Genomic DNA, 57,671 nt, shown 5'->3' on the forward strand with positions numbered 1-57,671 from the left:
CCTCTGCCAGCTGCTTATGCATTTGAGCATCAGCTTGGGCTTTGGTCCGCGGCCGAACCAGCAGTAGTGTACAATGCGCGGAATCCGGGGTGAGGCTGACACATGCACTCCTCCTTTTAAAATGGCCAAATCAGATAAGCGCTTCTGTAATCAAGTCCCAGCGTAATCACATTCTCATAGAAGAAAAAAATCAAGTACAGGATCACCATCGTAAAATAGATCAGCTTCCGATCCTTCTTCCGGAAACACAGAATGATCCATGTCATCAAAATGATTTGATAAAGGCTGAAATAGATGGCCATACGCGCAAATATCCAGTTCTGTGTAGAAATAACCATCAGAACGAAGCCCAAAGTAGCCAAATTAACGATAATATCCACTTTGGGAAAAACCGTCCGCAGCTTCTCCCGGCCCATGAACGCAATCACCAGCGGCACGGAGTCAATTAACACCCGGAGCACATTGGCCCCGCCCTCGGAGAAGGTGCTGTACTGACCGTATTGGGTGTCTTTGATCGCCGTGAACAGCATATCCGAAAACTGGTTGTACCCCATGACAATAGCGATAGCCAGCAGGAGCATGCCGAAGGTGGCTCCTGTCCAGGCTTTGCGGCGAACGATGAAATACAGCGGAATCATGACCAGGGCGCTTTGATGGAAGAAGGAAGCTACCAGTACGACCGACATGTACTTGTACACATTGCCCTCAAGCAAGTACTTCGTAGCGGCAAAAGCGATTGCAGCAGCCAAATACTGCCTGATGCCGTTCATCGAAACAATGAAGGCGCCTGTCGTGATATATAGGTACAACCCCAGCTCGAACAGTCTTGTATAGCGGTACAGCACAAGCACGATCAGCGCATTGGTGATCAAGGCGGTAACGAATATAAGTATTTGGGGGTCGTCCGACATTGACTTCAACGCCATTTGCAACAGATTGAAGCCCATGTCCTTCTGCTGAATCACATAATCCCAGCGAAAATCGGTCTCTTTGTAGCTGTGCATATAGAAGAAGGTATCCCCGATATTGAGGCGCAGTCCGGCAACGAGGATCAGTGCGAGAGCAGCCATAACCGCCAACATCTTATTCGGATTGATCAGCGCGGGTCCCGATGTGGAAGGAATAGCGAAATACCTCGCCATCCAGGCAAAACCAGACACAAGCAGCAAATCCAGCCACAAAATCGGCATTGCCATTCTCCTCCTCCCCAATGGGTATTTCCGTCAGCTGTATATCTTTTTTAGCCGCCTATCTCATTTACAGCCGCCCTGTTTGTCTTCTGAATATACAGATAGAGCAAGCAACCCAGCGGCAAAGCTAGCAGGGTCGTCCACTTGCATGGAGACTCGCGCAGAAACCGGCGGCTGCCCGACATCAGACTGCTGGATACATAATGCACGCTTTCCCGCAGACGCTCCTTGAAGGAAGGTGCGTAACGCATGGCGATTTTGCGGAAAAACCGGAAGCCCTGCGGATTTCGCCGGTACTGTCGGATCATGTTCATGCTTGACCCGTCAGGCCTGTATTCGACGATACAGAGCGGCTCATTCATCACGAGCAGCGGATACTGCTGGTCAATCAGAATATATTTGCAGGAAAGCGGACAATATTTCTCCCCCTGAAAGATGGGGTATGGCGGGGATTTCCGGGTAAGCTCCGAGCGGTAGACCAGTTTCTTATCCCCTTTAACCCCATGCTTGGCATAAAGGTCGGTAAGCGTGGAGGCCTTAAGTCCTTCGGGCATTGCCGTTCCGATCCAGCTTCCATCCGGAGCTGCATCCAGCCCGACAATTCCCGCATAGTTCCGGCTGCCATAGGCCTGCCAGAACGTGATGATCCGCTCCACCGCATCGTCCGTCATATAATCATCAGAATCGATACAGACGTTTAGCTCCGTATCGATTCTCTCGTAAGCGGCATTATGTGCGCTATGCATGCCTTGATTCTCCTGATAATGATAACGGATCGGCACCAGACCTTCCCTGATCCAGCCTGCAACAAGATCCCGTGTCCCGTCCCCGGAGCCGTCATCGATAATAAGCCAGAGAAAATCCCGGCAGCTCTGACGTTTGAGACTCTCATAACACAGATGCAGCGTATAGGCTCGATTATAAGTGGGTGTAAATACAGTCAGTAGCGGGCTCAAAGCGGCACTCTCCTCTTACCTGGCGTCAGCGGCAGCCAAACGGTTGATGTAATATTCGCCGAGCCACTTGGCCATGACCCCTGTATCATAGCCCTGTTTACGCAGCGCTTCGGCCGTGTCCTCATGCTCATAGGTGCTCTCCAGGATGTACCTTGCCCAGGCTTCCGGCGATTCTTGCAAGCTGGCGTATTGAAGCCTTCCGGTCACATCGGCTTCCCTTGTGATGGCGTCGGAAACGACGCATTTCAGACCTGCAGCCTGCGCTTCGATCAGTACGACCGGCAGCCCCTCGAACCGGGAAGGAAACAGAAACAGATCCATCCCCTGCAGCAGCCTGGAAATATCCGTCCGGACGCCGAGGAATCTGATGTGCTGCGACAAGCCAAGCTTCTCCGCCTTGCGCTGCATCGCCGACTTCAACTGGCCTTCGCCTGCAAGCACCAGCAGCGCATCCGGATTCCGGTGGTGAACGGCCTGAAACACATCGATGAGAAACTCGTGGTTTTTCTGCATGTTGAATCTTCCGATATGACCAATAACGAGGCGTCCTTCCGCATTCAACTCATCTCGGATTTGATGCCTGACAGCGGGTTGAAATGAAAATTCCTGAACAGGTACGGCATTATGCATGACAATCAGCGGGCTCTGTCCATGAATCCTTCTGCCAAACAGCCATTCCCCCGCCTTGCGTGAGCAAGCGAAATAACTGTTGGGGTGATCCTTCATGGCGTACCTGGCATAAAGCCGGAAAGGGAGCTTCTTATCGAATCCAAGATCACTGAGGTGACTATGGGCAATGCGGCAGGGAACCCCGGCTTTTCTGGCGGCCCGCAGCACAAAGCTGCTGTTCTCATTGATATGGGCATGAACCAGGCCATACTCCGGATGCTCTGCAAAAAAGATGTCCAGCTGCTTAAAATACGACCGGTAGGCGCCGGGTCTGATCTGCGGCATGCGGTGGATTTTGCCGCCCAACGCAAGGATCTCATCATCATAATGGCCCTGCCCGGCACGGTGCACCATGAAATCAAACTGGATTTTAGCGCGATCCATTTGCCTGTAGTAATTCATAATCATCGTCTCCAGGCCGCCGCGGTTCATCACGGTTACCACCTGCAAAATTCGAACCGGTCTCATAGGCTCTCCCTCCTTTAGGTATGGTTCTCATCCTGTTCATAGCCCGAAGCATTAAATAGAGGCTGAAAGAAAGTTTTAGCTTGGCACATGCAAAAAATATCCGCCACGGTCCCCTGCAATAGGAAAGTCTAAACCCTGCAAGGGAATGACGAAACCGGGCACTTCCGATCAGCTTGCGCAGAGAATTGACTTTAACAAGTACAGAAACCGGATTTCCACTGCCTGCGATATTCAGCCCCAGCCCCACAAGGTTCACACTCACCCTGTTCAACAGGGCTTTGCGAAAATCATCTGACAAATGGTGCTCGGAGATGAAGGTTTCCATATGGCAGTAAAGCTGTTCGAATTTCTCCGCAAGCTGCGAATTATAGACCGTTGTAATGGAGTCCGTGTTGGCACGCCAATAATGATAGAGCGGACGATTGACAAAAACGAAGGAGCCGGCATGATAAAAGGCACCGATATTAAACAGCGTATCCTCATTGGTGCCGACAATCTGCAGATCGACAAAATGCAGGTTGTTCTCCTTCAGCAATGTCGAGCGGTACAGCTTGGACCAGACCGTTCCCCATGCGTCCAAATAATCCGGCTCGGCCAGTTCCTTCCCCAGCGGCCCAAACAGCCGTCTCAACCAGCGGGAGTGAATTTCTTCACCTCTGCTGACCGACAAAGGGGGCATGGAAAAGGACTTTATTCTGGCATGGCTGCCGAATTCACGGGTATAAGCACACATTACAATGTCCGCATCATTCTGGATGGCTGCTGTCAGCAGTTGGGCATACATAGTCTGATCCACCCAGTCATCCGGATCGACAAATCCGATATACTGCCCTGCGGACGCCTTTATACCGGCATTTCGCGCTGCTGATACCCCGCTGTTCGCCTGATTGATAATGACAACCCTGCTGTCCGCCTCCGCATACCGCTCCAGAATCGCCAGGCTCTCATCCTGCGACCCGTCATTGACGGCGACAATTTCCAGGTCGGGATAGGTTTGGGCGAGTAAGCTGTCCATACATCGGCCCAAATAGTTCCCCATATTATAAATAGGCACGATGATACTGACTTTGGGTTTCATGGCTGTCCTCCGTCATAAATTTCGAATACACATGTTCCAGCTCCTGAAGGACCTGCGTAATGGAATAGGCCGCCACGTCATGAAGGCTCATCGCTCCCATGCGCTTGCGCAGCTCTCCCGATTGGTAGAGCTGGAGCAGTCGGCTTGCCATCTGGGATACATCATCCGCAGGAACGACAAATCCGTTCCGGCCATCTCTGACCAGTTCCGAATGTCCCCTGTTCGCCGTTGCCACAATAGGCAGGCCGCAAGCCATCGCCTCCAAGATATTGACCGGTAGTCCCTCCCGCAGACTGGAAGCGGCAGCCGCATCGCACATCGGCAGGAGACGGTCGATATCATTCCGGTAACCGAGAAATGCGATTTTTTGCTGTACTCCAAGTGTTGTGGCAAGGCTTCGGCATTCCTCCAGCAGCGGTCCATCGCCTGCCAGAAGCAGCTTTAGCGTCGGAGTCTGGCCCTTGATTCTGGCAAGGGCATGAATGAGCAGCTGATGATTTTTGTTGCCGTTGAATTCAGCCGCGTAGAAGAACAGGATTTCTTGCTTGCCAAAGTTGAAATTATGCCGCAGTCTGGCTTTCTCCTGTTGACCGGCAGGAGCATAACGCTGGTTATCGACACCCACCCCGTGCACGCGGACAAGCCGCTTGACCTTAAATTCTCTAGCGGCGGCAAGGCGGTAATCCTCTTCATTGATCGTAATGAGGCAATCCGTCAGATGTGCCAGCGCTTTCTCAACCGGATAATAGAACAGCCAGTTCAACAGCGGAGCGCCTTTGCAGAAGTGGAAGCCATGCGCGGTATAAAGAACACGGGTACCGTTTTTTCTGGCGCTGCGTGCGGCCAGCCGGGTCAGGACGCCCCCCATCGGCGTATGACAATGAACAATTTGGTAGTTGTGCTGCGCTATAAGCGCTTTTAACTGTCGGCAGGCCTTGAGATTGCGAGAGCGAAGCGGCGAACGCTCGATGGCAATATTAAATTTCTTATCTGTAAACGGGAGCTGATGCTCCCCCTTGGCCGCGACATGCACTTCCCATCCCTGCGTCTTAAACCACTCCAGTACCGGCAGATGAAAAGCTCTGAAATGCGTATCCACCGTTGCGACAAATAATATCTTCGGGGGCATAACCATCACCCTCCCATCTCATAAGTTAACCGGATACGGACAGAAGTGTTGGAAAAGCGATTCTGTTGTTTGCGAAATCCAGCAGCCTTTCCCGAAGCTCTGCTTTGGTATGCGTATGGTAAGTAGCCAATAAATTCTCGATTTCACCAATCTGAACTTCGGAGGAGCGGCCTACATAGATTTTGGGATAGACCTGTTTCTCGTACACCTCATCCGCGGAAAGCAGCTCTTCAAACAGCTTCTCTCCAGGCCGGATTCCCGTATAACGAATTCCGATCTCTTCCACCGTATAACCCGACATGCGGATGACATTTTTGGCCAGTTCCATAATTTTCACCGGTTCACCCATATCCAGTACAAAAATCTCCCCGCCTTGGGCAAGCGCCCCCGCCTGGATGACCAGCCTGGAAGCCTCGGGAATCGTCATGAAATACCGGACCATGTCAGGATGGGTCACGGTTACCGGCCCCCCTTGCTCAATCTGCTTCTTGAACAGCGGAATAACGCTGCCCCGGCTGCCGAGCACATTGCCGAACCTGACCGCAACAAATCTTGTCGAGCTGTAACATGCCATATGCTGGATAATCATCTCCGCGATCCGTTTGGTCGCGCCCATAACGCTTGTAGGATTAACCGCTTTATCCGACGAAATCATGACGAATGTTCCTACCCGGTGATGGCTTGCCGCCCTCGCGGCATTCCAGGTGCCGATAATATTGTTCTTCAAAGCTTCTTCCGGATTCCGCTCCATTAACGGCACATGCTTGTGTGCGGCGGCATGGTAAACGACATGCGGATGATAGGTATTCATCACGGACATCATTTTGTCGAGATCCTGCAGCTCCGCTATTTCCGTAATAAATTCGATTTCCGTATGTCCGAACGTTTCCTTCAATTCCATCTCGATCGAATAAATGCTGTTCTCGCCATGGCCCAATAAAATCAGCTTGCTCGGGTGGAATCGTGCAATCTGCCTGCATACCTCCGAACCGATTGACCCGCCTGCACCGGTGACCAGAACAACCCGGCCTGTTACATAGTCCGAAATACTTTCAATATCCAGCTCTACCGGCTCTCTGCCGAGCAGGTCTTCCACCTGCACATCACGGAATTGACTGACGGAAACCTTGCCGGTCGCCAGATCCTCCAGCATGGGAATGATCTGGGTCTTGGCTGTCGTCTTGGCGCATTCATGAATGATCTTTTTGAGCTGATTTTTATTCAGGGAAGGAATCGCGATTACGATATGGTCAATGGAAAGCTCGCGGGCTTTATTTTCAATGCTCGCCACACCGCCTACAACCGGAATGCCCAGTATGTCCAGATGATGTTTTTTGGCGTTATCGTCAATAAATGCCAGCGGCATCAATTCTTTGTCCAAATTGCCAAGCAGCTGCCTGGCGACCATTGTACCCGCTGCCCCGGCTCCTATAATGAGCGTGCGTTTACGGACTCCCTGCTGGCCGATGTAGGTATCCCGCAGCAGGCGCCAGGATAACCGCGAACATCCGATAAACAGAATATGCATCATCCACGTGACAGCCAGAAGGCGGAAATAAACATCGTAATAAATAATCTGCTGAATGAACGCAGCCGTAATAATGGATAGCGTAATCGCCTTGGTAATGTTCAGCAGCTCCCCAAAGCTCGCATATTCCCAGGCCTTCTTATACAACTTGTAATGAAAAGCAAACCCGTGATGGCTGAGAAGCAGAACGACGGAGCTGCTAATGATGGGAAAGGTAAACACATTCAAAGTTGCGCTGACCAGAAATCTGCTGAAGAATATGGCGCCCAGCACAATAAGGGAATCCGAGAGAATTAAGAAGGCAAGCCGTTGTCGATAAGTCAAAGTCAGGTTCACCCTTTCCATCCAAATTAAACAGCCGACAAATCTGAGCCGTGATTCAGAGGTTGTATCCCCTTTCGTTTGAGGGCTTACCTATAGGGTCTTCGCCAAAGACCGCATAGGTAAATCTCAACTTACGCGATAGACAAGTCCAGACTACGAAGAACAGTGACGTTCTTTATAACGAACGGAAGACCAGACTGAAAGCTCTGAATTGTGATTTCACCCCTTTGGCCTCCGGACCTTTGCGCCTGCAGCCTATTTCTTATTCAATACGGCCCCTAATAAGGTCGCTCCGGCAAATTCCAGCGCACTTTTGGCTTCAAGCGCATGTTCCTGCTTGGTTTTACCGCTGTTGAATACAAGAATGACACCATCGCACCGGGTAGCCAGCGCACTGGTATCGGGGTGGCCCAATACCGGTGCGCTGTCGAAAATGACTTTATCGTAGCGGCTGCCCGCATACTCCAGCACCTGAGCCATCCGATGGGAATCAAGCATTTCGATGGAATTAACCATCATTGGACCACTCGGGAGCACATCCAGCTTCTCAATTTCCGATTGGTGAATGGCGTTCTCCGAATCCACCTGTCCTGCCAGCACATTCGTTAGTCCCGCTGCCGTCTCCAGGCCAAAAACATGCTGCAGAACCGGCTTGCGGATATTCGTATCGATAAGCAGAACGGTTTCCCCCTGCTGTGCCATACATACGGCCAAGTTAACAGCAGCTGTCGTTTTGCCTTCTCCCGGAGAAGGGGAAGTAACAATCATGGTATGGAACATTTTGCCACGGGAGGCGTAACGGATATTGTTGCGGATCGCCTTGTACTGCTCAGCCGAAGCGGAATAGGGTTGAAGGTAGCTCATCAGACAGGCATTGGCGGTATGTTTTCCTGGCTTGTGTCGTTTATGATCCAATCGTTTCACCCCGCAGCGCTATACTTTTCTTTTGCTTTTGCTTGTCGGGCTGCTTCCGCACTTTCATTCTCGAGACCTGACCAAGCATCTGCAAGCCTAACAAATTCTCGATTTCCTGACCGGATTTCAATGAGTCATCCAAAGAATCTATCAGGAAAATCAGCCCAATGCCGATTGCGATTCCTGCCAGGAATGCCGCATACAGAATCCGATTGCTTTTTGGGTTGATGGGTACGGGATTCGCATAGGTCTGTGCCTCAGACAGCACTTTTATAGATTTGACATTCAATGTTTCGCCAGCACGCACCTGAAATTCCTTAATGACGGCATTTGCAATAATGGGAGCGAGGGCCGGATTGGGATCCACAACCGAAACGATCGTAACTGAAGAGCCATCCACGGCATTTACGCTGATCTGCTGTCTCAGGGCTCCGGAAGAACGTCCTAATCCAAGCTCCTTGATCACCTCATCCAGCACGATCGGTTCCCGGACCATAACTTTAAGTGTGTTCATCATCTCTGCATTGTCCGCTCCGATTATAATTCTGGAAGCAGAACTGTAAAGGGGAGTTTCAGGGATGGAATGGTAGGCATAGCCGATAATAGAGAACAAAACCGTTGACAAGGCAACGATCCACAACCGTCTTCGGATGATGATAAATAATGCCTTTAGATTAATTTCTCTTTCTGTAGTTCTTCTTTTGCTCCCGTTTACTTCCTGACCCTGCGCTTCCATTTGGTCACCCGCTCTTTGCTTTTGTTATTTATAAAGAACAATATAAGTCCATATTAGTTCTTTATATAGAACATGTCAATACAGCAATGCGACTTATTAACCATAATTGATATGCAGGACAATAAAAGTCGATGTTTTGTTATACCGGTTAATATGCAAACAGGCATCCACATTGTGCTCTTTCCATTGTTTGAGCACGATGAGGTCCTTGCTGTCCTGCAGATCCGCTCTGCTCATGCCTTCGTCGACCGCTTTGCGGATAATCGTTTTCCATTCCTCATCCAATATATCATCGATTTGCAAGCCGGGAGGATCCCGGTCTTCCAGCAGGAATTCAATACTGGTTTCCAGAGGAGCGGCGATCTTCGCAAGCATCTGAAGCGAGGGATTATTATGCACATTTCGTTCCATATAACTCAAATAAGATTTGGAAACACCCGCCAGGTCCGCAAGCTCGGTTATCGAATAGCCTTTTTTGACCCGCAGATTTTTTATCCGGTCTCCAATCATAAATTTCTCCCTCATTTTTGTTCTTGTCGAGATGGATGGAATGAACAGATTCATCATAGGCGGCCTGTCATATTTGCATCACCTCGCCGTTTGCCATACAATCATTGTAGTTCTTTATAACGAACATATCAAGCGTCATGGTTCAAATTTGCTATAATGAATGAAAAAAAAATCAGCGGTGGGATTTCTTATGAAAACAGAACGATATGTATCACGGCGAACCTTTCTCAAAAAAAGCAGCTGGCTGCTGGGCGCCATGTTGGCTGTTCCTTCGGGCTTTGCTTATTCGCGGTATCTGGAACCCAGGATGATCCGGATTGTGAGCAAGAAGCTTGGTTACTCCAATCTTCCCGCAAGTTACGAGGGGCTGCGTATTGTGCATTTCAGCGACATCCATCTGGACTTTCATTATGGTCTGGAGCGGATGGAAGAGCTTGTCGCAAGACTTCAGGAGCTTCAGCCTGATCTCTTATGCTTCACTGGCGATCTCTACGATACTTCAATCGGTTCCAGCGCTGAAGAATGCTCCCGCCTGCTCGGCCTCCTGAAGGTGCCCCTTGGGAAGTGGGCTGTGCTGGGAAATCATGATTATACAACTGGTGCAGAAAAAGTCGCCTCGATCCTGGATAAAGGCGGCTTTCGCGTCTTGGATAATGCTTGGGAACTTATTGAGCATGGAGGGCAGCTCATGCGGATTGCCGGTATCGACGATGTGCTCAGAGGCAGCCACGATCTGGATGGAGCTCTGCTTCCGGACGGCGGCGAATCGTTCACCATCCTGCTCGCGCATGAGCCGGATATTGCAGATGAAGTACTCCGTTATAATGTCGATTTGCAGTTGTCGGGGCACAGCCATGGGGGACAAGTACGTCTTCCTTATTACGGGGCTTTGTTTACTCCTGAGCTTGCGCGCAAATATCCGGATGGCCTGTATGAATTGAGGAGCGGCCAGAAGAAATTAATGCTGTATACCAATCGAGGGATAGGCGTTTCCACCTATCCCGTCCGATTCTGGTGCCGTCCGGAAATCACCGTATTAACATTGACGGGGGATCTGCCTGCGGAACATTAATCCGTATCAGCAGGTGTTAATTGTTGATTGCCCTCATGTCTTGGTGTTCCCGGAGGCTTTATCATTCGTTTTGAGAGAAAGTACAGCCAGATGCAGGTTGTTGTTCTGCACGATATAGGCTGGTGCTCCGACGCCTGCATAAACGGTTGAAATGCCCACTGCAGCAATGTTTGACACAATCCGATTACCTGTTATAGATGCCTTCAAAATATCGTACCGGTCGCTCCGCTTCCAGTAATCATTCAGCTTAATCAATTCCGTACTTGTGCTTGTCAGCTTGTCTGCTGTAATCGTATTATTCTCCAGCAAGACATTCGCTGCGGATTGAACACTGATGGCCTGCGTATTGCCACGGAGCTTAAAGGTCGAATTCTTGATCGTCAGGTCAAGCTTGGGATGTTCCCCGAGGAAATTGGCAATGACAGTCGAGTTGGAAATAAACGAACATTTATTAAATTCATACTTGCCGGCCATCACGGCTTGCACCGAGCCGAACCTTCCGCCCTCTGCTCCTTCAAATACACAGTTGTTGTACGTGCCGGGCGGCAGTGATAAACCATATTCGGAGTTGAAGCCAATCACCTTCAAATTATCGAAAATGCTTCCTATCGCACCTCCGGTAACGGCACGCAGTGTCGGTTCGCCATTAATCGTCATATTTTTAATATGAATCGGCTGACCCCAGACAGCTAATCCCGAATCGCTTTTTTTGTTGTTATACATCGTTATATTGTTGACGCTGACCCCGAATGCAACCTTGGCGCTTACAGAGAATCTGGAATCCTTCAGCACCATTCCATCGATAGTTATATTGGGTCCCTCGAAATACGTATAGGAATCATTCATTTTGTTGCCGATGAATACGGCATCATTGGTTGCGGAAATACGCGAACCGTCAAAGTTATTGTCGATTACGCGCGCCCCTGAGAATGGATCGGATACCGCAAGGCCAATTGCCCCCTTGGATGCCATATTATTTCCCTCCACCACTGCGTCACGGCCGTCGTACAGAATAACATCATAAGCGGCATTATTATAGAACTGATTCTTTTTGATATAAATATTGCTGTTGCGGTTTCCGTTCTCGCCAAACCCGCCTTCGACGTCAATCCCGGATTGCGGCGCAATGCCTTTTATATCGTGAATCGCGTTGTTGCTTATCGTCACATTATCCGCGCCGCCAACCGTAATGCCCTGACGCCGGTTAAAAGCGAATTCCGAATTCGTGACGAGCGAGTCCCGGGTTAAAGCACGATTCCAAAACTCCACATAAGCGCCTTTGGTGCTGGCTTTGGCAAACACCACATAAAAATGATCCGCCTGCGCCGGAATATCAATCAGATCCCTCATTTTCACATTTGCCAATTTTTTAAGAAATTTGCCGGCTTTGTCATAGAAATACAAATCGGCGGCAAACGGTAAATTAACCGGGTTCGCCAGCTCAAACTGACGCTCTTTCTTGAATATCGGATTGGAAAAGTCAAGCGCAGTCTTCGTCCTGACTTTATTGGCATTCGTGACCATACGTCCCTGATCATCAATGCCGCCGGACACAAAACTTCCTTCATAAAGGTCCTTCGCCAGCGTGTTTTTGCCCCCTAATGCCAAGCCATCACCTGTAAAATTAATCGCTTTTATCCCGTCGATCTTCAGATTGACAGGTCCTTGGGTCTGAATGCCATATCCGCTCTCATGTTTCCCAGACGTATGCGGATTGTCTTTCTTTGTATAATCATGGGTATCTTTGTCGCCGCGATAGGTTCCCCCTTGAAGTGTTACGTTGTTGATGCCGTACCCGACAATCATAATCTCGTAGGATTCGCGTCCGTTCGTTTCTTTTTGAAGCACTGCGTCGTCAGGCAGCTGAAAGAGCATGTCGCTTACCATCTCGATCCGGCTGTTCTTGTCGATCAGATACTTCCCGGATGGCAGCGATACCGCATGAATATTATTCGCAAATGCCCACTGCAAAGCGGCATTTATACCTTTTGTCGTTTCTACTGGATGTGTGCCGTCACTATAAATTCCGAAGCGCGAAAGCTCAATTGCGTAAACAGAAGCGGCTTCAGCGCCTTCGGCTATTGGCGTTGATCTTACCGGCTGCCCTGAGAGCTGCAGGATCAACATAATCGCCATCGCCATCGCTACTATTCTGATCTTCATTTCTTCTCCCCCCTTTATTAAAAGTTGATGAAGCGCTGAGCAAGCAAGGAGGGGTGTAGCCAACTACGCTCCCTACCATTGCTACTCTTAATATAGCACTACGTGAAGTCGATCCGTGATAGACAATCATACAAATGAGAGAAACTTGTGCGGTCTGATCCTGTCGATTCCAGGGATATCGGCTCAATATTTAAGGAATGAACACTTTTATCCCAACCTATCATAGTCTTTTTCAAGCAATTCAACCAGTATCTTCTTGCCTATGGAGGTATTACCAAAGATGTAGATAATATTGCCGAATTATAGGAATCAAATACCACCTTATGGACTTTTATCCTGTATCCCTGCTTAAGGATGAAGAATTTTTCGCAGAAACACATCGGGGCCATAGACATCGGGAAGCGTTGCGACAGGTACAAAACCGTTCTTCCCGTAAAAGGCAATGACGTCGTAATCACCGGCATAGGGGCATCCAGCATAATCGGAACATTCTGCGAATTATAAGCGTAATAGGACCAAATTACAAAAGCAAGGAAGCAGTTTTCTTAAACGTAACACTTGAACATTAGCACTACCTTTGTTATCTCCAACTCGATCTGAAAAAACTGCAATCATTGAACAACGTCCATCTTTTCCGATCATCATTTCTCGGCAGGAAATTTTCTATAAGTCAAATAAACCCCGCCGATTCAAAACTTCTTTCAAAACCGTACGTAATCTACTAAGTAAAAAAGCGACCTAACACGGTCGCTTTTCTGATGATATTCGTGAATGTGAGGGAATTTGAATCCATGTCCCTCATTTCTCTCTTTAATACAATGCTTTTAATCAATGCCGATTGCCTTATTCTACAAGGCTTCACGAACTTTTTCTTATTATTCTATATCCAATGGCATTAATAAACATTTCTTTTATTATCACGTTTGTCTACATCGTAACTACAAAAAATCGGACGAGATTTGAAGGTACTATCGGGTGTTAATCTCATTTTCCGGCATCTATTGGTGCCCATTTTTTCCGGGGTGGTCAACTTTTGATCGACATAGCCAATTTAAGCGGTTCAGTTCCTGAAGAAGAATTTGCTGGGATGCCAGCGACTAGAATGGTCTCACGTGCTAGCCGACTTACATTGGTGACATCTTCCGGCGCAATTGATATGAGAATCGTGACCAAATTTACACACTATGCAACATGCCTGTCGAATTGACGATCTTTTAAAGTATATTCATAAGATCAAGATAATCAAGGTTGAACAAATTGTAAAACCTTGATATATTCTTTATCAAGAACTTAAATTCGTTATAAAGAACAAATGGAGGGATGAATTTGCACAATCGCTATGAAGAACTGGATTCTCTGCGCGGGTTAGCTGCTTTAACTGTAATGTTACTTCATGTATACGGAATATTTCCGGTTGAAAACAAATTAGCCAAATTGTTCATTGAATATGGCCCATTGCGGCTATTTATATCTGGCGGAGAAGCGGTCATTTTGTTTTTTGTATTAAGCGGGTTTGTGCTATCCATTCCTTTTTATAAAAATAAACAATCAAACTATTCATCTTTTGTTATAAAGCGGGCTTGTCGGATTTATATTCCTTACTTGTTTGCGATAGGTGCTTCAATAATTTGTAGTAAATTGTTTTATAGTGGAGAAATTCATGGGCTGAGCGGTTATTTTAATTCCTTTTGGAACTTGCCTATTAATGGTCAATTGCTGAGAGAGCATCTGCTGTTCATTGGCACATTCTTGAGCAATCTGGATTTTGCTGTATGGTCGCTCGTGCATGAGATGAGAATATCACTTGTATTTCCATTCCTCATGTTTCTTATAGTTAGATTAGACTGGAAAAAAGGTGTTGGGTTAGCTTTTTTATTTAGTATATGCAGTGTTATACTCTTCGATTTATTTAAATATCAAGAATCCGAGTCTACTGGAACAGAATTATTTGCTACTATTAATTATACTGGAATGTTTATAGTAGGCGCATTACTTGCCCAGCACAGGGAATGGCTTAAAAATAAATTTATGAATTTTAGCGTTAAAATAAAAATCCTGTTTTTTTCAGCAGGTTTGTTGATGTATGCCTATTTGCATCCTTCGTTTGCTATCAAGATGTTTCTTTTTCATAATATTGATTTCTTTTACAGAACAGTTATAGACTCATGGGCAATAACTTTTGGGGCTGCTCTTCTTATTCTGGCAGCATTAAGTTCAACATTATTCTCCGAAATATTAAAAAATAGAATAATTAATTATTTAGGGAAAATATCTTATAGTCTGTACTTAATACATATTGTTGTTTTCTATGCCTGCATCCATAGCTTGCATAAATTAATTCCACTCTGGAGTATTTATATAATTGCAGTAGCCATAACGTTAGTTAGTGCAAGTTTAATGTATAAATTCATTGAAAAACCATCGATAACGTTAGGAAAATTATTGACTGGAAAAATAAATCGTAAAAACCGAAAAGTTAATATTAATGCAACTTTCGCAGAACAAAAATCGACTTGAATCCTTGCAGCTACTGAATTATTGAGCGGTTCAATGACCTCCTGTCATTGAATCATGCAAAAACGCCATCTGAAGCATGATCGATGGTTATTATATCGTCTTGTTTCGCTAAAGACCACCCGATACGTCTTGTCGGAGCAGCGGCAATGGGTTGAACTTGGAATTTCTATCATGCATATGAGAAATCTGCTATCGCCTTACTATAGTGTGTTCAAAAAAAAGGGGACCTGACAGCACGGTCCCCTTTAAGCCTGAAACAAGTCTGCTTACAATCAGCCTTTAATACCCGAAAGCGTCACGCCTTCAATAATGTACCGCTGCCCAATGATATAGACGATCAGCACCGGAACGAGCGCGATGGCAGCTCCTGCCATCATCAGCGTCCAGTCCGTCGCATACATTCCCCGATACAGGTTCAGCATCATCGGAACGGTGAATTTATCCGGGCTGTTAAGGAAAATCAAAGGATTGAAGAAGTTGTTCCACATACCCAGAAAGGTGAAAATCCCCAGTGCAGACAACGCCGGTTTAACCAGCGGAATCATAATGCGCGCGTAGATGGTCAAGCGGTTGGCTCCATCCACAATCGCTGCCTCTTCCATTTCCTTGGGAATGCCCTTGAAAAATTGGCGAAGCAGAAATACGCCGAAGGCATTAAGCAATGCCGAAGGAACGATAATCGACAAATGGGAATCCAGCCAATCGATATTCTTCATGATCAGATAAAGCGGAATAATGGTCACTTGTCCGGGAACCATCATCGTGGCCAGAAACAGCAGAAACAGCGGCTCACGCATCGGAAACCGGATTTTGGCAAACGCATAAGCCGCCATCGAGCAGGTTAAAAGCTGCGACATTACAACAATGACATTGATATAAAAACTATTGAAATACGCCCGCCCAAACGGCAGCGCCGTCAGGGATTCCTTGAAATTGGACCAGATAAACGGGCTAGGAATCCACTTCGGCGGTACAATAAACACCTGAGACAAATCCTTAAGTGCGCTCAGCAGCATCCATACGAATGGGAGTGCCATTACACAAGCTCCCAGAATCAGCACGAGATGGAGCGCCAGTGTGGAAATACGTAAGCCTTTAAGCCGCATATCGCTGCTCCTCCTTACTGAATCGTCAGTCCTCGTAATGTACCCAGCGTTTGGATATCGCCATTTGAAAAAGCGTTAATGTCAAGATCATCAGGAACAGGATAACCGCGGATGCCGTGCTTTTTCCGAAAGTAAAGTCGACGAACGCCGTCTCGTAAATATGGAATACGATGGTATAGCTGGCTTTCGCCGGGCCGCCGGAGGTCATGACAAAGGATTGGTCGAATACCTGAAAGGAGCCGATTATCGACATGATCGTCACAAAAAACGTAGTCGGTGAAATCAAAGGAACCGTAATATGGCGGATTTGCTGCCACCTGCTGGCCCCGTCAATCTCAGCGGCTTCATAATAACTCGACGATATGCCCTGCAGACCGGCCAGGAAAAGCACCATATTCGTGCCGAGTCCCATCCAGATGCTCAGCATCGCAATGGAAGGCATAACGAAACGGGTATCCGTCAACCACATGGGTCCTGTGATTCCGAACCATTCCTTCAAATACATGTTGATCAATCCGAAATCGGCGTTAAACAGCCACATGAATACAACCGCGACCGCGACCGACATCGTAATGCTTGGCATGAAGTAAATCAGCCGGTACAAAATCTTTCCCTTCACCCTGTTCAAGCCAATGGCAACAAGCAGAGCCAGCAAGATCCCGGTCGGGACCGTCAACACGGTGTAATACAATGTGTTGACGATTGCGATGCGGAACTCCTCGTCCTTAAACTGGGAGATAAAGTTATCCAGCCCGACAAAGGACTTTTTCCCGAAGCCGTCCCAATTCATCATGCTCAGTACAAAAGCCATTACAAGCGGAATCATGGAGAAACAAAGCAGCCCGACAAATTGCGGAAAGATGAAGAAGTATCCCCATAGCGTATCGGCTCTCTTATTACTTAAAGGCAGCCGCTGCGGATTTTTTTCCGGGCCAATAGAGGCAGCAGCCTTCGTCGTTTGATTGGTTTGCCCATCCATCGTCATCCCAACTTTCTATGCTGACCTTATTTCTTTTTGTATTCGTCGATTTTTTTGTTGGCCAGATCCTGAATGTCCTTCAGTGCCGTATCCAGATCCTCATTCTTCAGCCAGAGCGCCTCGAAACGGGAGTTAATATCGCTGCTCAGTCCCGGAACACCTGCTTCGGAAGGCGTCAGGGCATAACCGACTTCACGGGCATCCAGGAACAGTTGTGCATGCTCCGGCAGATTTCCTTCAAGCACAACATCATCCGCGCCTTTGACGGACGGAACCGCATTGCCGCCTCCTTGCAGACGGTAAATTTGTCCTTCCTTGCTGACGAACTCCGTCAGGAACGTATAGGCGGGTTCTTTATGTTTGGAAGCTTTGTTCAACACCATATAAGCAGTGGGGATACCGGCTGGCTCAATTTTGTTGCCCGTATTGGTTGGCCAGGTGACCACATCATATTCGAGAGTTGCATTTTTCTTGAACAGCGGGAGGTACCAGCGTCCGGCTCCGACAAATCCAACCTGGTTGGACATGAACATGGCATCGCCGCCTTGTCCTTTGGGAAGCGTACCGGAGAAGGTAATGTTCTTCGCTTTTACATTATCGTACAGGAACTGGAAAGCTTCTTTCGCTTTCGGATCGCTGCTGCCGACATAGGCGCCTGCATCGTCATATACTTTTCCTCCGTTAGAGCTTACCCAGCTGTGGGTACTATTCCAGGAATTATCCAGCACATAACCATATTTGCCCGTTGCGCGGATTTTTTCGGTCATCGTTTTGAAGGCGTCCCATGTCCATTCGCCTTTCGCCTGAAGATCACCAGGCATATCGGTTACTCCCGCATCCTTCAGCACCTTCTTGTTATACCAGAGCACCATAGGGTTGCAGTCTACCGTTATGCCGTAGATTTTGTTATCGCGAAGCGCAGCGCCCCACAGCCCTTCATAGAAATCGTCCTTCTTGATAATACTGTCTGACACATCCATAAGCGGCGTGAGCTCTTCAATACTTCCATTCTCAATCAGCTTCACGATAAAGGAGTCGCCCGCATAGAAAATATCCGGCGCTTTGCCTCCTGTAAGCTGGGTCAATATTTTCTGGTCATACTCTCCCGGAATGGGAATGAGTTCGGCTTCGATATCAGGATGTTTGTCATTAAAATCTTTTGTGAACTCTTGAAATCGTGTCAATTCACCCGGATTCCCCCATACAGCCCAAGTAATCTTTGCTTTTTCTCCTTTGGGTGCTGGAGTGTTGCCCCCTTCGGTCTTCTTTTCATTATTGCCTGCTGCGCATGCTTGCAGCAGTAAAGTAAGAGCCATCATGAGTGCGAGCAGCGACCATTTGTGCTTTTTCAAACGAATCTCCTCCTTCAAATTGACTATCATGCTGCCAACGCTATCGTTGGAAGCGCTTTTATTATAGAATGCGAGAATTTTCATTAAAACGTGTTTTGTTACGAAAATGTGTCTTGTTTTCCGCAGTTTGCTTGTCCACCCGATTTACGGGGCTGTCCATGGAACTCTGCAGGCGTGAGACCGACGATCTTCTTGAACTGCTTGCTGAAATGCTTGACATCGTTGAATCCCGATTGCTCCGCGACCTCATAGACCCGGAGAGTGGACTCCGACAGCAGCTCTTTGGCCCGTTTGACGCGCAGTGTGATCAAATACTCGATAAAGTTTTTGCCGGTCTCCCGCTTGAACATTTCACTGAAATAATTGCGGCTGACATTCACCTCATCGGCCACCTGCTGCAGGGAAATCGATTCGGTAAAATGCTCAGTCATGAACTGCACCGCCTGCACAATAATGCGGCCGTGCAGCGTAATGTCCGGCATGTCCTGATCCTTCTCAATCGGCGTCTCGCTGAAGCAGGCTTCCACATGCCGCTTGATATCAGGAGCGAAGTCAAGCTTGCTGAGCTGCCGGATGTAGGGGACCATAACGATATTCGAATGCTTGCTCAATGTGAGCAAACTCAGGATTTGCTCGGCTTCGGCAATCACCTGCTGTTTTGTTTTGAACGCAGGACTCCAGAGGTCCATAATCCGGTGGACCTGCTCCTTCGCTTCGGAACCTCTCGCTGCCGCAAGGGCTTCCTTCAGCAAATGCATTTTATTCGGGAGGTCACGGGATGGAAAAACCTCTTCTTCAATCTGTTCCACTGCCTGCACTATACTGCCTATACCATAAAAAAACGTATCCTCAAGGGCTAGTCTGGCTTCGCTGAAAGCCGACTGGATCTTCAGGGGATCCTCGTATATTCGGCTGATGCCGGCCGTATACTCACCGTGATCATACTCTCTGTCTCCCATAATCGCGCGAATACTTTCCCGTAATCCGCCTGACTGGAACGCATGACCGGGAATGACGGCAATAAGCAGATCGGGATGAATAATCGCTGCGATTGGAACCTTCAGCTGTTCATAAACGGCAGCTTTCAACTGACTGATCTGCCCGATCAGCTGATCTTCCGATTCCGCAGCAAAACCGTCCACCCCATGAAGCCGAATAACAGCAAAATAATAGCCCGAAGCCATATCTCCAATAGCGGCATGGATTGATTTGAGGGCTTCTTCTTTGCCATAAACGGACTGGATCAGAACCTTCTCCAGCTCCTCCTGCTGCTCGGCAACCTGCTTGTTCCGATACTTATCCAATAACTGCCGGTTAACCTCTTCCTCTCTGAGCTCCTCGCGCATTTTGTCCAGAATGGTTTTGAGGGAATCGGCATTCAAAGTCGGCTTCAGAATATAATCCGACGCCCCCAGCCTGATGCCTTCCCGCACATAATCGAAATCGCTGTGGCAGCTAAGCAGCAGCACCTTGACCCAGGGACAGAGCTCCCGTGTTCTGCGCATCAGCTCCAATCCGTCCATGACTGGCATGGCGATATCGGTAATCAGAATATCCACTTCCCTGCTTTCGATCCACTGCATGGCCCGCATTCCGTTCGCGGCCTCGCCGACCAGCGTGTAGCCATTCCCTTCCCAATCAAATGTGGCGCGGAGTCCCGCCCTGGCCATGAATTCATCATCAACGAGCAGCACTCTGCACATGTTTTTCCTCCTTTCCTCTGGAAAACGTAATTGATACTGAAGTGCCTTCGCCTTCTGTACTGGACACTTTCACCCCGTAGACATTGCCGTAATACAGCTTGATGGTCTGGTCCACATGCCGCAGTCCGATACTTGTCATACCTTTTGTTGCCCTTTCCCTGCCGTTGATCAGCAATTGGGAGATCCTCTCCCTGTCCATGCCGATCCCGTCATCCGTAATCCGGATCATGATGTCCCCTCCCCACTGCTGCACCTGAATTTTGATTTCCCCTTTCTCTTCCTTGGGGGCAATCCCATGGAAGATGGCGTTCTCCACAATCGGCTGCAGCAGCATCCGGGGAATTGGAATGTCCAGCAGCTCGGGCGGACAGTCAACATCCAGCTCGATTTTGTTCTCATAACGATATTCCTGGATGATCATATACTTCTCCAACAGCACCAGCTCAGCGCCGATGGTGCCGAACACGCCGCCCCGTTCCAGACTGCCCTCCAGCAGCTGGACAAGTGTATTGACTGCATTATCCACATCATTCGTGCGGCCCAGCTTCGCCATCCAGCGGATAGAATTCAAGGTGTTATACAGAAAATGCGGATTGATCTGATAACGCAAGGCCCGGATTTCCGCCTTCTTCTTCTCTGATTCCTCCTCGGAAATACGCTCGATCAAGAGCGCAATCTGTCCGATCATTTTGTTGAAGCTGCGGCCTAATTGGCCGATTTCATTGCGTCCGATATGGCGGCTTCTGACCGTTAAATCCCCGGCTTCGCCTTTCTTCATCAACCGGCTGAGGTTGACGAGCGGATTGCCGATTTTACGGATTCCGAATATGCCCATGCCGATTGCAAGGGCAATGGAGCCCAATGCGATCCAGAGCGTAAAATTTCGGATGCTGGCCGAGTCTGCCGTCAATTCTTTAAGTGGAACAACACCGACCACATGCCATCCGTTATCGAGCTTTTCCGGAATAACCAGCGTTTTTTTCTTGTCATTATCGCTCTTCTGCATTTTCGTCGGCAGCTCAAGCTGTGATGGCTTGCCGTATTCCGCGGGGTCGGGGTGGTAGAAATAACGGTTCTCGTCATTGGTCACATAGATATAACCTGTGTCGCCGAACTGCACGCGGTCAAGCTCGTCAATCAGCAGATCGCCCATGATTTCATAGAACATGACGCCAATGATTTCCCCCGTATCCCAGCTGCGGATTGCACGGCCAAGCCCGAATACCGGGAACCCCATCTCTGTTTTTTTGAGATAGGAGGTTTGCGAGAGTCCGAACCAGACCGTATTGCCGTTTGCCTGGAGAATGGACTCGTACCAGTCGGAATCCCACTGGTCGGGAACCGAATTAAGCGAATCTCCGCTGAACACGGAGTTGTTTCGCTTCACATCGAAAATGTAAATATCGATAATTTCCGTCGAGTTGATCATGATGGACGTCAACAGAGCTTTGCCCTCCTGTACCATTTGACTGGTCTCGTAAGGAGTGATTCCGGGCTTTTGCAATATATCTTGAATAAGCTCGCTGTTGAGCACCATCATCGAAGAGTCGTCCAGTTTCTTGAAGAACAAATTCAGCTTGTCGCTTACCTGCGTGATGGTGAGCGAAGCCACCTTGCTCACTTGCTCTTCCACAATCGCCGAGGACTTGTTGTAGGACAGAAAACCCATCACAAGAACAGGAAGCGTCATGCCGATGAAACAAAACAAAAACAGCTGAATAACAATCGATTGCAGATACCGGAATCTCATGCTGAACCATCCTCTCCTGATACAATTAGTACCGCTGAAACCATTCAATACCCTCCCTTCTGTATCCAAATGAAACCCGTCGCAACGATACACGATGGGTTGAACCCTATAATTCGTCATTCCCGTCCTTTCCCCTCCTTTACTCCACATGTAAAAATAAGGCTCTCCCGCAAGCCTGCAAGCTTGAGGAGAGCCTTATTTTCAAGAAATACACCTAAATATTACATTATATGTAATATAAACATATTAAAATTTTGGAAATAATTTGTATAACTTCATCAATAATAAAATCAATGGAGATTGATGCGCATATTCTCACACCCTGCACGTCCGGACGCTAACTGGCTCGCTTCGCTCACAATCCGTGCCGGCTACATCAAATTGACCAACAAAACGCGAATGCGAAATGTTACCCTGATGAAAATAAGGAATCTGCTCGGCCAATCCGCTTTCATTCCGTAAATCGGTATTTGGAGGCGGAATCTGATCGGGGTCGATTCTCCCCGTATAATCATAGGGTAGGATATGCGGGTGATGCGGATCCCATTCCCCTGTGCCATTCGGATCGTCCGGAATCCGCGTGTTTTACGACGGCGATCTCTTCGCATTGGCAAGTCCAATACGGGTGCCGGTCCGGCTCCTCTTCCATTCCTTCAAATTCTATCGAGACATTTCCGTCATAGCCGGGATGATCCTATTCCCTCCCGAAATTCATTACCGTATCCGCCAGGATAGATGCCGCAAGGACAACCTCATCAAGATCCACCCATTCCTCATGGGTATGGGCCTGCGCAAGATCGCCGGGTCCGAACACTACGGAGGGCACCCCCGCCCGGACCAGCTTGCTGGCATCAGATCCGTAAGGAGCGCCGGCAGCTGTCTTTCCCTTGATTTTCTTTGCTACCGCATCCTGCAGATTTCGCACAAGCGGCTCTCCGGCCGATACTTCCATGGCAAAATCGATCACAAACGGATCGTTTACCGTCAGCTTCAACCCGGGGATCTGTTCTTCCAATGCCAGCAGTTCCCGCTTCATCGCAACCCAGACCTCAAGCGGCTCCTCGCCCGGAACCGTCCGCCTGTCGATGGTGATCCGGCAGCGTTCCGGCACCGTGTTCGGTGCGCTGCCGCCCTCAATCAGGGAAATGCAATGTGTCGGCGGACCCACCAGGGGATGAACCCGCTTTGCATAAGCAGGCTCCATTTCATTTTTCAGATACGAAATGACCGTAACCATGCTCTCAATGGCATTCAGACCTTTATCAGGCTCAGAGCTGTGGCCGGCAATTCCGTGGACATCGACATGGAATCGGACCACCCCTTTATGCGCGATAATAGGATTCAATCCGGTCGGTTCTCCCACAATGGCACCGTCATAAACAAAGTGTCCTGCGCTGATTTCGGCTGCCAGCGCGGATACGCCTTTATAGCGGTATTCTTCATCCACAACGGCAGCCAAATGGACGCTTGCGGGAAGGTCTGCCCCGCTATTGCGAAGCGCTTCAACCGCCAGCATCATAGCGGCAAGCGAAGCTTTGGTATCGCAGGCTCCCCGCCCGTACAAGCGTCCGTCCCGCACTTCGCCGCCGTAAGGGTCAATGGTCATCCCCGTGATTTGCACCGTATCCATATGTGCTTCCAGCAGAAGCGCCGGACAACCTGCCGGGCCCTGAAGCATGCCGATTACGTTCTCGCGTCCGGGTTCCACCTCCTGTACCAGCGTAGGGAGACCCAGCTCCGCGAAAAACTGCTTCATATAGGCAGCGACCCCCGCCTCCCCGTAGCCATCAGGGAAAGCCGGGTTCACGCTGGGAATCGCAACAAGGTCCTGCAGTACCTGAATGAGACGGTCGCGGTTAATCTTCACCGGTTCCATAATCAATAATTGCAGCCCCGTGCGTCCACGGAAATCCATTCCTCCAGCTTCCCTCCGCGGACACCCGCCACCTGGTCGCACAGATTGGGCAGTACGCAGGAATGGTTCGGGATGATTTCGATCCGGTCCCCAATGTTCAGCGGTGAGGTCCCTGGATCGAATTGGAGGAAACCATGCTCCTCATTCAGGCCAGTTATAGCAATCGCCGGATGGCCGATCACGATGCCGAAACCTTCGCGGTGATGGGCTTTATCGCTTGTCATTGTCTTGGTGCCCGCATCGATTGTCGCCCTTCCGGGAAGCGGCGTGCTGATGACCGTCGCAACGACCCGCAGAGCGCAGTCCTCTTCCTTGGCCAGTCCCATCCCGACGCCGGAAGCATCAAAAAAGATATAGTTGCCTGCGCGGACCTCGGTAATTCCATCCAGATGGCGGCACATGATAGATGCAGGCGACGAGCCCGTGCTCACCACCTCGACGGACAGTCCGTTCTGGCGGAACAAATCAGCTGTTTCACCGATAATTGCAGATTCCCGGCGCGTCGCCTCGCTGAAGCCCTGCTCGTCAGTGTTGCTGTAAATGGTGCCGAAATAGCCCATGATCCCGACGATTTCTATTCCCGGCATGGCATTAACGGCCAGCGCAAAGGAGAGCGCATCCGCACCCGGCTGCCGGCCTCCCCGGTGCAGGCCGCCGTCGATTTCGACAACCGCGCGGACCGGCTTGCCCGTCTCCACGCCAACCCCCGCCAAACCTTCAGCGGCCGGCAGGCTGTCCACCGTGACAATCAGCTCCGCTTTGCGGTGAAGAGCAGCAAATCGGGCCAGCTTGTCCGCGCCCACAATCGCATAAGCAATCATAATCGAGGTGATGCCCGCTTCCACGAAAACTTCAGCCTCCGAGAGTTTGGCAACCGTAATTCCAGTCGCGCCTGCCTGGAGCTGCCTGGCAGCAATCGCAATCGATTTGTGAGACTTGATATGCGGTCGGTGCGCGATCTGGCATTCCGCCAATCGGGCGGCCATCCGGGCAATATTGTTCTCCATCCGGTCCAGATCGATGATTACAGCAGGTGTTGCAAGCTCTGCATAGATACTCACGCCATCATCCCTTTCTTGTTTATTGCAGGAACGGTGTATTTACTCGACTTCCACAATAAGTTCAATTTCCACAGGGGTGTTGAAGGGCAGTTCATTGGCCGAAATCGCGGAGCGCGCATGCTGGCCTTTCTCGCCCAGTACTTCAACCAGCAAATCGGAGGCGCCGTTAATGACAAAAGGCTGTTCAACAAAACCGTCTGCGGAATTGACGAAAGCCAGCATTTTCACTACCTGCTTGATCCGGTCCAATTCGCCCAGATGCGCCTTGAGCACAGCAAGCAGATTGATCGCCACCTGCCTTGCGCAGGCATAACCTTCTTCAATAGTCAGATCCGATCCCACTTTGCCGGTCATCATCAGCACGCCGTTAATCCGGCAGTCATTGCCTGAGGTATAAACCAGATTCCCTACCTGCTTCGCTGACACATAGGTCGCAACCGCCTTCGGCACTTCACCCAGTACAATACCCTTTTCTTCCAAAATCCGTTCTACGTTACCCATATTGATTATCTCTCCTTATAATTAAGTGATTGATTGTTGATTGGATTCTACCGATTATCGCCGTATAGAAATGCTAGTGATGATTGCAGCATTGGGAGCGAATAAGCACGCCGGGCCTTTGCGACGTATGTTCGGCATGATTCATGGTATTCACTCCGTTAACCCAGACAGATGTGATGCCCGCAGGCGATCCCGTAGGATTCTCAAAGGTTGCGCCGTCCGTAATCGTGTCCGGATCAAAGACTACCAGATCCGCATGATAGCCGGGAACAAGCAGTCCCCGTTTGCCAAGCTTGAAACGCTGAGCCGGAAAAGAAGTCACTTTGCGCACCGCTTGCTCAAGCGAGAGCAGCTTTTTCTCCCGCACATAGCGGGCGAACAGCCGGGGGAACGTACCGTAAGTCCGCGGATGCGGCTTGCCCGTCACGCAGCCCAGCGAGTCGGAGATGATAATCGAATGATCATACGCCACCACCTGCTCCACATCCTGGTCGGACATATGAAAATAAACAATAGCGACCTTCCCGTCTTCCTCCAGCAGCAGATCCAGCATGCAGTCGACAGGATCCAACCCCCTCATGGCACTGATATCCAGGATATGCTTGCCTTCAAGCGGCTTGTTCCCGGCAGAGTCAACCGATGAAACAAAGATGCTCTGCCAGCCTGTGGAGGCCACCAGATTGTCCCAGTCCGTCTGCTCTTCTGCCAGTTCTTCTTTTAATCGTTGTCGTACGGAAGGCGTTCGCAGACGTTCGAGCGTAGCCCCGATTCCGCCCTCCAGCACCCATGGCGGCAGAACGGTGGTCAGGGAAGTCGAACCTGCGGAATAAGGATAAACATCGCAGGTCACATCCATGCCTCTGGACCGCGCGTCCTCGATCATCCCCAAGGCCGTCTGGATTTTACCCCAGTTGATTCTGCCCGCCGCCTTGAGATGGCACACATGCAGGGGGATGCCGCTGCGCTCCGCAATCCATATCACTTCCTGGATGGAAGGCAGCAGATTATTGCCCTCCCCGCGGATATGGGTGGCCAGAATACCGCCGTACTTCGGCAGCAGGCTGCACAGCTCGGCGATTTCCTCCCTGGAGGTGTAGCTTCCCGGCGCATACAGCAGACCGATGGAAAGGCCGATCGCGCCCGCTTTCATCCCCTCTTCCAGCAGTTCTTTCATTACCGCCAGTTCCGAGGACGTCGCCGCTCTTTTCTCGAAGCCCATAACGGCAATACGAAGAGCGCCATGCGCGACATAAGTCGCAACATTTTCCGCCGGGTTGGACTGCGCCAGGTAATCCATATACTGGCCCACTGACTGCCAGGGCCAGTCAAAGTCCGTCCGGCCGATAACCGGTTCTACATAGGTTTGCAGAAGCTCGGCGCGCTCAGGGAAGAAAGGAGCTGGCGCAAGCCCGCAGTTGCCGACAACCTCAGTCGTTACCCCCTGCTGCATCTTGACCTGACTGTGGGGCTGCTCCAATATCATCAGATCGGAGTGGGTATGGCCATCGATAAACCCCGGAGCGATGACCTGCTTCCCGGCATCCACCACCTGCCGGCTGTCCTCATCCACACTCCCGACCCGGACAATCACTCCATCTTTCACCGCGACATCGCCGAAGAACCAGGAATTCCCGGTTCCGTCGACGATACGCCCATTTTTGATGACCAGATCCAGCATTTGTTTGCCTCCTGTTGAAAGGTATTGCACGCCCGGTGCACATCTTCCCTATTTCTTCTCATGTCTACCGCTCTTGCCCATCCGCATATACCGTCGTGCCTCTCTTCAGCGCCCATTCCGCTACGCGGGCGGGATCTCCTTCCCACAGACGATCCCTGCCCCATTGATTGGCTTCAGGCGGCCCCTCGCATTGGATGCGGATGACCGGAAACAGCTTGGTTGGACGCTCCGGAGGAAGTCCCTCAATCCAGAGCACATCCTTTTCCTGCCTGAATGAAAGTTCCTGTCCGGTTGTGAGCAGCGTAACCGATTGGACCGGAGTGATCAGATCGGCAAGACGCATTTGCGGTCTGCCGTCCCAGAAACGGATAATCAGATACAGATTATTTTCGCGCGTCGTTTGACGGCCGCGGGTAATAAACTCTGTTACCGAACCGCCATCGGAACCGTACACCGCTTCTCCATGCACCTCCAGCCACCGGCCGATCTCAAGCGCCCGCTGAACAAATTCCGGCGGAAGCTGCCCATCAGGCATCGGCCCCACATTCAGCAGCAGATTGCCGCCATTGTCTCCACCCTTCTCCGCACATTCACAGAGCATGTCCAGCAAATAGTCAGCCGGACGCCAGCGCTCCCCGATGGTGTAGCTCCATAGACGCCAGGTGGTCACCTGGTTGGATTCCCACAGACGGCGTTTATCCGGAATAATGAGATGCTCCGGTGTTCCGAAATCGCCCAGCGCATCCGAATCTCCCGCTCCTATGCCGCCATCGGCCCGGAACGCATCATAGCTGGTGGAATAGCCCAGCCGGTTGTTAATCAGAATATGCGGCTGCAGCTTGCGCATGCTCGCTACCAGCTCCACGCTTTTCAGGTCATCGGCATTGCGCGGCCATACACCATCGAAGAAGAAATGGTCGATCTGTCCGTAATTCGTGAGCAGTTCCTGCACCTGATTATGGAGATAATCGCGCACCTGATCCCACCCGCCGGGGTTCTTCTCCGGTCCTTCGAAGTAAGCAGGCAGTCGCCAATCGATCCAGGAATAATAGAGTCCCACGCGCAGACCTTCAGCGCGGAAGGCTTCGACAAATTCCCTTACAAAATCGCGCCCCGGCGCCTGCTTCGCACTGGAATAGTCGGTAAAGGCACTGTCCCACAAGCAGTATCCATCATGGTGGCGGGCGGTCAGACAAGCGTATTTGAAGCCTGCTTTCTTCGCAGTTGCAGCCCACAGTTTAGGGTCAAAATGCTCGGGATTCCAGCTGCATGCGCGCTCGGCGTACTCCGTATGATCCAGATGCTCGCGGAACAAAACCTGCTCCCCGCGGCCATATTGGGCATAAGGCCCCCAGTGGATAAACATTCCATATCTGCTCTGTGTGAACCATTTCCAATAATCAGGCACTGTATAAGCTTCAAGAGACATAAAGCAAATTCCTTCCTTCTTGTCGAATTTAATCCCCGCCGTTCTCTGACGGTGAAGGTATTGTCTTCTCTTAAACCCTGCAGAAAGAGATAAACGTGAACCTTCTCTTCAAGGTCCATAAAGCAGGACGCTGCGCACCCTCCCTTGGGTTAGAAGGTTAGAGCCGCGCAGCGCCAGTTTTTTTTGCGTTTAAGATTTAAAGAGCCGTTTAACCTGCAGCGCCGTAAGGTTCTAGGAGGCCGCCAGCTTGTTGGAAGCGTACGCTTCCTGATAGACTTCCAGATAACGCTTCAGGTTCATGCTCTCGATCGTGGATATATATTTATCCCATTGTCCGTCAATATCCGCATTGCCCGTAATAAACCGGGCTTCCATTTCACTGACATAGTCATACAGCGTCTTGGACAAATCGGCAATCTCTTCCGTTTGATCGGTGGTGAAGAACAGCGTTGGCAGTACCATCTTGGCATCGACGCGGTAAGGCTCGTATTTTTCTTTGGTCTCCTTATACAGCATCGTACCCAAAGGATTTTCCGGATCGGCCACTTCGCCAAGGCGCAGGGAATTCGGACGATAGTTCGGGCCGGTTTGCGACCAGTGTTTGTTCTGCGTTACGCCAAAGCTCGACATATCCTTGTATACCGCTTTCTCGCCGTTCAGCCCGATTTCGTCGTCCTTGGCCCATCTCCAGTCCACATCGGGCTCGCCGATATCGAGGCGGAGTGTCATTTCGCGGTCATACAGGGCATCCGCCAGCCGGAAAGCCGCTTCCGGATTTTTGCAGGCCGAGGTGATCACGAATGCGCCGCCTGCCACCTGGTAAGGATCATACTGGGTAATCTGTACACCGTCTGGTCCTTTAAGCGGCGGTACAGCTACATAATCCAGCCATCTCCCGCTTGCGCCGTTCAACTGCGTCACGGCGCTCATGTTAGGACCAGAGGCAGCGCCGAGAATGACCGTTCCCGGGTTCTCGCCCAGCTGCACCAGTTGGGTCGCATCCTGCGTCAGAGCCTGCGGATCCATCAATCCGTCCGCATACAGCTTGTGCAAATATTTCATGCCTTCCTTCCAGCCTTCCTTATTATAAGGAACATCTACTTTATCTTCGGTATTGATATAGATTCGCGAATAAGGCGCATACGTGAAGGCATTCATCAGGAAATTCTCCACGCTCGTCGTCAAGCTGGAAGTTTGGTTCGGAAGCGGCGCTCCCGAGAACGGAATCTCATCGGCAATTCCGTTGCCGTTGGGATCCTGCGTTTTGAAGGCTTTGAGCACGTTATAGAATTCCTCGGTGGTCGTCGGCATCTTCAGCTTCAGCTTGTCCAGCCAAGGCTGATAGATCCACATTTTCTGCCTCATGGAGCAATGGTAGCATTCGTTTGGAGCAGGCAAAGCGTAAATTTTGCCGTCTGTGGTCGTGATCGAGCTTTCGACAAGCGGGCTTTCCTTGAACATTTTTTTTGTATTAATCCCGTATTTTTCAATGTAATCGTTGAGCGGAAGGAATACTTCCTGCTGGCCGTACAGCACCTGCTGCTCATTGGTGACGCCCATGCTCATAATGACATCCGGCAGATCGCCGCTTGCGAGCGTCAGATTCAGTTTCTCGGAGACCGAGCTTGCGGGAACAACTTCCCATTCAATATGAATATTTGTTTTCTCTTCCAGATATTTCGTAAATTCGTTGGTGGCAAAATCCTCGACCGCCGCATTGGCGCCGGTCATGATGCGAAGGGTTGTTTTTTCGGCGGTAATGGGAAACTGATCGGCGGCCGTTACGGCGGAGCCTCCTGCTCCGTTACCGCCGCCGCTTTCTGAACCGCTGCTGTTATTGCCGGAATTGCTGCAAGCGCCAACAATATTTGCCATAATGGTCAAACATAAAGCCATTCCAAGGATTGTTTTCTTCTTCAAACCATCCGCCCCCATTATCCTTTTAATGAACCAACCATAACGCCTTTGACAAAATACTTTTGCACAAACGGGTAAAGCACGAGCAGTGGTATCGATGAAATGACGATCAGCGAATACTTCAGCAGTACACGCATCGCTTCCCTGCGCGCCGCATCCTCCGGATCTCCGGAGAGCATCCCCGAATCGACATCATTGCTGATCAGAATGTCCTTGAGCACCAGCTGCAAGGGATAAAGCGATTGATGCTTCAAATAAATCATGGCGTTGAAATACTGGTTCCAATTCGCAGCCGCATAATACAAGGCTATAACGGCAATGATGGGACCGGAAATCCGCAGGACGATCTTCCAGAGAAATTTAAAGTCGCTGCAGCCGTCCAGCTGCGCAGCCTCCAGCAGCTCATCGGGAACCGTCATTTGAAAATAGGTCCTGGTGATAATAACATTCCAGACCGACATGGCGCTCGGAATAACCATCGCCCAGATCGAGTCCAGCATGCCGAGCTGCTTGACGACCAGATAGGTTGGAATCAACCCTCCTGTAAACATTGTCGTGAACATGAACAGGATCATAAAGAGGTTCTTACCGTAGAAATCCTTGCGCGACAGAGGATAAGCCGCGAGAATCGTGACTATCACATTCACCAGCGTCCCGATTACTGTATAGATAATGGAATTCCGCAGCCCCGTCCATACCTGGCTGTACTGCGCCACCGCGGAATAGCCGTCCAGCGTGGGCCGGACTGGCCACAGCCATACCTCGCCGGAGATGACTGCCGACGAATCGCTGAACGAAGCGCTAACGATAAAAATCAGCGGATACAAAATGATTAGAAACAACAGAGTCAACACAGTATAGTTTACGACCGTAAACCATTTGTCCGGAATAGACTCATGACGAAATGAGTTGTTCATACGATCGCTCCTTTACCATAGGCTGGTCTGCTTTGTTTTTTGTGCGATTTTATTGACGGTTAACAGCAGTATTAAGTTAATGATGGACTTGAACAGCCCGATTGCCGTGGAATAGGAATAGTTTGCCACCTGGGAAGACAATCCGACCTTATAAACATAGGTATCGATAATTTCCGCCGCGGTCAGGTTGACGGGATTCTGCAGAAGCAGCACCTTCTCAAAACCGACATCCAGCACATGACCGGTATTCAAAATCAACAGGATGATCGCGATCGGCATAATGCCCGGCAAATCGACATGCCACATCCGCTTCAGCTTTGTGGCGCCGTCCACGACAGCCGCTTCATGCTGGGCGGGATCGATGCCGGATAACGCCGCCAGAAAAATAATACAGTTGAAGCCGATATGCTGCCAGATATCCGACCAGACGAAGATCGACTTGAACATGGAGGCTTCTCCCATGAAGTTAATCGCCGGAAATCCCAGGGCAGTGATGAACCTGTTCACGATCCCCGTGCGCGGGTCGAGCAGCTCCTTAATAATGCCCACCATCACGACGATAGACACAAAATGAGGCGCATAGGTGACCATCTGAATCGTCTTTTTGTATAATCCGCCCCGGATATAGTTGAGACAGAGCGCCAGCACAATGGGAAAAGGAAAGCTCGCCAGCAAATTATAAAAGCTGAGCAGCAGCGTATTCTTCAGGATACGCCAGAAATCATAGGAATGGATAAAACGGTCAAAATGCTTCAAACCCACCCAATCGCTTCCCCAGATCCCTTTGACGACCGAATAATTTTTGAAGGCAATTTGCGCCCCGTACATCGGTACGTATTTGAAGATAATCAAATAGACGAAAGGAATGGCCATCAATACATATAATTGCCAGCTGCGCAGCAGCTTCTTGCGGATGGATCGTTTCGCCCCCTTCTTGAGAGGCATTGCCAGGACTTGCTTATTCATCGGTACACTCACTCATTCTCACCTCCACGCTCACCTGAGATGAGCATAAGCAGATGACCGATCCCCGTAAATGGGAACTCTCTCGCGGGCTTTGCATCTGTTAAGAAAAGGACCGTGCAGTTGTCAGAATCATGTGCATCCGTTAAGAAAAAGCCGTGAAAACGCCTGAATTTCCTGACGATCAAAAAATAAAACCCCCGGAGGGTAAGCCGCAGCTTATTGATCCCCAGGGGTCCTATGGAAGGTCAGGTTACGATGCCGATGTCTTGGCCGACAGCTCCGTATCCCGATAGGTCGTGGCACTGACGCCGGTTCCGCGCTTGAATGCCCGGCTGAAGGTGTTGGTAGAATGATAGCCTACCTGAAGGGCGATATCGCCAATCGCCTGACTGGTTTGCGTAAGCAGATCCTTCGCCCGTTCCATCCTCAGATTCTCCAGATATTCCGAGAAATTCGTACCCGTCTGCTCCTTGAAAAATTGCGATAAATACACCTTCGAGGTGTTCATCTGATCCGCCACGCTGTCCAGGTTGAGATTAGGCTCGCTATAACGCTGGCCGAGCAGCTCGATAATGGATTCGACAAGGCGCACGTTGCGGCTTTTCTTCTTCTGGTCAATCTCCTGGCAGATACCCTTGAATTTGTCCATCACCAGCCGGTAGACAAGTGCAGGCTTGTCTGAGGAATACAGCTGCTGGAACAGCATTTTCACATCTCCCTGATTATACAATAGCAGCTGATCCTGCACCTTCACCAAGCTGCCAAGCACTTCGCACAGAAAAAGCTGCTGCATGGCAAATGACAGATGCCGTTCCAGAAAATTCTCCCGGTGCAGCATGGAAAGGAGCTTGTCCACCTCAGCCGTCTCTCCGGCTTTTACATAATTGATGAGACGGGTTTCGACTTCGCCAGGGAAATAGAAACCGCTGCTCTCGTTTGGCAGCTCATCATACCAAACAAGTCCTCCCCCATGTTCCAGGTTCGTATAATACAGGGATTGCCTGGCTTCTTCATAAGAACTTGACACATCAAGCAGGGAGTCGCTGAAACTGCCCACCGCAACAGCCGGTATGATAGGAAGCTTCGCGCGGACGTCTTCCTGGACCTTGCGCACAATGTCTTCAATGGTGGATTTGAACGACTCTCTCTCCTCCACGGGATTCACAAACAGCACGGCTATCTTATCCTCCGCAACATCATGCAAATAACCGTATTGGCCTAAGCGGGCTCTGAGAATTTCCTTAATGATGACCCTGCTGACATCCAGCTTGTGCAAGAGATCGGCATTCAAGTCGGTTTCCATTCCCGGAAAATGAACAATTCCGATAGCGTAACCCCGGCCGCTAATCTCCATCCGCTGATGCCGCAGCAGAGAATTGATTTCATTCATGGTCAGAAACTCGCCTTTGAGCAGGCGTTCAAAGAACGTCTCCCATAACAAAGGAGCCTGCTTCTCGATTTCCCCCTGCAGCTCCAGATTGTTGTCGATTAGCCTGGAAACGGAATTGTGGATAAAGCCGTACATATCGCCAGGCCGATTATTCTCCGCTCCGAAACGCTCGGAAATCGTTTTGACGATCCCAAGCAGCGGTCTGCTGCTGCGGTAAGCAAACAAATAAGCCAGCAGAAGGCCAGCGAACAGAAAAGCAAACACGATGGCAAAGGTGATTTTTTTGATATACAGCACCTTCTGCAGCACGACATGGGGCGGCTGCGCGACCACATAGGACCAATCATTATAGGTTGAATTCGTATAGGTTATCAGCATGTTGTCCGTTTTGTCGGATGCATTGATAATGCCCCTGGACAGCTTATAATCAATTGCCTCCGTCCGAGGCCTCTTCCCGTCTGCCGATACAAAGCTGATGACCTGGCCCTTATTATTGACGATGGAAGCCCAGCCCCCGTCGGACAGATTAAGTCCGCCAAGCAGTGACTGCACCTGGCGGTTATCCACCAGGATGGCCAATGCGCCCTGAATATGCCCGGGGTATCCCAGACTCTGCACGTAAGTCAGCATGGAATAGGATTTTCCCTGGTAAGTTACATCCTCCGCAGGCTGGAACGTCTGTGCGTGGAAGGTGCCGAACATTTCGCTGCGCCACGTCTCATAATCCTTATCCGTATAGGTGAACGCGCTGCGATAAAACCGCGGAAGCTGATAGGTCGTCTTGGGTGATAGGGCCAGATCACTGTTCTTGAAGAGCAGGAAATAATCCAACACAAAGTTATTGGATACGTTATAGGTGTATAATCGCTTCTGCGTTTCCATCACCTTAAAGGTCGTGCTTCCGTCGAATGGATCGGTTACACGCTGGAACCCTTTCACCTGCGGATCGCTGAGCACCTGCATGGCAATCGTATTGATTTCCGATAAGCGCCGGTCCATCGTATCCTTCACCTGATCCAGCAGTTCCAGATTGTTTCGGGTTACCTCATTTTTCATTGCATCATAAGTCTTATTGTACAGGAGCAGCCCCAGCAGCAAGGCCAGCAGCATGAATAATAAATAAGGAATCAGCAGGCGGACAAACAACCGATGGCGCTTCAAACTGCCACGAATAGGAAATCCCCTCATGAATATCCCCCCTATGTTCATGGTTGAATGTTGAACGATCTTAGGTGTCTTATAGGGAATTAACCATTCCGTTTCATGTCAGTATTCATGATATCAAAACCCGGTTAACACAAGATTACACCAAATGGATAGTAGATCTAGCCGTTTGGGCTTTCGTTCTGTACAAAACATTAACATTAAAGCGCTTTCCGTGTAAAGGTTGACTCCTGAAAGTATGATTGGCATAAAATCGCTTATAAGAAGCAACGAATGTCGTGGCCCCGCTGCGGGTGGCTGCATCCCGGTGTTTTTCCGGTTGATGGGAAAACTAATAATGAGGATATACTAAGGCTGACACTCCGCCTGGTTTGACAAACTAAACGTCTTTCTCCCCTCAGGGGATTTTTTTTTGCTCCTGTTGACATCAGGGTCTTAATGTGAGATTATTCACCTAACGAACGTTAGGTAGGTGGTTAATATGAGTAAAATCGAGATCCAAAAAGCGGCCCTCTCCCATTTTGCCCGCAGCGGCTATGAAGGGGCTTCCCTGAGCCAAATCGCAGATGAAGTCGGGATCAAGAAGCCTTCCATTTATGCGCATTTTAAAGGCAAGGATGATCTGTTCCTGCATGTCATCGGGGATGTATTCCAAACGGTACAGCGCGGCATACTTGAATATTTCAAAGCCCATCAAGACGAACCGCCGGAAAAAATCCTGAAAGGACTGTTTACCTGGATTTTGGAAGAATACGGATTGAACGATGCGGCCAAATGTTTGCTGCGGATGATCTATTTCCCCCCTGACAAGCTGTATCAGGAGCTGGCGGACATTGCAAATCCCTTTATTGACGGCTTGCAGCGCGCACTGATCAAATATTTAAAGAAATTGCATCATGTCGGTGCCTTTGTTTGCGCAGATTATGAGGAAGCGGCCATTGCTTATCTTACGCTTGTGGACGGGGTAATCGTGGAATTGATCTACGGCGGCCCCGAACGCTACAACAAACGGGTTGAGGCGGCTTGGCTTATTTATTGGCGGGGAGTGACTTCCTGCCTGGAAGGAGCTTGACATCTATGAATCGCTATTGGCTTTATGTCATTTTATCCGGCTTGCTTGAGATTGTCTGGGTGTCGGGCCTGAAACATTCCGATACGGCCTTGGAATGGGTCGGAACGGGCATAGCTATTGCAATCAGTTTCCTGGCCATCGTCCTATCCAGCAGCAAGCTGCCGGTAGGAACCGTTTACGCCGTATTCGCCGGTCTTGGAACGGGCGGATCTGTCATTGTGGAGATGCTGTTGTTCGGCGAACCGTTTAAAATCTCCAAAATCATCCTTGTTGCGGTCCTGCTGGCGGGTGTAATCGGATTGAAAGCCGTCACAGGCGAAAAAACCAGGGAGGAGGCTGTATAATGGCTTGGGGAGCAATTGTATTGGCGGGAGTCATGGAAATCTTCGGAGTCATTAATATTAAACGGCTGACGATGAAGAAATGGGATGCCTTATTCTATTTAATTCTTTCTTTCGGCATCAGCTTCACGCTGTTGTCTTATGCGATGAAAACCATCCCGATGGGAACGGCATATGCCGTGTGGACAGGACTCGGTACCGTTGGCGCCACCCTGCTCGGGATGTTCATGTACGGGGAACCCAAAGAATGGCGCAGGCTTCTTTTTATCGCCATGATTCTGGGATCGGCTGTCGGCTTGAAGCTGGTTTCGTGAAGCTGTTCCATTACGAACAAACGTTCAAAAAAGAAGGCGAACTGCTCCGGGAGCAGCCCGCCTTCTTTAATTATGAGTAATTTTTAATTCCCGGGAAATAATGAACGGCTTAAGCGCTTTGCGATTGCTTGGCCGTAACAGCCGGTTTGACATCTTTATGCACATTTACGCGTCTGATAAACAAGGCCAGAACAAGACCAATAAGAGCAACCGTCATGCCAAAAATAAAGGCGTTCTGTATGCCTGCTGTCAATGCTTCGGATTTCATTGCCGGATCGGCGGGATTGGCCGCCGACTTCATAAACTTCACCTGGCCTGCGGTCATGATGCTCACGGCAAGCGCCGTGCCGATCGCTCCGGCAACTTGCTGGAGCGTGTTCATGATCGCTGTCCCATCGGGATAAAAATGCCGGGGCAGCTGATTGAGGCCATTCGTCTGAGCCGGCATGAATACCATGGCGATTCCAATCATTAGACAGGAATGAAGAGTGATGATCAAAGCTGTAGTCGATGCCGTGGTAATGCCGGAGCAGAACCATAGCACAACCGATACAATAACAAGTCCAGGTATGACCAGCCATCTCGGACCATATTTATCAAATAAATGCCCCATGACCGGAGACAGCACGCCGTTGATAATTCCGCCTGGCAGCAGGATCAAACCAGTTGTTAAAGCGGTCATCTTCATACCCTGCTGCAAATACATGGGAAGGATCAGCATCGAGGACAGAATGACCATCATGCAAATAAAGACCATCAGAACGCCGACAGTAAACATCGGATATTTGAACGCACGCAGATTGATCATTGGCTGTTTCATTGAAAACTGGCGAAGCGCGAACAGCAGGAGCGCTATGACTCCAATCGCAATTGCGACAATGACCTTGGTTGAGCCCCAGGCTCCTTCTCCCTCTCCTGCACTGCTGAAACCGAACACGATTCCACCGAAGCCGAGCGAGGAAAATAAAATCGATGCGATATCGAATTTTGGTTTTGTAATCGTCGACACATTCTGCATATACAGGATACCGCAGGCGAGTGCGATCACCAGGAATGGCAGCGACAGCCAGAAAATCCAATGCCAGCTCAGATTCTCGATCAAGAGGCCGGCAAAGGTCGGGCCGATTGCCGGTGCGAACATGATGACCAGGCCAATGATGCCCATTGCCGCTCCCCGTTTCTCGACGGGAAAAATAACCAGGATGGTATTAAACATTAGAGGGAGCAGCAGTCCTGTTCCGATTGCCTGGATAACCCTGGCAGCCAGCAGCATCTCAAAGCTGCCTGCAAGCGCAGCGACAAGCGTCCCCAGAATGGAGAAACTCAGTGAAGCAACAAATAGCTGCCTGGTGGTGAACCATTGCAGCAGCATGCCCGAAACCGGGACCAGAATTCCAAGTGTAAGCAGATAGCCTGTCGTAAGCCACTGCACAGTAGCGGCAGAGATATCGAGCAGCTGCATCAAATCGGTAAGAGCGACATTAAGGGCCGTTTCACTGAATAAGCCGATAAACCCGCTGATCAACAGCGAAACCATAATCGGTATGATTCTAAAGGTCTGGCCAGGTTCGGTCTTGACTGAACCTGTTGGTATACTTGCTTCCACGTTTCTCATTCTCCTATTCATTCTCTCTGTTTTTATCACTTTTTATTTGCCACGCGATTCCAACTCTTCCTTGACGATAAAAGGAATATGCCTGTATGCCGCCATAAGCGGCGTCTTGTCTTTGTTCGTCTGGGCAAGGATAAGCGCTCCCTCCAGCAGGGAGATGATGACCATGGCCGTCTCCAATGCGCTGCTTCGCTGCATCCCCGCCCGAACCAATTGCCCGGCAACAAACGATTGCCAATTCGTTAACACATCCTGACAAGCGGACCGCAGACGATTGCTGATGCATGAAGTTTCCACGGATAACCAGAAGCTGAAAGGCATGAAACCTTCAAAGTCCGTCATTACCGCTTCGTCTGTTATATCCTGAATAAAAGCCTGAATGGATTTGACAGGGTCCTCACATCCGGAAAAATGCACCCGCCATTTCCCGATTACAACCTCCTTTACCAAAGAAATGCACTCCAGAGCGAGCTCCTCCTTCCCTTCGGGGAAATAATAATAGAGGGAGCCTTTGGGACATACGCTCTCTTTAATAATCTGATTCAAACCCGTTGCATGATAGCCTTGTTTAAAAAACAGCCGGGAGGCTGTCTCCAGTATGCTTTCACGTGAATTTTGTTTGATGGCCATCGGATTACCCCCAAAAATTATAACGAACGGTCTATTTAAATTTAACGGAGCTGCAATCCTCGTGTCAACCTTTTTTATGTCCCTGCTTTATAGTGCCAGAACGTGAATTATCCGCTATAATTCGGTTACAAGCCTATGCGCCGGCGGGAGAGGATGAACCATCATGGAGCAGGATGAAGTGAGGAAGGAGCTGCCTTTCCGGTCGCTTTTTGAAAGTCTGACCTATATCGGTATCGTCTCCAAACAGTCCTGGGATGTGAAGAAACATGAACATGATCATTTTGAGCTTTGTTATGTGGATGAGGGGGAAGGCTGGTTTGCCATCGATAATTTCCTGTACGAGGTGGAAGCGGGAGATTTGTTTCTGACAAAGCCAGGCGAGCGGCATCAAGGCGCGGCCAACGGCCGGCTGCCATACCGGCTTTATTACCTCGGTTTTCAGATCGACGGACTCCGCTCGCTTGAGCTGGATTATATCGAATTGGGCGCGGTTCGGGTCGTCAAGGACGAATCCGGATCGGTTAAACGTATTTGCGATCTGATTTTTGAAGAAATCAACCGCCAGCATATCCATGCCAATGTCATTGTGCAAGGTTATTTTCTGCAAATGCTTGTCTGTGTCATTCGCACCTACCAGAAAAACGGATCCCCGGACAACCATCCCAAACTCGTGACGCCCGCCATTAAAGCGCTGCTTTCCCATCTGCATGAGTTTGTCCGGTTTCATCACGATGTGCGCGAGCTCGCCGGGATGGTCCACTTGAGCCGAACCCATCTCGAACGGGAATTCAAACGCTGCATGGGTGTGCCGCTTGGATATTATATCCGTTCGCTTTGCCTGGACCGCGCCAAATATTGGCTGGGGGAATCCAATGATTCCGTCACGCTCATTGCCGAGCGTCTGGACTTTGGCGGCATCCATCATTTCAGCCTGTTCTTCAAACGGCTTACAGGCCTCTCCCCGCTTTCCTACCGGCAGCAGGCCAGGCAGCCCAAACGGACCGACAACGCAAATGACGAAAAACGTTAAATAGAAGGAGATATCTCATAAAGACCCGTCCGCCTCCAACCTTTAAACTGTACCTGAGTAAGCATAATCGCTTAAGAAGGAGACAGCTGACATGAACGATAATCAACTTTTGCCTCAAGCCGCAGATCAGGACTTTTTTGAAGAAAACGGGTATTGGATTTCGCCGAAAATCATTGATGATAGCAGGCTGCAACAACTTAGAGAGCATATGGAGCAGGTGCACAGCGGTATTTTTGAGAGCGGTCACCCACCCTTCGCCGGCTATTGGAAGCCTGAGGACGGCAATGGACTGCGCAAGACCGACAACTCCCATTGGGCCGACCCTGTCCTGCGCGGACTTGCAACCGACCCGCTGATCGGACAGATTGCCGCCCTTCTGATGAAGGCGGATTCGATCCGGTTGTGGCATGATCAGCTGCTTTACAAGCCGGGCCGGCCCCGCGTCGGGCAGCGTAACTCCGCCAATGTGGGCTGGCATCAGGATTACTCTTACTGGCGCGCCGCCGCAGAGCCTTCGCTTATTACAGCTTGGGTAGCCTTTGACGATGTGGATTTGTCCAATGGCTGTATGCAGGTCGTTCCCCGCAGCAGCAAGTGGGGGCTCGTAAATGTCAATGACTTCTTCGAGCAGGATTTGACGAAACAGGAGAAGCAGATCCATCTGCCCGAGGGCGAGAAATTCCGTACCGTTCCGTTGATCATGAAAGCGGGACAGGTCAGCTTCCATCATGCCTTGACGATCCACGGCAGCGGCCCCAATACCACCGACATGCCCCGTCGATCCCTGGCGGTGCATCTGATGACGGGCGAAACGCGCTATAAGGCAGGAACAAAAGGCGACAACCATATGAATGTGGCGATTCTGGGCGGCAAAGACGGCGATTTGTTCGCCGGCGCTCCATTTCCCGTTCTGTACGGAGAATAACGAATCCGCACGCCTACCAGCCATGTCAGGGACTTCCCCGGCATGGCTGGTTGCCTTTATGCGGGAATCCCGGTAGGTTCACTATCTTCCAGAGGCGTCATCCGTACCGCAGACAGTTGTCTACGAGATAAGTGTACAATCAATCGCTTCCTGTGGGACATAGGATATACAGAAACCGAACTTACCTTGAAGGGAGCTTGAAACCATGTCTAATAATCATGTAAATCCCTGCGAGGACAAATGTTGTCCTCCACTGCCCGCTATTTTTGATCCTCCGCAATATATTGTTAACGATTATTTCCACCCGCAAGTACAGCCTATTGTTCACCAAATCGAAGTCATTAATCAGCATCACTGCGTCCCTGTACCCGAACATCTGTACACGTATAAGGAAAAAGATATTATGTGCAACGTATCCAGCAAACGCAAATCCACGAAAACCAGCAGCAAAAAACGCAGCAGATAACCAGGCATTGCCAGAAACCTGCCAGCTTGCTGATTGTCTGCCAAACGGCCAAAAAAGCCTCCGGACCGCCTTACGGGCGGTTGGGAGGCTTTTCGCGCGCAACCGGGTGCCTTTCTATCAAACATTCCCGGAATAGAGGTATCGTTGCCCGGAATTTCCGCGAAACCCGCTGCAATCATTTGGTGAGAGCGATTCCCTAATAGGGCGTTTGACTTTGCTTCTTTTCCCTGCTCTAATGAAAGAACATACGAATGACAAGGAGGCGCATCGATGCTGCTTTTTTTGGACAACCGGGGAATTACCGATCCTGCGGTTAATTTGGCTCTTGAGGAATATGCCCTGCGCAATTTACCCATGGACAACAGCTATTTGCTTTTCTACATCAATGAGCCTTCAATTATTATAGGCAAGAATCAGAATACCATAGAGGAAATCAACGCGGATTATGTCCGCGACCAAGGCATTCATGTCGTAAGGCGGCTGTCCGGAGGAGGTGCTGTTTATCATGACCTCGGCAATCTCAATTACAGCTTCATCACTAAAGACGACGGCAGCTCATTTCATAATTTCACCAAGTTCACCCAGCCTGTCATTGACGCGCTGCACAAGCTTGGCGTTAAAGCCGCCCTCACCGGACGCAATGATATTCAGATCGGGGAACGAAAAATCTCGGGGAATGCCCAATTTGCCGCAAAGGGGAGATTGTTCACCCACGGCACGCTGCTGTTTGATTCCGCCATGGAGAATGTAGCATCCGCTTTGCGTGTCAAATCCATTAAAATCGAATCCAAAGGAACCAAATCGGTCCGCGGCAGGGTCGCCAATATTTCCGAGTTTCTGAGTCAGCCGATGACAACCGCACAGTTCCGCGCCGCTCTCCTGCGCGAGCTGTTTCAATGCGAACCCGAAGAGGTGCCGGAATACCGCTTCAGCGACGAGGACTGGGAGGCCGCCATGCGGCTGGCGGACGAGCGTTACCGCAGCTGGGATTGGAACTATGGCCGGTCCCCCAAGTCCAATATTCAGAACATCCGTAAATTTGCTTCCGGCATCATTGATGTCCGCCTGGATGTGGAAGAAGGCCGGATAAATGGCATCAAGATCTTCGGCGATTTTTTCGGCGCCTATGATGTTGCGGAGATCGAGCAGCTGCTCGCCGGCGTTCCGTATGAAGAGACTGCGATCCGCCAAGCGCTTGCTTCTGTTGATATTAGCCGTTATTTCGGTCCCTTGTCGATAGACGAATGGATGGGTCTGCTGCTGCCGCGCGACTAAATGAAGACGGGGGCGATGAAACCTCTAACCCGGTAAATACAAGAAGAAACGGCTAATGCCGTCCTTTGCGGCGAAGCCGTTTCTCCCCTTAAAAGTATAAACCTGGCATACGTGAAAACTTAAACGTGCTTATTGTTGAAAAAAGCGCTAACTGGCGCATCAGCGTGTCTTGAGGCGGGCTTTGCACCTGTTACGCGCTTTATAAGTCCCAGTCCGCTTCTGCCCTATTCAAACTTGCGGCTCACTCGCCTTTAAGCCTGTTCCAGACTGTCCTCGGCCGCCTCTACGATAAGGTCGAACAATTCGTCATCTTCCTCCAGCGCTTTCTCCACGGCAAAAATTTCCTCTTCGGATCCTGACTCCTTGCCAAAGCTCAGGCTGTAATCCCACATCTTCCCTTTTTTCGTAAGCAGCGTTACTTCGTAAGGATGCTTGTGGCCCTCAACCTCAAAGGAAACATGTCCCTTGTAACCTTCTTCGGAATCATGCGTCATGGAAGCATTCGTAATTTTGATGTTCACTATCTCGTTTCCTCCTTCACACCTGTTCACATGGAACGAAGCATGTCTTCCCTAAAATGTACATGATCCGCAGAAAAAAGAAAAGAGCAGCAGCTAAGGCTGGCGAGTCAATTGTAAACAGTTTGTCCGCAAATTTTGCAGTTCCTCCAAAAAATTTCTTCATTTCTCACAAAAAACCGTTCCCTTGGGTGTAATTTTATGATATCATGAAAGCGCTAACAAATTCATCTTATTAAGGGGGCGCTTCACATGATGAATGTAGCAGTAACCGAACGAAATGTGTATGAAAACTTCGAGGTAGAGACGGATATTCTTTATTTCAACGTCGGCCGGCTGGGTCTGGTAAGCTTCCACGGCAGAAATTATAACATAAAGAAGAGCATGAGCGCTGACCAACTGCAGTCCTATATCGCGGATGGACGGTTCGTTAAGGTCAATGCGAATTGTTATGTAAATGCGGGGAAAATGTTATCCATGGACGACGGAATCATTCATTTTAAGGGATGCGGCAGCGAAGAGAAACAAGTTCCGGTGTCCAAATGGAGACAGAATCAGATTAAGAATCTGCTCTCATCCCGCAAGCCTATCGCGATGTAACGGCAGGTTTTGGTTTTTTTTCCTGCATGATGCTTAATCCGGAGCCTTGAAGCCAAGAGATCACATTCTCTTTGTGCGGCAAGGTTTTTTTCATGTTTGTCACACTCGGAGAGGCCGTTCATTCATTCAAATTCCTTCCCCAATAACCCGTTAAATAAAACAACCGTCATCGCAATCGGCAATAACGGTCTGGTCGGTATATCTCTAAGCGGGCATCGCCTCAGTTTTTGTTCTGTTCCCGGGCTCTGTCCATATTGGCAATAATCTGATTAAACAAGCGGGTTAACTGCTTTACATCATCGTCCGACAAGCCTGTGAACATCATCTCGGATATTTCGGCGCGCTTGCCTTTAAGCTTCTGGACAACCGCTTTTCCCTTTTCCGTAATCACCAGATTCACGACACGGCGGTCATCTAGATCGCGTTCTCTCTCCAGATATTCCATATCGATCAGCTTGTCGGCGATCCCTGTGATCGCCCCTGCGGTAACAAGCAGCTTCTCAGCCAGCACCGAAGCTTTCTGCGATCCGTCTTCAAACAACCGGATAAGGATACGGGCTTGCATCCCATTCAAGCCAAATCCATTCGTTTTGGTCCATTCGGAGTCCATCCGACGTTTCATTTGGATAAACGCATTTTCTAACTGAATCAAATCCTGCTGGCGCTGCTCTTTCATAGCTGACCACACCCTTCGCTAATCTCCAGCTTTTATTTTAAATCAATATATTTTAGTTGTAAACTTCTCTATCTGCCCGCTTCCCCCTTCCTTCTCCCAAGCTAGCCACAACGCTTTCGTTGTGATAAACTTATAGGTATTAATCTATGAATCTGGACTTATGTCAAAGAGGTTTGGGATGTCCGAAGTACGGGCACAAAGCTCTTTACTTACACATTGGAGGGACTAGCATGGCAACAAAAAGAATGCGTTCAGATATGATCAAAAAGGGATTCGACCGCGCTCCGCACCGCAGCTTGCTGCGCGCTGCCGGTGTCAAGGAAGAGGACTTCAACAAGCCCTTCATTGCCGTTTGCAACTCGTATATTGATATTATTCCAGGTCATATGCATCTTCAGGAATTCGGCAAGCTCGTAAAAGAGGCGATCCGCGAAGCAGGCGGTATCCCGTTTGAATTCAATACGATCGGCGTTGACGATGGTATCGCAATGGGCCATATCGGGATGCGCTACTCACTGGCAAGCCGCGAAATTATTGCCGATTCCGTGGAAACCGTTGTAAACGCCCACTGGTTCGACGGAATGGTTTGTATCCCGAACTGCGACAAAATCACCCCTGGGATGATTATGGGCGCCCTTCGTGTCAACATCCCGACCATGCTCGTCAGCGGCGGCCCGATGAAAGCCGGCAAAACAGCCGATGGACGTTCGATTTCGCTTTCCAGCGTATTTGAAGGGGTTGGCGCGCATCAGGCAGGTAAAATCGACGATGCCGCTCTTCAGGAGCTTGAACAGTACGGCTGTCCGACCTGTGGATCATGCTCGGGCATGTTCACAGCCAATTCCATGAACTGTCTGGCTGAAGGTCTCGGACTTGCCCTGCCGGGCAACGGCACCATTCTCGCGGTGTCCCCGGAGCGCAGGGAGTTCGTCAAACAGGCGGCGCGCCAATTGATGAATCTGATTGAACTGGACATCAAGCCGCGCGATATCGTTACAATTGATTCGATTGATAATGCCTTCGCACTGGATATGGCAATGGGTGGATCCACCAACACCGTGCTTCATACGTTGGCTATTGCCCATGAAGCCGGAATCGAATATCCGATCGAACGCATTAACGAAGTAGCAAGCCGGGTTCCGCATCTGGCCAAGGTTGCTCCCGCTTCCGATTATCACATTGAAGATGTGCACAATGCTGGCGGCGTGAGTGCGATTATCAATGAGCTCTTCAAAAAAGAAGGCGCCCTGACCGGGGACGTTATAACAGTAACCGGAAAAACGCTCCGCGAGAATGTAGCGGGAGCCGAGATTCTGGACACCGATGTGATCCGCCCTCTGGACAATCCGCATAGCGAGCGCGGAGGACTGGCGGTTCTGTTCGGAAACCTCGCTCCGGGCGGAGCGATTATCAAAGTAGGTGCTGTTGACAAGTCGGTTGGCGGTTATCTCAAAGGCCCTGCCATCTGCTTCGATTCTCAGGACGAAGCGCTTGCGGGCATTGCCGGCGGCAAAGTTAAAGAAGGCCATGTTGTGGTCATTCGCTATGAAGGTCCTAAAGGCGGACCGGGTATGCCCGAGATGCTTGCTCCTACCTCGCAAATCGTCGGAATGGGACTTGGCGCGAAAGTTGGACTGGTTACGGACGGACGTTTCTCCGGCGCTTCCCGCGGCATCAGCATCGGACATGTTTCGCCGGAAGCGGCAGAAGGCGGACCGATTGCATTCGTCAATGACGGCGACATGATTGAGCTGGATATGAATAACCGCACGATGAACCTGCTTATCAGCGATGAAGAGTTCGATCAGCGCAAAGCGAACTGGAAAGGCTTTGAGCAGAAAATCAAAAGAGGCTACCTGGCCCGTTATTCTTATCTGGTGACGAATGCCAGCACCGGCGGCGTAATGAAAATGTAAATATCCGCAAGTAAGCGCGGAGACTTATCTAAAAAAAACCGCTTTGCCTGAGGCATATAATTTGCCAGGGGCAAAGCGGTTTTTATCGTTAAGTGGGAGGTATCAGGCAGACGGCTTGCTTGTCGCTTCCCTTACATATAGTTAGAATCCTTTAAACATTGGTTAATACCAATTATGTTATGACGCTTTGAGGAGTGATGATTTGATTACCAATGATGGAGAAAATAACCCCCTTTCAGTGGAGAATGACGCTGTCCCTCTGAATGCCAACCCGTTCATCATCGACAATCGCCTTTATGTATCCCTTCACGCATTAGCCGAATCGGTTCAAGCGCAGGTTAAATACAACAAAATAGATCATACCATACATCTTACAGCAAAGGAGAAGCAGCTCACATTCTGGTCCGGGAGCTCCATCATCCTGTTTAACGGCCTCCGCAAGGAAGTAGGCAGTCCCATCATCACCCGCGAAGGAAGAACACAGATCCCGCTTCGATATATTGCAGATCTGCTCGGGTGGGAGGTCACCTGGCACGGAAATGCGATTGTATTAATTCCCCGGTCCATTATTCTCCCACCCTGGATGCGGCAGAAATAAAAAAAGAAATGCCGTTAAGGAGTAAAATCCCTGACGGCATTCCCGTTATCATACACGGCATGCGATACCGCAGCCGGCCTGCCCGGCGCCTGCAGCTTATCCTCATATCCCGCGGCAGCGGACCACTTGGAGGTAAAATCATCCCCATTGCCGTACCGGTGCCAGAACTCCTCCATTGACATGGCAATAATACGCGGTGTCAGCTTGCTGCCCTTATCCTTGACTCTGCGCTTGCCTGAAGGGTGAAGCACCAGAAGCAGAAGCTTCAGATATATTCGGGTCATTCTGTCGAACAAGCCTTTCGGCAAATCAAGCACGCTGAAGCCGAACTGCTCGGCTCCGCGATTTATCATACTGATTCCATATAATCCCTGAACATGTTCAAACTCCTGCCTTCCCGCGATTTGAGCCGCGAGCTTGGGCATTCCTTTCTCCACTTCACGGATAAGCCGAATCGCAACATGCATCATGGAACGCGCTTCTGTCATCAATCGCAGCAGCTTGCTGTTGTCGAAATGCAGTTCGATAACCTCATCCTTGTCCTTGATGATCTGGCCGTCCGACAGCTTAAGCGGTTCCCCGCGGTACGGCACCACCCGGATATGAAAGATCGAATCGTCTCCTCCGGATTTGACGCGAAACAGAAAATGGAAAATTTTCTCCCAACCCATCCAGCAGGCAATCGTGGCGCGCTTAAGCCATCCAAGCTCCCGGCGGCTGTTTTTGTTCCTGTCCGTAATCGCAATCATTTCCGATATGTCCACAAACCGCAAGCCGCGGTGTGTGCCTTCCTCCAGATAACATTCAAGCGCCTCCAGCATGTTCGCCGGCGCCTCCAGATCCGCTCCCAATGTAGCACCGCAATCATGCAGCAAGATGACTTCGCCGGGAACAAGCTTCTTCATCAAGCGTTTCTTGAGACGGGCAGCGCCCACTCTTTTGCGCCAATCTCCAAACAGCGACGACCATAGAATAATCTGCAGATGGCCCATGTTAGAGAAATCGAACAGATTGACAATTCCCCAAGGAGGACGATAATAGGCGGACGGCACGCCGGTTGCTTGCCTGATCAATTCCGATGTCCGGTGAATTTGCCGGGTAACGGTTCTCGGGCGCATAAACCAGTTGGACTTGTGTACATAGTTGTGTATGCCGATAATATGCCCTTCATCATGCATGCGTTTGAGCAGCTCGGGATGTCTTTCAGCATGTATCCCTACAACAAAAAATGTGGCCTTGGCGTTATAACGCTTTAATAAATCCAGGAGTATAGGCGTATATATGGGATCCGGTCCATCATCGAATGTGAGTGCAATTTCTTTGTTGGCAAGCCCCTTCTTGAATACCCGAAATCCGAATGTCCGACTTATTAGTCCAGGTAAAAAAGCGTAAAAAGTCAAAATATAAAAGCCCCATAGCAGGAAGTTCTCCATATCTCTATTCCCCACCACCCTAGTTTATATCCCTGCTAACACTGGTAGACGGAGCACTAATGTTCCTTATTTTCATTGTAACATAATGCTTGGGAGAACGGCTACGATTGTTGCCCAAAGCTTGTCTTTCGAAAAAAAGAAAACACTATGGAAACTCCCGCCACTTAGTGTACAATCAGGATGAATATCCCGTCATTATATTCGCAAAGGAGCAGCACGATGATTTCTTTCTACCAGAAATACTGGCGTACCGCATTTGATATTGCATTGATTGCCCTCACCGTTTACCTGGTCATGTTCGCATTCAGCTATTTCTATCGTATCGCCACCCCCATCTTCTTATGCTTCATTATATTCATGTTTATTGAGCCGCCGACACGGTGGATGACGCGGATGGGCATCAGGAAATCCATTGCCGCTGGCATCTCCGTGCTTATTTTCACCCTGATTATTGTTGGCGTCTTTGTCGGCGCAGGCTTTATCATGACGACCCAAATTACCGGCCTGGCCGAGAAGCTTCCTTATTATCAGCAGTTGTTTACAGATCAATTCCAGAAGAATTCCGCATATATAGAAGGGAAGATGCAGGCACTCCCCCCGGGCATAACCGATAAAGCCACTGAACTCGTCGGATACATCACCAACTGGGGTCAAAAAATTGCCACCGCTTTCCTGCTTTCTCTGGGTGGCTATCTGAAGTCCGTATCCACCTTCATTTTCAACTTTGCCATTGGCATCATTCTGGCCTATTTTCTCAGTCTTGAAATTGCCGACTGGAAGAAGACAGCACGGAAGAAAACGCCAAAAACGTTTAAAACCGCTTATTATTTTTTGCGGAATAATGTTTTTGCAGGGATCAGCGGTTATCTGAAAGCGCAGGGCAAGCTGATCTCCATCACCTTTGCCGTGATCTTCGTCTCCCTGCTGCTGCTCGGCGTCGAAAATGCTTTTTCGATTTCCCTGCTATCCGCTGTTTTCGATGTCCTTCCGCTTCTAGGTGTAGGAACTGTCTTTATCCCATGGATCATTTATTTGTTTATCGTCGGACAAACGACACTTGCCATATGGCTGACAGTGTTGTTCCTGGCTGTAGTTCTGACCCGGCAAATCCTTGAACCCAAGATTACGGGAGACACACTGGGCGTTTCGGCTTTTACGATGCTGGCCTTTATGATTATTTCACTTTCCTTGTTCGGCGTGGCAGGTGTTATTCTGTCGCCTATTCTTATGATTTTGATTAAAGCCCTGTATGATCAGGGATATTTTCACCGTTGGATCCATCTTCCCCGGGACGAATATGACCAAACCCCGCCGCAGCCGCCGCAGGCCGCATCATGACCTGCCGCACGCGACGATGAAAAAAGCCTGCATCCCCCTCCTTTGAGGCAGGACGCAGGCTTTTTGCTCATTTTTTATTTTTCATCCAAAATAAAGACCTCGATGGAGCTTTGCAGTTCCTCCGCCAATTGGGAGAGAGATTGTGCGGTTGCCGCGGTTTCCTCGCTGCTGGCAGCTGCTTCTTCCGTGACGGCTGATATGTTTTCCACTGCCGAAAGCACGGTCGATGCCTGTGCAGCCTGCTCCTGGCTTGCAGCCGCAATCTCGGAAACCTTTTGGCCGGCTTGATCGACCATTAACGCGATTTTACGGAAGGATTCGCCGGTCTGTTGGGACAGACTGGAGCTGGAATGGACAGCCGTGACGCTTTTCCTCGTATTTTCCTGCATGCCTTTAATAATGCCTGCAATCTGCTTGGTGGCATCCCCGCTTCGCTCTGCGAGCTTGCGCACCTCATCGGCAACGACCGCGAAGCCGCGTCCCTGTTCTCCAGCCCGGGCAGCTTCGATCGCAGCGTTAAGAGCCAACAGATTCGTCTGATCGGCTATATCCTCGATCACCTCAATGATCTCCCCAATCTTCTGTGAATCCTCCTCCAGACGCGCCATCTGGGAGCTGACCGCCTGCATACTGTCCATCGATGAGCTGACAACCTCGCTTCCCTCCCGCGCCAGCTTCATGGTATCATCCGACAGCTCCGCAGCCTGCTCGGTGTTCTGGGCGACGGAATGAATGGCTGCCGACAACTCCACAAACAGCTCGTTGATGCTGAGCGCAGCGCTTGCCTGATTCGTGGTGCCATCGGCAATTTCCTCTGTACTGGCCGAAATTTGCTGGGCAGCCGCAGCCACGCTATGCGATGAAGATGTGATGCTGCCGACGATCTGCCGCAGATTATCCACCATGTCATTTACTGCGGAGGCAAGCTTGCCGACCTCGTCCTTGGTTTGAATATTATTTTTCTCTCTCAGGTCCCCGACAGCCACCTTGCCCACAACCAAGACCAGTTTATTCAGCGGGTTCGCAATTATCCGTGCGATGTAATAACCAAAAATAATACTGAGCAGCACGGCCGCGAGTACAATCCCAAACGTCAGATTGCGGGATTGGATATACATATGTTCATTATTCTTATTGGCTTTGGACGCATCGGACACATTGATGTCCACGAGTTTCACAATCAGGCTCTCCATCGTATCCGCTTTGGATTTGAGATCGCCCCGTAGAATTACGAGCACCTCATCGTTGCGCCCTGCCAGCGAAACCTTGATCAATTCCTCGATGCCTTCCGAATAGGCGCTCCAGGCTTCCAGCATCGGCTGAAGCGCTTTGTGCGATTCCTCGCTCATTACCGCCTCGCCGAATAAAGCGAGGTGATTCGTTACGTTTTGCTTGACCCGCTTGAAATCTTCATTATTTTTTTCTTTTTGTCCGGGGTCCCGCTCAATATAAAATTCGCGGGCCAGCTTGCGGATTTCGTTCACATCGGACTTGGACTCCAGCAAATAGGTAACCGGCACCAGATTATCGTTGTACATCTCTTTGAGATTGCTGTTGAATTTATTAAGATTATTTAAACCGTAAATACCGACAAAAGCCAGAATGCAAGCAATAATCAGAAAAGCTAAAATCAGCTTAACGCTCGTCTTTAAGTTATAAAACCATTTCATAATGTCTGCCACCTCGATGAGTTTAATGGTTTCTTTCCGTTTATGTCCGTTAAACACTTGCAGCCGTTCTGCTAATAATCCCTCCCATATCTACGATTAATCCTACTTGCCCGCTTCCCAATATCGTGGCGCCCGAAATCCCATCAACCCTGCCAATAAAGCTGCGATGGGAAGCATTCTGACTTTCATTGCATTTTCCTGCAGCTTGGTGATCGTAAGATTCAAATGATCGGATAATCCGTCAAATTCGCTCACAGATCCGTCCGCGCCAGCCCTTTGGTAATAAGCCTTTTCCAGCGGTTGAAGTCGTGTCTGGGCAATGACCAGCTCTCCAACCAGGTTCATCATGTATTCCAGATGCTCAACCTGAACACGGATCGTCTTTGCTTTTCCCTTTGGCGGTTATCTCTCCTCTCGCCTAGACCCCGGCCTTTTCCTTGATCAGCATATCCAATCTCAGGATGCCTACCAGACCTGTCGAGGAAATCCCGATGCCTCCAACAAAAGCGCCGCTCTCGTCGTCACCTTGCCCGGGAGGAGGCTGAATGCTCGTAAACCTGGCTACCTGGACGACCCGGTCCACGATTAAGCCGACAAATTCCTGTCCATAATTAACGACCAGAATGCGGGTCGCTTTGCTTGCAGGGCTTTCTTCGATATCAAATATGGAGCTTAAACGGATAATGGGTATGATATTGCCTCTTAAATTAATGATGCCCTTAACATAAGCAGCGCTGTTGGGGACTTCGGTAATGGGTGGCAACCGGATAATTTCATGGATAGCGGAAATGTTTACGGCGTAGTTTTCATCGCGCAATTCAAATTCAACATACTGCTCGGCGAGCGCTTGCATCATAGGGGCTCCAATCCATGAGGTAAGATGAAAGACAAACTTCCATATAACGGTATCTGGACCAGGAAGCTAACGGCGAGTCACCTCCCTTAATTTGGAGGCAATTGCTGCGGGCGGGAGCACATAATCAACCGCTTCCGTTTCGATTGCCGCACGCGGCATGCCAAATACAACGCAGGATTCCTTGGATTGGGCGATCGTGGTTGCAGCCCCGGCCGCTTTGGCGACAGCCATCGCTTCCGCGCCATCATTGCCCATGCCCGTCATCAGCACGAAATGCCGCTTGAGTTTCTCAAGCGTGGTGACGGAGGTGAACAGCTCATCTACGGATGGCATATGTCTTCCTTTTCGAGACTGCTGGTGGAGCATAAGACGGTAGCCTGTGCTGCTTTCAACCAGGTTTAGATGATGATCTCCCGGTGAAATGTAAGCGGTTCCACCTTCCAAGGGGGAGTCATGCCTGGCTTCTTCCACTGTCAAGGGACAGCTTTGATTCAGCCGGTTGGCCAGGGAAGCTGTAAACGGCGCAGGCATATGCTGGACGATCACGATCGGGTGTGGGAAGTCCGCTGGAAAATTGCCAAGCAGAACCTGGAGCGCCTGAGGGCCGCCTGTAGACACGCCGACAGCAATAATATGCTCGATCTTCTTGCCAGTAACGGGACGCTTGGGACTGTGTTGTGTAACGGAAGGTTTAATTCGCATGATTTGCAATTGGCGGGAAGGAATACTGTGAGCTGTTTTAATTTTCTCTCTGATTTCTTCTTTCACTTTGAACAAATCCATCGATAACGAGCCTGATGGCTTATGGATAAAATCTACCGCGCCTTGCTCAAGCGCGGCAATCGTTTCCATGGCTCCCGATTCCGTCAGTGAGCTGAGCATCAGGACAGGTGTCGGCTTCTCCGCCATAATCCGCTGCAGAGCCTCCAAACCATTCATCACAGGCATTTCAACATCAAGGGTGATGACATCCGGACTTAGCTGTTTTGTCAGCTCGATGGCCTGCATGCCATTTCGGGCTGTCCCGATCACCTCAAGCTCGTCATCTTCATTAATATAATTGCTGATCATGCTGCGCATGAAAGCTGAATCGTCGACAACCAAAACTTTAATAGCCATAGCCTCACCCCATTCATGAATGTACGTTCTAAATATGCATCGTGGCGAGCTATTTTATCATATGCGAAAATTGTTGAATTTTGTCGAATTTGGCGTTTGATTCTAATTTACTTCCTCATAACTCTCTTTGTCAATGTATTTTTTTCCGCTATTCCCAGCGTTACTTCTGTTATATACTGGATTATGAATCGCTGTTTTCCCTGCTGATCAGGAACGCTTACGAAAAAAATAATAAAGGTCGGACATTTCCTCGGAAAGGGACAGGAACCGATCTACGATTTCCCCGTCAAACTGGGTATTCTTATACAGCGCCAGCTCCCTCTCCGCTTCTTCAAATGTAAGCGGCTCCCTGTATGGACGCGTGAGCATACAGTCGAACGCATCGAGAACGGCACAAATTCTCGCCGGAACGGGAATTTGCTCTCCCTTCAGCCCGCTGGGGTAACCGGTTCCGTCCCAGCGTTCATGATGGTACAAGACGATATCATTGATGCCTTGCTCTATGTAAACCTGGTCCAGCAGCAGCTCTGCTCCAAGCTCCGGATGAAGCCTGACAATCTTCCACTGCTGCTCCGTTAATGGCCCTTCCTGATCCAAAATACGCGCTGGAACGAACAGCTTGCCAATATCGTGCAGGAAGCATCCTCTCATCAACATCTCTTTGTCCTTAATATCCATCTGCAGCGCATGAGCAAATTTCTCAGCCAAAAAAGCTACTCTCACGCTGTGCTGATAAGTATCCGGACTTTTGATCTCCAGCGAATTCATCCAATGTGTCGTTCCAGCCATCATACGTTGACGGACTTCCCAATCCCGATCCGTCTCATAAATAGACTTCATGCTACACACCATCCTTGTCTGTCGTGTAGTAAAATTTCCGGTAATTTCATTAGAGCTAAGATCAAATGCGACAAAATTTAAATAAGTAAGACTTTAGGACGATATTTTTTATATTAAATATAACCGAAGTCTCACAAGTTTCATAACCATTATTTTACTGGAACTAGAAATACAATAAACAAACGCCTGGCTAGGGTCCTGCTTACGGTTTGAGCGGTCGGGATCAGTTTCTGTCCGTTCATGTCACCACCTTGACCTTAACCCTTCCCCGTGTCTTGTTGTAAGGTAGTTTCTTCGGCCAGAATGTCCATAATGCCGCGGAACAAAACAGTTGCCTGATTTGGAGATTCGGGCGAACGGTTCTCAGCCAGCACAGCTACCGTATAACGTGGAGACTGGAGGGGTCCATAGCCTGTGAACCATTGATTGTTCCTTTTCACACCTGTTCTTAGCGTCTCAGCAGTGCCGGATTTCCCCGCTACCTGCCAAACGCCTTTCTGGATCGAATGACCTGTTCCAACGGTTACAACTGCCTCCATGCCGCTCAAAAGAGCATTTGCTGTCCTTCGGGAAATCCCTCCGTAACGGGAAGGAGCATACCTGCGGGGGAGAGCAGCCATCACTTGCCCATTGGCATAACGGATTTCACTGACCAGCCGCGGCTCAGCAACTCTTCCACCATGAAGCAGCGTTACGATAAGGTTTGCCGCCTGCAAAGGCGATAGCGTCACATCCCTTTGGCCGATTCCGCTTTGTGCCAGCTGACCTCCGTCCTTTCGCGTCGGAAACGGGTTGAAAATGGTCCCCGCCTCCTCCTCCGGAAGCAGCCGTAAAGGTTTCCCCAAAGGAGAAAAGGGCTGTGGATAATACCAGCCTATTTTGCGGCCGATACCCAGCTTATCCGCTGTGACTGCAAGCTGGGCAGGTGTCAGACGCTCGGCTATAGTCGCAAATACGATGTTGCAGGATTGAGCCAATGCCTCGTGAAGCGTGATCCGGCCATGTCCTCCTTCTTTCCAGCAGTGGAGCCCATACCGGCCATAATCGCCATCGCATTCGAATTGCTCCCGTTCTCGTGTCAGACCCGCTTCAAGTGCGGCTGCGGCGGTAACCAGCTTGAATATCGAACCTGGAGTGGCAGCCCTGACCGCATGGTTGGCCATATCGCTACCAGCAGCCTTCAAGGATGCAGGCGCAAGCTTAGGGCGCGATGCCATGGCTACAATATCGCCCGTCCCCGCATCCAGTACGACAACCGCTCCTTCAACGAGACCTTGGGCATCCATATAGGCTTCGATTTTATTTTGCAGCGGCAGATCAAGCGTCGTAACAATTTTCAACGGATAATAGGGATTGTCCGGACCGGTCAGACGGATGTCCAGTCCTTTAAGCGGCTTGTCCGATCCATCGGTGAAATAGGAGACGGAGGTCGCCCCGGCCCCCCGCAGCAGCCCGTCCAGCGATTTTTCCAGACCTGCGCCGCCGACTCTGTCAGTCAGCTTCATTTTCCGCTCGGAAAGCTCACGCTCGTAACGGGTCTGAAGCAGTTCAGGATGTTGGCTGATGTAGCCGATGACATGCTTGGCATGGAAATAGGAGGGATAGCGGTTGCGGTAAGGCAGAACCCGCACGCCGTCCAAGCGCAGCTGAGCAATCGCCTCCTGCTGCCGCTTGCTCAGCTTGTGCGGCGCTGTTTCCCCTTGCGCCTGCCAGAATGCCGGCGCCTTCAATTTCTCCATCCATTGCTGAAGCTCCCGGGCCTCGATGCCTAATGCGGAAGCCAGCTTGGCAAAATCGTATCCCTGTTGTCCTTGATTCCGCGCACCTGCCTGCAGGGGGAATACAGCCAACCCCTGATAAGATTCGCCGGTCACTGCTATTCCACTGCGGTCAACAAAATCACCGCGGCCGCTGTCCAGCATTAGACCGCGCTCCCGCTGTGCCACAGCTTCCCGCTTCCAGTTGATGCTTCGGCTTAGCGCCGGCGCACCAGGCGTGAGCTGGAGCCAGGCAAGCCGTAATATATAAACCGCGAGCACGGCGCTCATACCCAGGAGAACGATAAAAACACGCCGGTTCCTGTTCCTCCGGCGTTCCCTTTCATGCATCGGCTGTTCCCTCCTATTGAAGTGACTGCAAGCTCCCCTATCCACCTTTGCATGCACCAATATTCTCTGCTCTATTATCTCCTTCTCTCTCGCATTTCATCCCACGCGAGCAGACAGCAGCATGAACGTCAATGCATCCTGGCAAAGAGAATCCGCCTACGACAGCCAATTGTCCATACAGGATGGCCTGGCCTTCCGTGCATAGCGCGAATATCGGGATAAAAAAAAGCCCGCTGCACAGTGTACAGTGGACTTTCCTTGGATCTGCTTATTTAATCCCCTTGCAGCTGAAATAATCGAGCAAAAAGCTTTGAAATGCCTTAGCCACCAAAGGAAGCTTCTCGTTGGATCGGTAAATGAGACCGATGGTTCTCGTTATTTGTGGAGACTTTACCCGAACCTTGACCGGCTGCAGCGGGCCGGAAGGATAGAGGGCCATCTCCGGCAGCAGACTGACCCCCATCCCGGCCGCGACTAATCCGCGGATAGTATCGGTCTCTTCCCCTTCAAATCCGATATTGGGCGTAAAGCCCGCTTCCCGGCAGGCATCCCAGACAATTGGTCGCAAAGAATAACCCTGGCTGAAGAGCACAAAATTATCTTCCTTCAACTGGATTAAATCAATGGCATCTTCCCCGGCCAGATGATGATTGGGCGGAAGAATGGCGAACAGTTCCTCTGTCAGTACTGTTTCCCCGGTCACATGCCCATGCTGCTCGGGAAATGGCGATACGAAGGATAAATCAACCTCTCCTTTGATCACATCACGGATGAGGGAAGGATACATGCCCTGTTTGAACCTGAATGTGACATTGGGATGCAGCTTCCGAAATGTCGAGACGATTTCGGGAATCAGTGAAAACCCGAGACTATGCGGAAAACCAAGCCTGATCTCGCCTTTCTCGGGATCAAGAAATTCATGCACATCCGAAACAGCCCGTTCCAAATCGGCTAAAATCACTTCGGCTCTTTTCAGGAATAATGCCCCAACCGGAGTCAATTGCAGATTGCGTCCCTTTTGCAGAAACAGCTTTGCACCGAGCTCCTGCTCCAGTTGATGGATTTGCCGGCTTACCGCCGATTGCGCGACATGCAGCTCTTCCGCCGCTTGTGTCACATGTTCTTTCTTGGCTACCTTCACAAAATAATGCAGCTGTCGAAGCTCCATGATTTCCCCTCTTCTCTTACGTTCCCGTCCGTGCTCAATGGCGTTTTCTTTTATTTATCAAATACCAGTCAAATGCATAAGCC

General features: G+C 49.9%; 51 protein-coding genes (2 of these 51 cut by a window edge). 13 read left to right on the plus strand and 38 right to left on the minus strand.

All coding sequences use genetic code 11. From position 1 onward, the window contains the following. The 10 genes from IEY46_RS16760 to IEY46_RS16805 all read right to left on the minus strand — a co-directional run. Window positions 1–102 carry the start of a glycosyltransferase family 32 protein gene (locus tag IEY46_RS16760; RefSeq protein WP_188993099.1) on the minus strand. It extends 630 nt beyond the left edge of the window, so only the first 102 of its 732 coding nucleotides appear in the window; it begins with the start codon at window positions 100–102; its stop codon lies off the left edge, out of view. A 14-nt stretch (window positions 103–116) separates the two neighbouring features. Next, complete coding sequence (locus IEY46_RS16765) at window positions 117–1,190, minus strand: EpsG family protein (RefSeq protein ID WP_188993100.1); 1,074 nt, start codon at window positions 1,188–1,190, stop codon at window positions 117–119. A 50-nt stretch (window positions 1,191–1,240) separates the two neighbouring features. Then, a complete protein-coding gene (locus tag IEY46_RS16770; RefSeq protein ID WP_188993101.1) occupies window positions 1,241–2,146 on the minus strand; it encodes a glycosyltransferase family 2 protein in 906 nt (301 codons plus the stop codon). A 15-nt stretch (window positions 2,147–2,161) separates the two neighbouring features. Continuing rightward, complete coding sequence (locus tag IEY46_RS16775; RefSeq protein ID WP_188993102.1) at window positions 2,162–3,283, minus strand: glycosyltransferase family 1 protein; 1,122 nt, start codon at window positions 3,281–3,283, stop codon at window positions 2,162–2,164. Continuing rightward, window positions 3,186–4,361, minus strand: coding sequence for a glycosyltransferase (locus IEY46_RS16780; RefSeq protein ID WP_188993103.1), 1,176 nt, complete (start codon window positions 4,359–4,361; stop codon window positions 3,186–3,188). Before IEY46_RS16780 ends, IEY46_RS16775 begins: the two co-directional genes overlap by 98 nt. Next, entirely contained in the window at window positions 4,324–5,490 is a 1,167-nt protein-coding gene (locus tag IEY46_RS16785; RefSeq protein ID WP_188993104.1) for a glycosyltransferase family 4 protein, read from the minus strand. The genes IEY46_RS16780 and IEY46_RS16785 overlap by 38 nt, the downstream gene beginning before the upstream one ends. Before the next feature lie 25 nt (window positions 5,491–5,515). Further along, window positions 5,516–7,342 (minus strand): polysaccharide biosynthesis protein, encoded by a 1,827-nt coding sequence (locus IEY46_RS16790; protein ID WP_188993105.1) that lies wholly within the window; start codon window positions 7,340–7,342, stop codon window positions 5,516–5,518. 255 nt (window positions 7,343–7,597) lie between these two features. Next, the gene (locus IEY46_RS16795; RefSeq protein ID WP_188993106.1) at window positions 7,598–8,257 is read right to left on the minus strand and encodes a CpsD/CapB family tyrosine-protein kinase; all 660 of its coding nucleotides are present in this window, start codon (window positions 8,255–8,257) and stop codon (window positions 7,598–7,600) included. Next, entirely contained in the window at window positions 8,247–8,993 is a 747-nt protein-coding gene (locus tag IEY46_RS16800) for a YveK family protein (protein ID WP_188993107.1), read from the minus strand. Before IEY46_RS16800 ends, IEY46_RS16795 begins: the two co-directional genes overlap by 11 nt. A gap of 96 nt (window positions 8,994–9,089) precedes the next feature. After that, the gene (locus tag IEY46_RS16805; RefSeq protein ID WP_308422807.1) at window positions 9,090–9,560 is read right to left on the minus strand and encodes a helix-turn-helix domain-containing protein; all 471 of its coding nucleotides are present in this window, start codon (window positions 9,558–9,560) and stop codon (window positions 9,090–9,092) included. Window positions 9,561–9,693: 133 nt separating this feature from the next. Here IEY46_RS16805 and IEY46_RS16810 point away from each other — a divergent pair, with 133 nt between their 5' ends. After that, the gene (locus IEY46_RS16810) at window positions 9,694–10,575 is read left to right on the plus strand and encodes a metallophosphoesterase (RefSeq protein ID WP_188993108.1); all 882 of its coding nucleotides are present in this window, start codon (window positions 9,694–9,696) and stop codon (window positions 10,573–10,575) included. 33 nt (window positions 10,576–10,608) lie between these two features. On the opposite strand, the gene IEY46_RS16815 is transcribed toward IEY46_RS16810, so the two are convergent. Then, window positions 10,609–12,738, minus strand: coding sequence for a right-handed parallel beta-helix repeat-containing protein (locus tag IEY46_RS16815; RefSeq protein WP_188993109.1), 2,130 nt, complete (start codon window positions 12,736–12,738; stop codon window positions 10,609–10,611). 1,326 nt (window positions 12,739–14,064) lie between these two features. Between IEY46_RS16815 and IEY46_RS16820 the strand changes: the two genes are divergently transcribed. Next, on the plus strand, window positions 14,065–15,255 hold the full coding sequence (locus tag IEY46_RS16820) for an acyltransferase family protein (protein WP_188993110.1): 1,191 nt from the start codon (window positions 14,065–14,067) through the stop codon (window positions 15,253–15,255). Between the two features lie 272 nt (window positions 15,256–15,527). On the opposite strand, the gene IEY46_RS16825 is transcribed toward IEY46_RS16820, so the two are convergent. The 14 genes from IEY46_RS16825 to IEY46_RS16890 all read right to left on the minus strand — a co-directional run bounded on the left by IEY46_RS16825 (window position 15,528) and on the right by IEY46_RS16890 (window position 35,107). After that, window positions 15,528–16,361, minus strand: a complete 834-nt coding sequence (locus IEY46_RS16825) for a carbohydrate ABC transporter permease (RefSeq protein ID WP_188993111.1) — start codon at window positions 16,359–16,361, stop codon at window positions 15,528–15,530. A gap of 25 nt (window positions 16,362–16,386) precedes the next feature. Then, window positions 16,387–17,346 (minus strand): carbohydrate ABC transporter permease, encoded by a 960-nt coding sequence (locus IEY46_RS16830; RefSeq protein ID WP_373288817.1) that lies wholly within the window; start codon window positions 17,344–17,346, stop codon window positions 16,387–16,389. Window positions 17,347–17,366: 20 nt separating this feature from the next. Further along, window positions 17,367–18,659, minus strand: coding sequence for an ABC transporter substrate-binding protein (locus tag IEY46_RS16835; protein ID WP_373288837.1), 1,293 nt, complete (start codon window positions 18,657–18,659; stop codon window positions 17,367–17,369). A 131-nt stretch (window positions 18,660–18,790) separates the two neighbouring features. Continuing rightward, window positions 18,791–20,395 carry a response regulator gene (locus IEY46_RS16840; protein ID WP_188993112.1) on the minus strand — a complete coding sequence of 535 codons (1,605 nt, stop codon included), beginning with the start codon at window positions 20,393–20,395 and terminating at the stop codon, window positions 18,791–18,793. Further along, on the minus strand, window positions 20,373–22,145 hold the full coding sequence (locus tag IEY46_RS16845; protein ID WP_188993113.1) for a sensor histidine kinase: 1,773 nt from the start codon (window positions 22,143–22,145) through the stop codon (window positions 20,373–20,375). The genes IEY46_RS16840 and IEY46_RS16845 overlap by 23 nt, the downstream gene beginning before the upstream one ends. 694 nt (window positions 22,146–22,839) lie before the next feature. Then, window positions 22,840–24,060, minus strand: coding sequence for a M20 family metallopeptidase (locus IEY46_RS16850; protein ID WP_229750331.1), 1,221 nt, complete (start codon window positions 24,058–24,060; stop codon window positions 22,840–22,842). Beyond that, window positions 24,024–25,121 carry an alanine racemase gene (locus IEY46_RS16855; protein ID WP_229750332.1) on the minus strand — a complete coding sequence of 366 codons (1,098 nt, stop codon included), beginning with the start codon at window positions 25,119–25,121 and terminating at the stop codon, window positions 24,024–24,026. The genes IEY46_RS16850 and IEY46_RS16855 overlap by 37 nt, the downstream gene beginning before the upstream one ends. Before the next feature lie 39 nt (window positions 25,122–25,160). Next, the gene (locus IEY46_RS16860; RefSeq protein ID WP_188993114.1) at window positions 25,161–25,622 is read right to left on the minus strand and encodes a RidA family protein; all 462 of its coding nucleotides are present in this window, start codon (window positions 25,620–25,622) and stop codon (window positions 25,161–25,163) included. 73 nt (window positions 25,623–25,695) lie between these two features. Then, window positions 25,696–27,300, minus strand: coding sequence for an N-acyl-D-amino-acid deacylase family protein (locus IEY46_RS16865; RefSeq protein ID WP_188993115.1), 1,605 nt, complete (start codon window positions 27,298–27,300; stop codon window positions 25,696–25,698). A gap of 64 nt (window positions 27,301–27,364) precedes the next feature. Continuing rightward, entirely contained in the window at window positions 27,365–28,729 is a 1,365-nt protein-coding gene (locus IEY46_RS16870; RefSeq protein ID WP_188993116.1) for an alpha-L-fucosidase, read from the minus strand. Window positions 28,730–28,960: 231 nt separating this feature from the next. Continuing rightward, a complete protein-coding gene (locus tag IEY46_RS16875; protein ID WP_188993117.1) occupies window positions 28,961–30,649 on the minus strand; it encodes an ABC transporter substrate-binding protein in 1,689 nt (562 codons plus the stop codon). 14 nt (window positions 30,650–30,663) lie between these two features. Beyond that, entirely contained in the window at window positions 30,664–31,563 is a 900-nt protein-coding gene (locus IEY46_RS16880; protein WP_188993118.1) for a carbohydrate ABC transporter permease, read from the minus strand. Between the two features lie 12 nt (window positions 31,564–31,575). Next, the gene (locus IEY46_RS16885) at window positions 31,576–32,541 is read right to left on the minus strand and encodes an ABC transporter permease (protein ID WP_229750333.1); all 966 of its coding nucleotides are present in this window, start codon (window positions 32,539–32,541) and stop codon (window positions 31,576–31,578) included. 238 nt (window positions 32,542–32,779) lie between these two features. Further along, the gene (locus tag IEY46_RS16890; protein WP_188993119.1) at window positions 32,780–35,107 is read right to left on the minus strand and encodes an AraC family transcriptional regulator; all 2,328 of its coding nucleotides are present in this window, start codon (window positions 35,105–35,107) and stop codon (window positions 32,780–32,782) included. Window positions 35,108–35,564: 457 nt separating this feature from the next. Here IEY46_RS16890 and IEY46_RS16895 point away from each other — a divergent pair, with 457 nt between their 5' ends. From IEY46_RS16895 to IEY46_RS16905, 3 genes are read left to right on the plus strand one after another with little or no spacing between them, the layout of a single operon-like run. After that, window positions 35,565–36,155, plus strand: a complete 591-nt coding sequence (locus IEY46_RS16895; RefSeq protein ID WP_188993120.1) for a TetR/AcrR family transcriptional regulator — start codon at window positions 35,565–35,567, stop codon at window positions 36,153–36,155. Between the two features lie 5 nt (window positions 36,156–36,160). Next, complete coding sequence (locus IEY46_RS16900; RefSeq protein WP_188993121.1) at window positions 36,161–36,499, plus strand: DMT family transporter; 339 nt, start codon at window positions 36,161–36,163, stop codon at window positions 36,497–36,499. Then, window positions 36,499–36,810, plus strand: coding sequence for a DMT family transporter (locus tag IEY46_RS16905; protein ID WP_188993122.1), 312 nt, complete (start codon window positions 36,499–36,501; stop codon window positions 36,808–36,810). Before IEY46_RS16900 ends, IEY46_RS16905 begins: the two co-directional genes overlap by 1 nt. A 109-nt stretch (window positions 36,811–36,919) precedes the next feature. Here the strand turns inward: IEY46_RS16905 and IEY46_RS16910 are convergent, their stop codons facing one another. Both IEY46_RS16910 and IEY46_RS16915 read right to left on the minus strand, forming a co-directional pair. Beyond that, complete coding sequence (locus IEY46_RS16910) at window positions 36,920–38,347, minus strand: DHA2 family efflux MFS transporter permease subunit (protein ID WP_229750393.1); 1,428 nt, start codon at window positions 38,345–38,347, stop codon at window positions 36,920–36,922. Between the two features lie 111 nt (window positions 38,348–38,458). Continuing rightward, complete coding sequence (locus IEY46_RS16915; protein WP_188993124.1) at window positions 38,459–39,052, minus strand: TetR/AcrR family transcriptional regulator; 594 nt, start codon at window positions 39,050–39,052, stop codon at window positions 38,459–38,461. 163 nt (window positions 39,053–39,215) lie between these two features. On the opposite strand from IEY46_RS16915, the gene IEY46_RS16920 reads away from it, so the two are divergent. The 4 genes from IEY46_RS16920 to lplA all read left to right on the plus strand — a co-directional run bounded on the left by IEY46_RS16920 (window position 39,216) and on the right by lplA (window position 42,748). Next, entirely contained in the window at window positions 39,216–40,082 is an 867-nt protein-coding gene (locus IEY46_RS16920; RefSeq protein ID WP_188993125.1) for an AraC family transcriptional regulator, read from the plus strand. A gap of 91 nt (window positions 40,083–40,173) precedes the next feature. Continuing rightward, window positions 40,174–41,007 carry a phytanoyl-CoA dioxygenase family protein gene (locus IEY46_RS16925; protein ID WP_188993126.1) on the plus strand — a complete coding sequence of 278 codons (834 nt, stop codon included), beginning with the start codon at window positions 40,174–40,176 and terminating at the stop codon, window positions 41,005–41,007. Window positions 41,008–41,212: 205 nt separating this feature from the next. Continuing rightward, window positions 41,213–41,473: a hypothetical protein gene (locus IEY46_RS16930; protein WP_188993127.1), complete on the plus strand. Its 261-nt coding sequence runs from the start codon at window positions 41,213–41,215 to the stop codon at window positions 41,471–41,473. 273 nt (window positions 41,474–41,746) lie between these two features. Continuing rightward, the gene (gene lplA, locus IEY46_RS16935) at window positions 41,747–42,748 is read left to right on the plus strand and encodes a lipoate--protein ligase (protein ID WP_188993949.1); all 1,002 of its coding nucleotides are present in this window, start codon (window positions 41,747–41,749) and stop codon (window positions 42,746–42,748) included. 251 nt (window positions 42,749–42,999) lie between these two features. Here the strand turns inward: lplA and IEY46_RS16940 are convergent, their stop codons facing one another. Continuing rightward, the gene (locus IEY46_RS16940; protein ID WP_229750334.1) at window positions 43,000–43,269 is read right to left on the minus strand and encodes a hypothetical protein; all 270 of its coding nucleotides are present in this window, start codon (window positions 43,267–43,269) and stop codon (window positions 43,000–43,002) included. A gap of 249 nt (window positions 43,270–43,518) precedes the next feature. Between IEY46_RS16940 and IEY46_RS16945 the strand changes: the two genes are divergently transcribed. Then, entirely contained in the window at window positions 43,519–43,866 is a 348-nt protein-coding gene (locus IEY46_RS16945) for a hypothetical protein (RefSeq protein WP_188993128.1), read from the plus strand. A gap of 220 nt (window positions 43,867–44,086) precedes the next feature. Here IEY46_RS16945 and IEY46_RS16950 read toward each other — a convergent pair whose 3' ends face one another. Further along, window positions 44,087–44,542, minus strand: a complete 456-nt coding sequence (locus IEY46_RS16950; RefSeq protein ID WP_188993129.1) for a MarR family winged helix-turn-helix transcriptional regulator — start codon at window positions 44,540–44,542, stop codon at window positions 44,087–44,089. Window positions 44,543–44,772: 230 nt separating this feature from the next. On the opposite strand from IEY46_RS16950, the gene ilvD reads away from it, so the two are divergent. Further along, window positions 44,773–46,458 (plus strand): dihydroxy-acid dehydratase, encoded by a 1,686-nt coding sequence (gene ilvD, locus IEY46_RS16955; RefSeq protein WP_188993130.1) that lies wholly within the window; start codon window positions 44,773–44,775, stop codon window positions 46,456–46,458. Between the two features lie 202 nt (window positions 46,459–46,660). Beyond that, on the plus strand, window positions 46,661–47,056 hold the full coding sequence (locus IEY46_RS16960; RefSeq protein WP_188993131.1) for a copper amine oxidase N-terminal domain-containing protein: 396 nt from the start codon (window positions 46,661–46,663) through the stop codon (window positions 47,054–47,056). A 14-nt stretch (window positions 47,057–47,070) separates the two neighbouring features. Here IEY46_RS16960 and IEY46_RS16965 read toward each other — a convergent pair whose 3' ends face one another. After that, complete coding sequence (locus IEY46_RS16965; protein WP_188993132.1) at window positions 47,071–48,489, minus strand: polysaccharide deacetylase family protein; 1,419 nt, start codon at window positions 48,487–48,489, stop codon at window positions 47,071–47,073. A gap of 219 nt (window positions 48,490–48,708) precedes the next feature. Between IEY46_RS16965 and ytvI the strand changes: the two genes are divergently transcribed. Next, window positions 48,709–49,827, plus strand: a complete 1,119-nt coding sequence (gene ytvI, locus IEY46_RS16970) for a sporulation integral membrane protein YtvI (protein ID WP_188993133.1) — start codon at window positions 48,709–48,711, stop codon at window positions 49,825–49,827. A gap of 74 nt (window positions 49,828–49,901) precedes the next feature. On the opposite strand, the gene IEY46_RS16975 is transcribed toward ytvI, so the two are convergent. The 8 genes from IEY46_RS16975 to IEY46_RS17010 form a co-directional block, all read right to left on the minus strand. Further along, entirely contained in the window at window positions 49,902–51,497 is a 1,596-nt protein-coding gene (locus IEY46_RS16975) for a methyl-accepting chemotaxis protein (RefSeq protein ID WP_188993134.1), read from the minus strand. A 102-nt stretch (window positions 51,498–51,599) separates the two neighbouring features. Further along, window positions 51,600–51,845 carry a hypothetical protein gene (locus tag IEY46_RS16980; RefSeq protein WP_188993135.1) on the minus strand — a complete coding sequence of 82 codons (246 nt, stop codon included), beginning with the start codon at window positions 51,843–51,845 and terminating at the stop codon, window positions 51,600–51,602. Window positions 51,846–51,915: 70 nt separating this feature from the next. Further along, entirely contained in the window at window positions 51,916–52,353 is a 438-nt protein-coding gene (locus tag IEY46_RS16985) for a chemotaxis protein CheW (protein WP_188993136.1), read from the minus strand. A 66-nt stretch (window positions 52,354–52,419) separates the two neighbouring features. Continuing rightward, complete coding sequence (locus IEY46_RS16990) at window positions 52,420–53,472, minus strand: protein-glutamate methylesterase/protein-glutamine glutaminase (RefSeq protein ID WP_188993137.1); 1,053 nt, start codon at window positions 53,470–53,472, stop codon at window positions 52,420–52,422. A 207-nt stretch (window positions 53,473–53,679) separates the two neighbouring features. Then, complete coding sequence (locus tag IEY46_RS16995) at window positions 53,680–54,312, minus strand: HD-GYP domain-containing protein (protein ID WP_229750335.1); 633 nt, start codon at window positions 54,310–54,312, stop codon at window positions 53,680–53,682. Window positions 54,313–54,569: 257 nt separating this feature from the next. After that, complete coding sequence (locus tag IEY46_RS17000; RefSeq protein WP_188993138.1) at window positions 54,570–56,420, minus strand: peptidoglycan D,D-transpeptidase FtsI family protein; 1,851 nt, start codon at window positions 56,418–56,420, stop codon at window positions 54,570–54,572. Window positions 56,421–56,688: 268 nt separating this feature from the next. After that, window positions 56,689–57,588, minus strand: coding sequence for a glutamate biosynthesis transcriptional regulator GltC (gene gltC, locus IEY46_RS17005; RefSeq protein WP_188993139.1), 900 nt, complete (start codon window positions 57,586–57,588; stop codon window positions 56,689–56,691). Between the two features lie 34 nt (window positions 57,589–57,622). Continuing rightward, window positions 57,623–57,671, minus strand: partial view of a rhomboid family intramembrane serine protease gene (locus tag IEY46_RS17010; protein WP_188993140.1) — the 3' end only. 563 nt of this gene lie beyond the right edge of the window; 49 of the gene's 612 nt are visible here — the last part of the coding sequence; its start codon lies beyond the right edge, outside the window; its stop codon occupies window positions 57,623–57,625.

Source organism: Paenibacillus nasutitermitis (assembly GCF_014641075.1).
Classification (GTDB): domain Bacteria; phylum Bacillota; class Bacilli; order Paenibacillales; family Paenibacillaceae; genus Paenibacillus_Z; species Paenibacillus_Z nasutitermitis.

Excerpts from the sequence above, each read along its gene's own strand:
- IEY46_RS16765 (WP_188993100.1), bottom strand. The coding sequence starts at position 1,190 with ATGCCGATTTTGTGGCTGGATTTGCTGCTTGTGTCTGGTTTTGCCTGG.
- IEY46_RS16775 (WP_188993102.1), bottom strand. The coding sequence starts at position 3,283 with ATGAGACCGGTTCGAATTTTGCAGGTGGTAACCGTGATGAACCGCGGC.
- IEY46_RS16780 (WP_188993103.1), bottom strand. The coding sequence starts at position 4,361 with ATGAAACCCAAAGTCAGTATCATCGTGCCTATTTATAATATGGGGAAC.
- IEY46_RS16785 (WP_188993104.1), bottom strand. The coding sequence starts at position 5,490 with ATGCCCCCGAAGATATTATTTGTCGCAACGGTGGATACGCATTTCAGA.
- IEY46_RS16800 (WP_188993107.1), bottom strand. The coding sequence starts at position 8,993 with ATGGAAGCGCAGGGTCAGGAAGTAAACGGGAGCAAAAGAAGAACTACA.
- IEY46_RS16805 (WP_308422807.1), bottom strand. The coding sequence starts at position 9,560 with ATGATGAATCTGTTCATTCCATCCATCTCGACAAGAACAAAAATGAGG.
- IEY46_RS16810 (WP_188993108.1), top strand. The coding sequence starts at position 9,694 with ATGAAAACAGAACGATATGTATCACGGCGAACCTTTCTCAAAAAAAGC.
- IEY46_RS16815 (WP_188993109.1), bottom strand. The coding sequence starts at position 12,738 with ATGAAGATCAGAATAGTAGCGATGGCGATGGCGATTATGTTGATCCTG.
- IEY46_RS16825 (WP_188993111.1), bottom strand. The coding sequence starts at position 16,361 with ATGCGGCTTAAAGGCTTACGTATTTCCACACTGGCGCTCCATCTCGTG.
- IEY46_RS16830 (WP_373288817.1), bottom strand. The coding sequence starts at position 17,346 with ATGACGATGGATGGGCAAACCAATCAAACGACGAAGGCTGCTGCCTCT.
- IEY46_RS16835 (WP_373288837.1), bottom strand. The coding sequence starts at position 18,659 with ATGATGGCTCTTACTTTACTGCTGCAAGCATGCGCAGCAGGCAATAAT.
- IEY46_RS16840 (WP_188993112.1), bottom strand. The coding sequence starts at position 20,395 with ATGTGCAGAGTGCTGCTCGTTGATGATGAATTCATGGCCAGGGCGGGA.
- IEY46_RS16845 (WP_188993113.1), bottom strand. The coding sequence starts at position 22,145 with ATGAGATTCCGGTATCTGCAATCGATTGTTATTCAGCTGTTTTTGTTT.
- IEY46_RS16850 (WP_229750331.1), bottom strand. The coding sequence starts at position 24,060 with ATGGATTTCCGTGGACGCACGGGGCTGCAATTATTGATTATGGAACCG.
- IEY46_RS16860 (WP_188993114.1), bottom strand. The coding sequence starts at position 25,622 with ATGGGTAACGTAGAACGGATTTTGGAAGAAAAGGGTATTGTACTGGGT.
- IEY46_RS16865 (WP_188993115.1), bottom strand. The coding sequence starts at position 27,300 with ATGCTGGATCTGGTCATCAAAAATGGGCGTATCGTCGACGGAACCGGG.
- IEY46_RS16870 (WP_188993116.1), bottom strand. The coding sequence starts at position 28,729 with ATGTCTCTTGAAGCTTATACAGTGCCTGATTATTGGAAATGGTTCACA.
- IEY46_RS16880 (WP_188993118.1), bottom strand. The coding sequence starts at position 31,563 with ATGAACAACTCATTTCGTCATGAGTCTATTCCGGACAAATGGTTTACG.
- IEY46_RS16890 (WP_188993119.1), bottom strand. The coding sequence starts at position 35,107 with ATGAGGGGATTTCCTATTCGTGGCAGTTTGAAGCGCCATCGGTTGTTT.
- IEY46_RS16895 (WP_188993120.1), top strand. The coding sequence starts at position 35,565 with ATGAGTAAAATCGAGATCCAAAAAGCGGCCCTCTCCCATTTTGCCCGC.
- IEY46_RS16900 (WP_188993121.1), top strand. The coding sequence starts at position 36,161 with ATGAATCGCTATTGGCTTTATGTCATTTTATCCGGCTTGCTTGAGATT.
- IEY46_RS16905 (WP_188993122.1), top strand. The coding sequence starts at position 36,499 with ATGGCTTGGGGAGCAATTGTATTGGCGGGAGTCATGGAAATCTTCGGA.
- IEY46_RS16910 (WP_229750393.1), bottom strand. The coding sequence starts at position 38,347 with ATGGTTTCGCTGTTGATCAGCGGGTTTATCGGCTTATTCAGTGAAACG.
- IEY46_RS16915 (WP_188993124.1), bottom strand. The coding sequence starts at position 39,052 with ATGGCCATCAAACAAAATTCACGTGAAAGCATACTGGAGACAGCCTCC.
- IEY46_RS16920 (WP_188993125.1), top strand. The coding sequence starts at position 39,216 with ATGGAGCAGGATGAAGTGAGGAAGGAGCTGCCTTTCCGGTCGCTTTTT.
- IEY46_RS16925 (WP_188993126.1), top strand. The coding sequence starts at position 40,174 with ATGAACGATAATCAACTTTTGCCTCAAGCCGCAGATCAGGACTTTTTT.
- IEY46_RS16930 (WP_188993127.1), top strand. The coding sequence starts at position 41,213 with ATGTCTAATAATCATGTAAATCCCTGCGAGGACAAATGTTGTCCTCCA.
- IEY46_RS16945 (WP_188993128.1), top strand. The coding sequence starts at position 43,519 with ATGATGAATGTAGCAGTAACCGAACGAAATGTGTATGAAAACTTCGAG.
- IEY46_RS16950 (WP_188993129.1), bottom strand. The coding sequence starts at position 44,542 with ATGAAAGAGCAGCGCCAGCAGGATTTGATTCAGTTAGAAAATGCGTTT.
- ilvD (WP_188993130.1), top strand. The coding sequence starts at position 44,773 with ATGGCAACAAAAAGAATGCGTTCAGATATGATCAAAAAGGGATTCGAC.
- IEY46_RS16965 (WP_188993132.1), bottom strand. The coding sequence starts at position 48,489 with ATGGAGAACTTCCTGCTATGGGGCTTTTATATTTTGACTTTTTACGCT.
- ytvI (WP_188993133.1), top strand. The coding sequence starts at position 48,709 with ATGATTTCTTTCTACCAGAAATACTGGCGTACCGCATTTGATATTGCA.
- IEY46_RS16975 (WP_188993134.1), bottom strand. The coding sequence starts at position 51,497 with ATGAAATGGTTTTATAACTTAAAGACGAGCGTTAAGCTGATTTTAGCT.
- IEY46_RS16980 (WP_188993135.1), bottom strand. The coding sequence starts at position 51,845 with ATGATGAACCTGGTTGGAGAGCTGGTCATTGCCCAGACACGACTTCAA.
- IEY46_RS16985 (WP_188993136.1), bottom strand. The coding sequence starts at position 52,353 with ATGATGCAAGCGCTCGCCGAGCAGTATGTTGAATTTGAATTGCGCGAT.
- IEY46_RS16990 (WP_188993137.1), bottom strand. The coding sequence starts at position 53,472 with ATGGCTATTAAAGTTTTGGTTGTCGACGATTCAGCTTTCATGCGCAGC.
- IEY46_RS16995 (WP_229750335.1), bottom strand. The coding sequence starts at position 54,312 with ATGAAGTCTATTTATGAGACGGATCGGGATTGGGAAGTCCGTCAACGT.
- IEY46_RS17000 (WP_188993138.1), bottom strand. The coding sequence starts at position 56,420 with ATGCATGAAAGGGAACGCCGGAGGAACAGGAACCGGCGTGTTTTTATC.
- gltC (WP_188993139.1), bottom strand. The coding sequence starts at position 57,588 with ATGGAGCTTCGACAGCTGCATTATTTTGTGAAGGTAGCCAAGAAAGAA.